The sequence below is a fragment of the Okeania sp. SIO2C9 genome (assembly GCF_010672455.1).
GTDB lineage: Bacteria > Cyanobacteriota > Cyanobacteriia > Cyanobacteriales > Microcoleaceae > Okeania.
Window position 1 is genome coordinate 1 of sequence record NZ_JAAHGO010000050.1, and the last position, 57,671, is coordinate 57,671.

Genomic DNA, 57,671 nt, shown 5'->3' on the forward strand with positions numbered 1-57,671 from the left:
TGGGAATTGGTACAAATTCTGAATTACTTTTTTTTCCTAATTCTATTTGATTTTTCTGACCTTTATTCCAACCAAAAACAATTGTACCGAGCTGATTTTTTAAACAATGATTAATGACTATTCTGGCTGCTTTATTGATACCGTCACGCATTTGGCGGTTACGCTTTTCTGTAATTGCAGCTAGTTTATTTGACCAAAATCCAGTCGGTTTATTTTCTTTGATAGTTGATATCTGTTTGTTGTACCAACGATTCATTGATTTGAGATGTTTACCATCTACTATCAAGCTCGTACTTACATTCGATACACAGGTCAACCAATTATTTACACCATGGTCAATTCCTAATACATTGTCTTGATTTAACTGAGGTTTAACTATTACTTCTTTTTCATAGACAAACTCCCAATAAAAACATTTGTTTCTCGGTAATATTCTCAGTTCTTTAATAGATAAAAATTCGAGATTACTCGGCATAGGAATATAAAAGCAATCTAGACCAAACCAGCGCTTACAAGTATTACAAGCGTGGTACTCTAATTTGATTACCTTTAAGTTTTAGTGCTTGCTTGGGGTAACTAACTGTAGTCATTCCCCCTTTTTTTCTGTAGTTAGGAATCCTTGGTCTATCTGATACTTTTCCTTGACTATAGGCAATAATAAGACCATAATAAGACCTAAATGATTCAGCTACAGTTCTCAATATTTGTTGTGCTGCAATTAACATCATTCGCCAGCTGAAATTAGCATGCAAAGTGATTTTGCTTGTGCTGATTAGTTGACAACTGAAGTATTGCCTAAGTATAGCAATAATGCATGGGAATTGGTATAAGAGTTGAATACTCTCTACTTATGGATTGGACGTTTTACACATTCTGCATGGACTACTTATGTATGTAATGTGTAGTTAACTACTGAAAGTATACCAGCCTTTCAGGGTTTGTCCTTAATACCTATATACTTATCTACAATAATCAAGATAGAAAGTATTGTTATATAGTATCTCTATTTGAGTTGTGCAGAAAATAGCTTTAAATTAGGCAATAGAGGTATGGCTTTCTGACTTTTTATGTATGAGTCTGGATTTTTTACAAATTATTTAAGACTGCTATATACAGCATTTTTCATATCAGTGAGGTACAGCGGACAAAATGCCCGCACTACAAAAACTTTATTGAATCCTCGCCGTTAAGTGGGAGGTCTTCTTTAATATTTGTACCTCATATAGTACCGAATCTGTTGTATTTTTTTTCTGATAAAGAGTTTAAATACTAAAGAGTTTAATCATAATGTTCGACCTTAACAACTTTCAGAAATCGCCATACCAAAAAACTCTAAATTTCCTGCTAGTTGGCTTCATTATTTTTGAACTTTTATTAGTTATAATTTATCTTGGCAGTATCTTAATTAGTGGTAAATCATATCCCCTGTTTGATATGAACAGTCAAATGAATATTTCTTCTCTATTACAAGCATTACATTTATTGATAATTGGATTGATCCCTTTGATATTACTGTTCAAAGAATGGCATTCTCAAATTCCCCCTTCTCATTGGTTTAAATTAACCTTTGCTCTACTCTTAATTTATGGTGCTATTGATGAAGTATTTAAAATTCATCTACAACTAAAAAACTGGATTCCTTGGTTAGGCGAACGTGGTTGGCTGCAAATATATATAATTATTTTTATTATGCCTTTGATTGTCTTTTACTCAGACCTACAATTCTTGTGGCGTTCCTATCGTCGAGAAACTTTTTTAGCACTACTAGGAATGTTGATTTTTGCCATTGGAGGATTTGGAGCTGAAATTTTTAAAGATATTGCTCAACCTTTGCTCAGTTTATTATTTACACAAGATTTTTTAATGAGTTTTATTGAAAACATTCGCATTGCTTTTGAAGAACTTTTTGAACTAATTGGTGAAAATTTAATTGCCTATGGATTTTTACTTTTTCTGGGCAAAAGACTCGTGCCGATACGCGGAAGTTAAAAGTCAAAAGTTAAAAGTCAAAAGAATTGATTTGTAATTGTTTGAGAATTTTGTAACTGGTAAGTTATTTCCGCCATCTTGCACTAGATAAAAATCAGAAAATAATTAGCCAAGAAGTCTCAAATACTCAACCTTAATACAAACATCCATTGCTAAATTTAAACCTGCATCTAATGCTTTATTTGCTGACTGCCAATCTTTAACACCTAGCTGAGTCCAAATAGTTTTTGCATGAATAGCGATCGCTGAGTCTACTATTTCTGGTAAATATTCAGAACGGCGGAATACATTAACAATATCCACAGGTTCAGGAATATCTGTTAAAGCAGCATAACTACGTTGACCATCAATTTCTTTAACTACTGGATTAACAGGATAAATTTTATAACCTACATCTCGTAAAAATCTAGCAATTTGATAGCTAGTACGAATTGGTTGATCAGAATGACCCACCACAGCAATTATTTGAGAATTTGTTAGTATCTCTCGCTTCAGACGATCGTTAGTATTCAAATTGACCATGATTTTGTTTAATAAGCAATATATTCTAAATAGGACAATATTATGATATAGCAATATGATTTGAGTTGTGAGATATTGGAGAGTTTTAGGGAACAGGGAACAGAGAACAGGGAACAGGGAAGAAAAAAACGAATATATATGAAGTTAAGATAACTGCTATATTCTATACTTGAAAGGAACACTTCAATTTTTACATCTGATTCCTGATTGCTATATAATATAAATTAATTTTTTATCCAAAATTTATAATATTTTGATAATTAGTTATGACCGAAAAATTATGGTCAATAATCTCCCATTTTAAGGGGATAAAAAAAGAGAATATTCTAGATTTAAAGCCTCTAGTTGAAGCAAGAGGTACTGAATTTTGTAGTTCCGATTATAGGAGGCTAACTGATAACTGAAATGACGAAATTTAGTAGTGAGTATTCGCGTTAAATTTATGCAAAACAGCCTTTTTTTTAATTAGATGCTAGACAGTTTTTTATCCTCTACAGCATCAGACTTATAAGCACTATTTAAACTGTTGAAAATTACCATTTTTTTTGCGGGTTTAATACCCCACCGTCAACCAGGGAGCTTAAAGTTGCTTAGGGTTATCAGACACGGAGTTGCCGGTCGTTGACTATCCATAAGCAATTTTTCCTTCTGCCTTCTGCCTTCTTCAACATTTAATCATTACCAATTACCAACAATAATGAACAAACCAATTAATATCTTCGAGTATGGATCTTTAGCAATACAAAATTTATCTCAAATGGCACGAGATTATTATGCTAGTGGCGCATGGGATGAAATTACTTTGCAAGATAATCGTATTGCTTATGAACGATATAAACTACGACCTCGAATGTTAGTAAATGTTAGCCAGCGAAATTTAACTACAAAAATTCTGGGACAACATATTAAAATGCCAATTTTAATCGCCCCTATGGCCTTTCAATGTTTAGCACATCCAGAAGGAGAATTAGCAACAGCAAGAGTAGCAGCAGATTTAGGTACAATAATGGTATTAAGTACCATGTCCACTAAAAGTTTAGAAGATGTGGCATTAGCTCCAAATGTGCCAAAAAATTTTTGGTTTCAACTTTATGTACATCGCGACCGCGCTCTAACTCGTGCTTTAGTAGAAAGAGCTGAAGCTGCAGGTTATCAAGCATTATGCTTGACAGTTGATGCGCCAATTTTGGGCAGAAGAGAACGCGACCGCCGAAATAAGTTTACTTTACCATCTGACATGGAATTAGCTAATTTAACGTCGATGGCAAATTTAGAGATTCCTCAGAGTGAAGATGAGTCTGGGTTATTTGCTTATTTTGCCAATCAATTAGATCCAGATCTTACCTGGGGAGATATAGACTGGTTGCAGTCATTGACATCATTACCTGTAGTAGTTAAAGGAATTTTGCGGGGAGATGATGCCATTCGAGCTGTAGAACATGGGGCAAAAGGCATTATTGTTTCTAATCATGGAGGTAGGCAGTTAGATGGAGCGATCGCCACTCTTGATGCTCTCCCAGAAGTAGTTGCAGCAGTGGGACATCAAGTTGATGTACTGATGGATGGAGGTATACGCCGGGGTACAGATATTCTTAAAGCATTAGCATTAGGGGCAAAAAGTGTTTTAATTGGACGTCCGGTTTTGTGGGGACTAGCAGTGAATGGAGAAGAAGGGGTGTATCATTTGTTGGAGTTATTGCGCGATGAATTAGAAGTGGCAATGGCATTGAGTGGCTGTGCTAAGATCGAAAATATAGATTCTAGTTTAGTTCGTTATATTTAAATTGAAGAAGGAAGAAGTGGATGGGGATTCAAACCCCAACCAATTGTAAACACCGCAAGTGACGGCGGGGTATTAAACCCAAAAGAAAAAGATAAAAATTTCAGGTTAATTCATCTAATTGGGTGAAGTTTTCTATAGTGTAAGAATTCTATAATTGAGTCAGATATAAAGTTCATATAAGGTTTTTATTTAGATGGTGAGTAAAAAAATGAACAAATCTAAAATTATTAATAATTCCAAAGTATATGAAACTAAAAATACAGGTATGGCTTACCTTTTATGGTGTTCTGGTTTCTTAGGTATTTGCGGATTACATAGATTTTATTCTGGGAAATATGTAACTGGTAGTTTGTGGTTAGCTACTGCGGGTTTATTAGGAATTGGTCAATTTTTTGATGTCTTCTTTATTCCTGGAATGGTAGAACAGAAAAATCTCAAAAATTTCAAGAAACAATTAGATTCTGGGGATATATATAATTATTTTCCTCAAGAACAAATAGTGAGAATGTTAGAGACTAATCCTCCAAAATCAGATACACAAATTATTCTCCAACTAGCTAAGGAAAATCCAGATGGAATTTCAATAGCAGATTGTATCATCGCTACAAATAAAACAGTACCAGAAATGAAAGAACTATTAAAAAAATTATATAAAGAGGGCTTATTGGAAATGGATAATCACCCCGAAACAGGGGCTGTTATTTATAAAGTATTTTAAATTTTTAGATTGTTTAAGTTGAGCTTATTTCTTAAATCTCTAATATGATGTTCTCTTGAATACTTATAAATCAGGGAGTAGGTCATTTCAGTTATCAGTTATCAGTTATCAGTTAGCTTCATAAGGTAAATACCTAACAAGATATCTTTACTTCATACAAATAATTGCTATTATTGTTTTTGGCGTGCGATAAAAGGTTAATCAATTGAGCTATAATTAAACCTTAATATGAAAGTCGGCTTCCTTGACTTTAAAGTTTATATTCATTTAAACACTGTCTTTAAGTGGATAGTCTTATTGCTGAGAGCTGAGAGCTGACAGCTAATAGCTGTTTGCGCAGCATTCCGCAGGAAATTCTTACATTCCCTATTCCCTAGCGCGTAGCGCTATATACAAATATAATTGTTGTAAAAATCCACAATGACTCAAACAGAAATAAACACAATTACCGTTGCTAAAAAGGCATTTGATAAATTTACTCATGGTTTAGCAACTGGAGAATGGGAAGCATTTTTGGATATGCTTACTGATGACTTTACCTTTTGGTTTCCTGTAGGAAAATTTCATGGTTTAAACGAAGGAAAAGACCGCGCTAGAGAATTTTTTCAGTATGTTTCTGAAGCTTATAGTGAAGGACTGTTAATTACTTCTTTAGACAATATTACTAGCAACAAAACAACAGTAGTATTTGAATTTCGGGATGAAGGTCCGATGTGGGGAAAAGCTTATAAAAATCGAGTAGCAGTTTCTTTTGATGTGAGAGGAGATAAAATTTGTTCCTACCGAGAATATTTAGGTAGTGATGGTAAGTCGAATTAATTTTTTAAAGAAGGAAGAAGGAAAAAGGAAGAAGGAAGAAGGAAGAAGGAAGGAAGGTTTTAGTTATCTAGGAGGGAAGGAAAAATCTGGCGTTCTCGAAGTTTTAAGCTTTTGATATGTCCGCGTCTTTTCCTTCGACTGCTATATCATGTCAGGATAATGAGTGATATTAAAAGGGTAATAATTAATTATTAATTATTAATTATTAATTATTAATTGCTGAATATTCCCTATCTAAATTTCTGAAAAATCTTTTTTCTTTTCTACTAATAATGCTTTAGCTTTTTCCTGAATTTTCGCATGATATATTACTCCTTCATAAGCATAACGATTATAACCACTATTAACAATTAACTCCTCTAAATAAGGAAGAAGGAAGAAGGAAGAAGGAAGAAGGAAGAAGGAAGGAAGGTTTTAGTTATCTAGGAGGGAAGGAAAAATCTGGCGTTCTCGAAGTTTTAAGCTTTTGATATGTCCGCGTCTTTTCCTTCGACTGCTATATCATGTCAGGATAATGAGTGATATTAAAAGGGTAATAATTAATTATTAATTATTAATTATTAATTATTAATTGCTGAATATTCCCTATCTAAATTTCTGAAAAATCTTTTTTCTTTTCTACTAATAATGCTTTAGCTTTTTCCTGAATTTTCGCATGATATATTACTCCTTCATAAGCATAACGATTATAACCACTATTAACAATTAACTCCTCTAAATAAGGAAGAAGGAAGAAGGAAGAAGGAAGAAGGAAGAAGGAAGGAAGGTTTTAGTTATCTAGGAGGGAAGGAAAAATCTGGCGTTCTCGAAGTTTTAAGCTTTTGATATGTCCGCGTCTTTTCCTTCGACTGCTATATCATGTCAGGATAATGAGTGATATTAAAAGGGTAATAATTAATTATTAATTATTAATTATTAATTATTAATTGCTGAATATTCCCTATCTAAATTCCTGAAAAATCTTTTTTCTTTTCTACTAATAATGCTTTAGCTTTTTCCTGAATTTTCGCATGATATATTACTCCTTCATAAGCATAACGATTATAACCACTATTAACAATTAACTCTTCTAAATAACGTACCCTTTCTGCTGTCTCTGGATGAGTAGATAACCAAGCAATAATACCTCTATCTTCTGTGTCTTCATTCAGAGTCTTCATTAAATTTCTTACCCCATCTGCTGCATAATCTGCTGATACTAAAATTCGCGTTCCTAATACATCTGCTTGACGTTCCATTTCTCTACTATAGTTAAGTACAATTAAATTACTAACTACACCACCCGCATAAGGAATATATTGAGTAACACTACCAATTAAATTACCTTCAGACATTAACTGAAATCCATGAGATAATACAGTATGAGCTAATTCGTGAGCAAGTAAACCTGCTAATTCTGCTTCAGAATTTGTTTTAACGATTGCTCCTAAATTAATAAATATTTGCCCACCAGGCAAAGCAAAAGCATTAAGATTTTCATCATTAATTATATAAAACTGATATTCAAACTCGTCTCTACCAGTCATTTTTGCAAGTTTTTGTCCGATAGTATCAATATATTCAAGAATTGTTTCATCTTCAACCATAGGTAAACTTTTAGTGGCAGATTTTGCTAAATTTTTGCCAATTTTTGATTCTCCTCGGAGCATTAATGCTGTTGTTTGAACAGCATTCATAGCAGCAAATGGATTACCAGTAAGAGCTACTCCTAAAGCACCAGTCACAACATTAGCAATTGTATTTCCTCTTAATTTTGATTTGAGTTGAGACTGAAATTTTTTTCTATAGGTTTCTGCTAATTGATTAAATTCATCAACTTGGGAATGTTCGGGATTCATTAAAGCAAATTGTTGGGCAGATAAAGTTGCTTCTAACCATTTTTTTTCATTTGCTAGAGCAGTAATTTGAGCTTTCATTAATTCTGGTTCGTTGGGATATAAACTCGCTGCTTGATGTAATATTTCTAAGGATAATTCTGTTTGTTCATCAGCTTTTAATACTTCTGCAAGTTTAATATGAGCTGGAATAAATTCAGGATATTCTTTGACTAATAATTCTAAAGCTATAAATATTTGAGTCTCTAGATTTTTAGCTAATCCTTCTTGTACTTGTCGCCAATAAACTTGAGCTGTTACTGGTAATTCTGTAGGTTCATAAATTGGTTTAGGGCGATTAATTTTAGCTTCAATATCTTCAGAAAATGGTTCTTTTACTTCTCGGTAAAGTTTTTCTGCTGCTGCTGTTTCTCCTGCTAAATAAAGTCGGTCTGCTTCTGCTAATTTTTGATATGGTGTTTCTGGCTGAAAATTCGTAGGAAATATTTTTACTGACGGAGGTTTTTGAGGTTGATTTTCTAGAGTATTTGTTTCTGCTAAAGCTAAATTTTGCAGGGAAAATAAGCTGATTATAATTGTGAAATAATTTAGTAAAAGTTTCATAGTGTTATTGGAGTAAATAATTTTATTTATATAGGACAAGAAAGAAGAAAGAAGGCTTTAGTTATCTAGGAGAGAAGAAAGAAGGCTTTAGTTATCTAGGAGAGAAGAAAGAAGGCTTTAGTTATCTAGGAGAGAAGGAAAAATATTGTGTTGTCTGAGTTTTAAGCTTTTGATCTGTCAAATACAGTAATGGCGACTGCGATAATAGAGAATAGGGAACGGGAAGATGGTAAATTAGGAAGTAAGTATTTCCTGCGGAATGCTGCGCAAATAGCTATTAGCAGTTAGCTCTTCCTAAGGAATGCTGCGCAAACAGCTTTTTAATGAATTAAGTAAAAATTCGTTTAACTTATACTACATTTTCTACCCACAAATTGAAGCACAAAAAAGACTTGTTTTGAGTTTTTAAACCATACAATTCAAGTTAATGAAGCTGATAGCTGATAGCTGACGACTGTTTGCGCAGCAGTCCGTAGGAAATACTTATCATTAGGAATAATATACTATGTCTGGACGATTAAGTATAATAAAAATGTTCTCCTCTAAATGTTGAATAAATATTCCAAATTTTTGCTCCGTTTCTAGTGTTATCTCTTGAATTTATATGATATTCGGTAGAAAAGTTATAATTAGGGTTTGCTGAAAAAGTCTTTTTTAAGGAGTAGGAGAGCGGGGGAGTAGGGAAGTAGGGGAGAATTTTTTTGCCCAACTCTCGCCCAAAATACACTCCATGCTCATGCATGGAGTGCTGAAAACCAGGTACTTTTTCAAGACCGAAAAAATCTAAAACCTTTACCTGTAAATGCTTTGAGATTTATTCAGCAAGCCCTAATTAGGCTTGTAGTTTTCTCTAGCAATAATATAAGTATTGTAAGGGCTAAAGCCCAACTACAAACAAAAACTTTATTGTCGCTAATTAACGGGACATGATATAAGTATTTTACTTCATTCCTATTATCGTTAAAAGTATTACCGAATAATTAATAAATAAAATGTCGCAATATCCCTAGATAATTCCCACTCTCATCCTTTCTTTATCCTGAGCAAAAAATAAGGTCTCAAGCCTCCTCTTTCAAGGGGATGAAAAAGCGGTCGAGAGATGGCGAGGAAACCTCGCGATATCTAATCGACCAAGAGAAAATCAAGTTCAATATTTCAAGCCTCTGACTTTAACTAGAGGTACTGTTAACGCAGTTCTGACCATAGGAGGCTAACTGATAACTGAAATGACTCCTGACTAGTTCTTCAATAAACTTTTTACAATATCTAATACCTTTTCTTCAACATAAGGTTTTGTCATATAAGCACAATTGTTAACTAATTGTTCAATTTGTACGCCCATTCTGGATGCTCCCCGAGAAGTCATAAAAACTATTGGTACATTTTGTAACTTAGAGTCTTTTCTAATTTTCAAAGCTAACTCTTGACCACTCATCCTCGGCATTTCTATATTTAATGAAATCAAATCAACCTGTAAATTATTTTGCAATTTCTTCCAAGCTTCTAACCCATCTTTTGCTACTTCTACCTGATAGCCAGCTTTGATAAAAGTCATACTCAAAAGTTCGCGAACAGTAATAGAATCATCCACAATTAAAATAGTCTCATGCTTCACACATTTGTTCAAAATATTATTGATAGTTTCTAACACTTTTTCCTCAGTCAAAGGTTTGTTCAAATAACAACAATAATTAAATTCTTCCTGAATTTTTTTCTGTTTATTTCTAGCAATAGCACGATTAGTCAAAATAGCGATTAATATATTTTTCAACTTAGCATCATTTCTGATTTTTTTAGTTAGTTCATAACCATCCATTCTCGGCATTTCTAGATCTAATAAAATCAAGTCAACGTGTAAATTATTTTGTAATTTTTCCCAAGCTTCTACTCCATTTCTAGCAATTTCCACCTCATAACCAGCATTAGTAAAAGTCGTACTCAAAAGTTGACGAACTATAATAGAATCATCAACAATTAGAATAGTATAAGATTTCAACCATTGACGACTGCACATATCACTCCGGTCGATAACTGCCTCTTGCAAAGCTCCTACTGAAAATTTGGCTCCTACTAAATTAGCACCTCTAAGATCGGCCTCAGCAAATACTGCCCCCTCACAATTAGCATTCTGTAGATCGGCACCCCTGAGATTAGCACCTTGAAAATTCAAACCCTGCAAATTTAAACCACTTAGTACGCAATTAGAAAAATCATTATCTCCCACTTCCAACCTTTTCCGAATTCTCTCTTGCCATAGCTTTCTCATAAAACCCTTCCGAGCAAACCCACCCGTCAAATAACGTAACTTCCCATCACATTCTATACCGTGAAGATTACCCTCACTATCATACCAGTTGAGCCAAGGTAACAACCCCTCTGGAGAATTCAGGGTAAAATTTTCATCCTCCTGATAAGCATCTCCACCTTGAGAATAACCACGTCCTACACAACTGATAAAATTTTCCTCTACCTTCGCCTCATCCTGAGTAAATAATGTTAGCCAAATTCTTTCCTGCACGCTGAAACCAAAATGCCCACAAGAATATACCATCCAGAGTAAATCAATTGTTTGTAAATCTAGTAAAGGCAATTTATTAATAAATTTCCAATTGAGGCAACCAGGAAGATAACCATAAAGCGAACAAGAGGGAAACTCCTGTTGATGAATACTGTGAAACATTGTCTGGTAATGTTGCAGCAAGTCAGTGAGTTCGCGAAATCTATCTGGTTGAGTATGTTTGTCAATTGTCTTCAAAATTTCCCGAATTTCCTTAACACCTTTTTGTACTTCTACTCTCAAGGCAATTTCACAAAACAAGCGGAAAGTTTCCCAGTCTGCTTTTTGCCATTGAGATGCTGCCAATAAATCTCGCAACTTCCGGTAGTTAACCCCTAGTGCCGATCGCAATTCTAGATCGGTTACAGATTTTTTTTCAGGGTTAAACATCACATCTTTGGGACGTTGCCAGATTTTTTCAATAATTTGCGCGATCGCTTCTGCCACTGTTTCCGATGAAATATAGCCTTCCCCCAATTTTTGCCACAACTGGGAAGGTATATAGTAAGGGCGAGACATTTTTTGATAAAGTTCCTTAGCAAAACCTCCCGTTAGTCCTACCGGAATCACCACCGCACCTGCTGCCACTGCAATTTCAGCCTCCTGTTTAGCTCCCGGTCCACCTTCAATAAGTACATATATTGATGCCATCTGAGCCAGAATTTCTCGGCGCTCAGATAGAGTTTTACCTCCATAAAGATTTACACCATATTCCCACGGTTCAAATCCAGTAGGCTGAATATGGTAAACTGGGGCAGATTTATTTTGCTGTTGATGCTCTCGCCAGAAACTCAGGGATACTGCTTCGGGTACACCCATAACTCCACCAGTCAACAGAGCTAAATTTTCTAATGTTGCCAGTTGTCTACCAGTAGCTTTGCATATTGCCTCGGTAGTCACACCCCAAAATGAGGTACTCCCAATAATAGCGACTCTACGCTGACATTCAATTTGAGCAATTAACTTTTGAGATATTGGAACTTGAGTTTGTGAGGAAGAAGTGGGAGAAGTTATATCAGTTGGTAGATGTGCTTGATATTGTTCGTAATCATTCGACTCGCGACAGACAAAAATTATTTTCCAGGGGAGAGAGTTGTGTTGCAAAAATTTCACCACTTCTGTCATGGCTATTTTTGCAGCCCAATCTCTGGGAAACCCACGCATTCCCGTGCTGATACAGGGAAAAGCTAGAGTATTAATTTGATTTTTTGCTGCTACCTCCAGACAGTTATGATAACATTGAGCTAACTGTTGACTAGAGGTTTTGCTATTAGTTTTATCCCAAACGGGGGCACAAGTGTGAATGATATACGAAGCCTTGAGTTGATAGCCTTTAGTAATTTTAGCTTCACTGATATCGAGCCATTCTATTTGTCTGGTTGCACTTGTGAGTGCTTCTCCTGCTACTTGATGAATTTTTGTACATAGTCCGTAACTGCGGAGATTATTGTTAGTTGGATTAACAATTGCCTCTACTTGCTGAGAAATAATATCGCCTTGAGTAATAGTGATACGTTCACTCCATTGTAGATTTTCTCTAGGAGTATGGCGATTTTTACCTAAAATATTCATTAATTTATTTAAAACTGGTATATATAATATATTATAATTATTATACATAACTTATCTCCTACTTATGGATATAGTTAGGTCATTTTAGTTATCAGTTATCAGTACCTCAAATCTGAAGTAGGAGGCTTGAAATACTCAAGTTTATTTTTTTTTCATCCCCATGAAAAAAGGAGTCTTGAGACCTTACTTTTTGGTCATAGAAGTAGTTTAATCAGCAATGTATTTTTATTATTATAGACAATAAATATTTCAGGTTATATCATGTCCGGATAATTAGTGATGAAAAAATTTTCTCCTCTTCTATTTCCCCTTCATTTCTTTTTCTTCCTTCTTTTTCCCTCCTGACTCCTGGCTCGTGACTTGTGACTCCTCTCTAGTTATTTATAACTATTCAACCGGACATAATATTAGAGGTGTAGACATATCCAGCAAATAAATAAATCTTTTCTCTAACCCTTGTAAGGAACTTTTCTAAAACGTCTATAGAACCCCTAAGCGTATCTTCATAAATATCAAGTTTTTTTAGCTAGGAGACAGGAGACAGAAGACAGGAGACAGGAGGGAAGATGTGGGTTCGTGATCATACAAAAAATGCAACACTCCTTCATATGATTTTTCCTCACTCATTGATGCGCGAAAAGACTTGACTACCATAATTATACCAATTTGATAAATGTTTGTTACAAATGGTAGAAGTAAGAAAGAAGGAAGAGGGAAGAAGGAAGAAGGGGTAAATTTAAAAAAAAAGGGAAAAAAGATAGATATAACTATCTCAAATGAACTGGAGCAGCGATTTTTAAGTATATCCGATCAATATCTACCTTTTTGTAGCATTCTTTTTTCAAATTGGTATTATATAGCTATCAAATGGGTTCTATACATAATACCAATTCCCAGGCATTAATGCTATACTTAAGTAGCACTTCAATTATTAAGTAATTAACACAAGCCTGATCACATTTTTGATAATTAGCACCCTATACCGTTTCACGGAAGTCAGAAATCAGAAGTCAGAAGTTATATCAAGTTGCACTGATTAACCACAATATAAAAAGATGAAAAAGATGGCATAATCCTCAAGAGTCATCTTATAGATGACTTAAACTATTAGCCAAGGATTGAAATCTTTGACTTGGCGAGCCATATCATATCATGTCCGGTAGCATCGGTATTTTCAACAATTAATAATTCGGTAAAAATAAGAATAATTAACATTAACGCAAGCTAAAATTAGTAAAAAAGTTATTCTACTCGTGTTAATTACTTAATAACTGAAGTGTCACTCAAGTATAGCATTAATGCCTGGGAATTGGTATAATTTATTAGGACTTACGCATATACACTATATTGACTGAAGGCGAATACCATTCCCCCCTACATATGGTGTTTTTAAGGTGATTCTGCGTAAGTCCTGTTTATGATGGCTAATTAATGAGACTTGATATTAGAAGTGAAATTAAACATCTCCAATAATAAAAAGTCAAATCAATTATCCCACTCTTATTCATCAATTCTTTCTCCCTGCTCCCTACTCCCTAGTCTATCTTTTCTGGAGATGTCTATTCGATCAGGAGTAAAATTAAGAGGCTGTTTGTCAACAAAAGTTAAAGATAGGATGTGTGTTAACGAAGTCAGAAGTCAGATAGGGGAGCCGTCGGTAGGGCGACGTACAGAAGTTATTTTTGTAACGGGGATGCGTGAGCAACTCTCCAAAAACCCGATCGCCTTAAAAGGCAGGGTTGCGCGACCCATATTATTTTGATCAAATAGGGAAAAAGGTTGAAATTTACCCCCATATCCCCATATCCCCATATCCCTATCTCCCCATCTCCCCATATCCCCATATCCCCATCTCCCTATCTCCCTATCTCCCCATCCCCCCATCTCCCCATATCCCCATCTCCCTTTCAACCAATAGCATCCTTGAGAGCATTCTGAGTCATAGCAGCGATCGCTTGATCTGTCGCCTTAGGTAAATGATAATACTTACCCCCTGCTTGCTTCGCCAACTCCTTGGCAAACCCAGTCGAAACAAACTTATTCTCAGTATCAATCATCAATAACTGAATCCCCAAACCCCGAACTTTACCAGCAATTTCCAACAACTCTTCCTTAATATTCGGCTTCTCATCATCCAATATCGGTTCACCCAACGAACGCGCCAACGGAATATTACCGCGTCCGTCCGTAATAGCCACAATTACCACCTGCCCAACATCACCAGACTGCTTGGCATTCACACCCACTCTTACCGCCTGAGTCAAACCATGGGCCAAAGGCGAACCACCACCACAAGGCATCTTTTCCAAACGTCGTCGCGCTGTAGTTATCGAACGAGTAGGCGGTAACAACACCTCCGCTTGTTCCCCTCGAAAAGGAATCAACGACACCTGGTCTCGACTCTGATAAGCTTCCGTCAACAACTGCATCACCGCTCCCTTCGCCGACTGCATCCTATTTAACGCCATCGAACCCGAAGCATCAACCACAAAAACCACCAAAGCACCCGCCTTTCTTGCCAACCGCTTTGCCCGCATATCAATAGGTTCCACAATCACTTTACGATTTGGCTGACGTTCGCGACGAGACTTCTGATAAGGAGCAGCAGCTCGCAAAGTCGCATCAACCGCAATACGTCGCACCTGACCCTTCGGCAACATCGGCTTCACATAACGCCCCCGGTCTTCAGAAAAAATCACACTCCGACTACCAGACTTACCTTGACGGTTTGCTGTTTGAGCAAACATCAGCACACTATCATCCAGCACCACTCCCTCCGGGTCAAACAAAAATTCTTCAGGAATACTTGCCTCTTCTTCCTCTGGAGGTTCCGGGTTTTCCTCATCCTCATCCTCATCCTCCTCTTGCTCATCTTGAGACTGGTCTTCTGGTGGGGGTGGTGGTGGAGGTGGCGGTTGTTGCTCCTCTTCTGGAGGAGTTTGCACTATTGTTGCCCGTGGCACAATAACTAACTCCACGGCCCGACGCAAGTCATCAGCATTAATTGTTGTCCGTCCATCCAGTGCTGCTGATGCTTTGGCCACTCGCACGGCAAAAAGTTCTGCCCTATGTCCTTGCACGCCTCCACGAATTGCTTCTTCTACTAAATATTGGATTTGTTCGTTGGTGATGGTGACATCTTTTACCCACTCCCTGGCTAAAAGAATCTGAGTTTTGAGATTATCTATATCTTCTGCATATCGTTCGAGAAAAGCTTGGGGAGATTTAGCATAAGCTAAAGCTTGTTCTACTGCCTCTACTCGTTGGTCTAAACCTAAAACCATATCTGCTGAGAGGGCGATCGCTATTCTATCCAGCAAATGTTCTCGCAATGGGCCTTCTTCTGGATTATAGGTAGCGATAAATAGAGGTTTACAAGGATGTTGAAAACTAATACCTTCCCGCTCTATCTGATTTCTCCCTTCTGTTAATACTGTGAGTAATAAATTGGCAATATTGTCGTCCAGCAAATTAATTTCGTCTACATATAATACTCCTCGATGAGCTGATGCTAATAATCCTGGTTGAAAAACAGTTTCTCCCTGTGTGACTGATTTTTCCACATCTACAGAACCTAATAACCGATCCTCTGTTACTCCTAGAGGGACTTGAATAAAAGGTGCAGGTATAACTTCAGTGAGAACTTCTACTGACGTGGGGTCGGCATACTGCTCTAATAGTTGGTCGTCCCATTCTTCGGGATAGTTAGGGTTACAGTTACTAATGGAATTTTGAACAATTTCAATGGGAGGTAGGAGTGAATGTAGCGCTCTGGCCATTACTGATTTGGCAGTACCACGACGCCCAGCAATGGCAACTCCTCCTAATTCCGGATCGACGGCGGTTAACAATAGGGCTAGTTTGATTGCTTCTTGTCCGACTACGGCAGCTAGAGGAAAGTTGATGATGGCGGGAGGGTTTACTACAGGCATAGTTTAAATAGTTTGACTCTTGGTTTTTAGGATATCAAAATAATGGGACATATTTTTCTCTCGGGGTTGGCGATCGCGGTAGTGATGCGGAGCATTATCGCTTCGAATGCCAATCCTTATATATCTTCTTATTTTAAAGTTACACTTTAATTAAAATATTATTGTTGTACATTTTATTTTTTTACTACTGCAAAATAACTTTCAATTAATATTATTAATTCTTATATGTAGCATAAGTAATAAAAATATATAAGTGAGGGGTTTTACCCCTTAATGAGGTTATACTACGTTTAGTAGATGCACCCTGATAGTTATCTGTCCCTCTGTCAATGTTGACAAAGGGGCTTTTTTTTTATGTATGATAGATCTGGGTGCTTAGTTTAATGAAACTTATGCTTTGTTTAATTTATGATATTTTTTTTAAATTACTCAAATAGTGGGGTTTACCCCTTGCGGGTGTTATACTACGTTTAGTAGATGCACCCTGATAGTTATTTGTCCCTTGGTCAACATTGACAAAGGGGCTTTTATTTTTTAGATTAGCTATTGAAGAAGGAAGAAGGAAGGAAGAAAAAATGGATGGGTACTCAAACCCCAACCAATTGTAAACACCGTGTAGACAGCGGGGTATTAAACTCAAAAAAAAAAGATAATAAAGTTTTTGCTACATATACCCTCATTTTTAAGTAGTCAGTAGTTTTTTTGAGGAGTTAGTTAGTCTAGATAGGATTGACGAACACGGAGGAAGTTCAAGAGTTTGGTAACCCCGTCAATCGAGAAGACCTGCCTTTTAAAGCTTTGACTATTTTGTGGATTGCCACATCACAGCCATGCTCTACCAATACATGAACATGGTCTGGAGCTATTTCTAATCCTTTGATTAACCAAGCTTTTTCTGTGGTCACTTCCCATAAAATTTTGCCTCACCTGGTTTTAACTTAACCCGCTAAAAGCTTTTTGCGTCCTTGAGGTATCCAGACTAAATGGACATGAGCTAAACCGACAGAATGGTTGTGATGAGGATATTCTTTTGAAGGATTTTTCATATTGATCAAACGAGGAAGTCAATAATAAATGACAGAAACAACAGCCAATTCTGATGAACCCTGGAAAGCAGTAATATCTGAATATTTGCTATCTTTCCTCAGCTTTTTCTACCAAGAAATTCACAACTCCATTAATTGGGAAAAACCACCAATTTCTCTAGACAAAGAACTAGAACAAATTACAGCTTCAGCTACAACAGAAAAACGTTATACTGATAAATTATTTCAAGCTTGGTTATTAAACGACCAAGAAATCTGGATATTAATTCATATAGAAATTCTGGGTCGAAATTGAATGACTGCAGTGCGGACATTTAAAATGCTTTGAACCTCCTAAGTTTTGGTGAACATGACCGCACTTTGTACAAGTTTTGGAAGTATATTCCTCAGTTACATCTATTACGGTTGCGCCTCGTTTTAAACCGTGAAACTTCAGAGTTTGTTTGAAACGATAATGTGCCCAATTGAGCATTTGGCGAACTGTTTTTGAGTTCAGTTTGCGTTTCTTCTTTCCTGATTTGGCAACCATTTGGGATGACTCAAAAGTGGGGATAAAGATGACACGGTACTCAGTCGTTAACCATTTTGCTACTTTTTTATGGACTTCATCTATGAGATTTCTTATCCTAATAAACAACCTATTAATTTTTTTGTTTAATCTCTGTCTTTTGTACTTATTTTGACGACTTTTTAACGCTGTTTTGTGAGAAATTAGTCGATCAATATGCTGTGCCAATCGAAATATTCTGGTAATGTCTCCCTTGCCTATATCAATAAACTTTTCTCCATCAAATCCCGTTAAAAAACTGCGAACACCAGGGTCTAAAGCTATGATGGATTGACTTTTAGATATTTCAGGTTTAAAATCTTTTGGAAATACAGCAAACCAGCGTTTTTTATCATAAACTAATTGGGTTTCTGCATCCCAAGACTGTTCTCTCACGCAAGTTTTATATATCCCACCTTTTTGTTTTTGTTGGTATTCTACATTAGTAGTAGGAATTACTTCTGATGCAAGGATATTTAATCCTTTTGTTGCGGATGGCAACCAAGTACCTTTTTTAAAGTCTTCGACTCTAAATTTAATTGATTGTATTCGGTCTCTAATCGAACGAAATTTTCCGCAACTAGGCTGTTTTGTCCCACTTTTACGGCTAGTTTTAAACGCAGCATTAGCATCATAAATTGCGTTGACTTTAAGATGGTATGGTGATTCTTTTATCCAATCTGGTAAACTTTCATTGTTCAATACAACTTTACGCAAATCGTACTTAGAAATCAAGCCGTGTTTACGCATTTTAGCTATGGCTTGATTAAAGCAATATCTACTTGCTGCTAGCCACTTTTTCCAAATTTGATGGAGATGTTTTTCTGGGTAAACTCTGATACGCAGAGATTTGAGATGAATACTTTCAAAGTCCATACAATCTAGCTCAGAAACAGTGGAGGATTGAAAAGATGTCTTCAATCATTTCCGGTTAGGGAGATTCTTCAACTCTGCTGTGAACCAGGATTTGGCCAGAGTGTAGGGTACATAACCATTGGAGCAAATCGAAGCCAAATCAAAGGAACCTATCTTTAGTATGTGACCACAATAGATTGGACATTTCCTGACATGACCCGTTCCAATATGGTAAGCATTTTTTTTCGTTATTTATTGAGTCTGACTCCGGTTTCTTTGATAAGCTCTCTTTCAGGGTATTGGGATTGAAGATATTCACATTGACGCTACAAATCTTTTCCCCTGGCATGACATAGTTTTTTACTATTTCCTTTTTTTGATTTTTTCATCTTCTACCATTACAGTATTTGCAGGAAATTGCCAGGGTTTCTAAAATCTAGTCAATGCACCCATCACGAGAGGGTAAGGTGCATGGGCATTCGGCAACTAGATGAAGAAAAATTGGTAGAATTTGTGCCAGATGAAGTGACAATTCATGTGGATTCAGGCAATGGCGGGATTACAGAAAGAATTTGTTAACATCAAAATACCCACGAAAAAGCCGAGAAAGAAAGAATTAACAGACAAACAGAAACAATCAAACAGAGAAAAAAGTAGAGTTCGTGTCAAGTGTGAACACACGATATCAGGTGTTAAAAGATACAATGCAACAACAGCAATCTACAGAAATCGGATCAAAGGTTTAGACGATCACCTAATGTTAACTGCTGTAGGACTCTGGAATTTCTACTTGATTGTAGCATAGATTGATGGGTGCAACCCACGATTTGACAATTTTATTTTGCCACTTTTCAGGTTTTATTTAGCGACAAGTCTATTGTTTAATGGAGCATATGGGAGTTGAACCCATGTCCAAAATGGCTATTTACTCTTCGCTCATTCACAGGTTTAGCTCTTGTTAACCCTCAGAGCCGGGACCATCCATTATCCCGGATGGCGGGATTCTCTAGTAAAGTCTTAACCAGTAGCTGACCAGAGGCAGTTTACCAGTGCATCCGTTGGGGTTAGGTCTGCAATCCTTAACGGAGTCAAATTACAGACGCTCGAACCTATAAGAGGTATTTTCGCAATTAAGCTACAGCTACTTGCTTACGAGCAAAAGGTACAATGTTGTTTGCACTTATTATTTTTTGAGCCCGGGATTTGCGAGAGAAGACTCACTCTCGACCTGAATCACAAAGTAGATTTCACCACCCTGTCGAAACCGTTAATGCCCCGTGTTATTCTTTTATCTTACACATTTATTTTAATTTTGACAACTGTTGAATTTAGGAGTCAGGAGTCAGGAGTTAGGAGTCAGGAGTCATAAGTCATATAGAATCCATTTGGGATGTATTTAAAAATATGGGGAGAGTGTCGGAAGTGTGGAGAGATGGAAGCAAATTTCAACCTTTTTCCCCTATTCTCTAACTGAATTTCCTGACTCGGTCTTCAGTCCTCCGGCATTCAAAAGTATATACCTGTGCAAAGATAGCACTCAGGGATTCTATAGAATCCGGTTATACCTTATATATCATGTTCGGTAGAACGGCATTGCTGAGGGGCGGGATGAATATAAGTGGGGTGGGTATCCTGCCTGAGCGAAAATATCAGGAATGGACATCTTGCCCATTCCACAAAACTATTAAAATCATCTCTAAATATATGTTTATAATTCTATAATTACTTTAATCTCCCCTACTCCCTATTCTTTCTGTTCTGGAGATTTCTAATGTAAATCATTTTCCCAAACACCAATGTATATACGCTCATTACTACTACGCTCAATTAGACCTTCGAGATTACCTGTTTTAAACTCGTAGCGATTAATTTTACGGTTTCGCACATCCTGTAGTCCTTGCTTAATTTCTGGAGTAATTCTCCAATTCAACATACTAATGAAAGCAGTTCTTACCATTAGGTCATCTATACCATCTGCTACAGACAACTCAGTTTGTCTTAAGCGACGGGAATCTCGATCATATATATAGCCTAAAGTAATCTGATTAGGAAGTAAATCATAAATCACAGCCCTAGTATTAGGCCAATAGCCACGCTCTTTAACTGTTGTAGGTTTTCCCAATAATTCTATTACTTTACTTTCTAATGTGCCTGGGGGTAAGCCACGAATAATCGGCAACCGATCCCTAATAGTAGAATTATCAATAGGATCGGAAGGAATATTATCTGGCAATATTAAATCTATAGGTATGTCAGGAACTGAATCTTGGGGAGGTTGAGCTGGAGTTGGAGTTGGAGTTGGAGTTGGAGTTAAAGTTGGAGTTGGCTCAACCGTAGGTGGTATAGGTGTAGGTTTTTCTACTGGAGGTGAAGGAGTAGGGGTTGGTCTGACTATAGCAGGAACAGGAGATGGTGATGGTGATGGTGATGGGGTAGGAGTAAAATTGGGCAATTGCTCCATATCATTAGGTTGTGGAGATGGTGTAGGAGGTGCAGTTGGTTTTGATATAGGAGTTTGAGCAATATCTGATGGCCTAACCGTGGGAGACGGTGCAGGAGTTTGAACAATAGGCGGAGTATCAGAGGGCTGAGAATTGAACATTATTGCTGCTAATGTTCCTACTGTTAGGGCTGCGATCGCTCCGAGTATACCCCACATCAATATTCCTTTAGGTCTTTGTGTAGGAGGAATATTTGTAGTAGCAATTTTTCCATTTCCCACATTATGAGCTGGATGCTGTTGAGGTACAACCTGGATAGTTGAATGTAAATCAGTTGTGGTAGAATTTGATAACTGTTTTAGCCATTCCTCCACAGTTGCAGGTCGGTGTTGAATATTCATTGCCATACCTTTTAGCACTGCTTGATTAACAGTAGGACTAAGTTGAGACTGTAATTCTCTAGGAGTAGGGATTTCTTGTTGCGCTCTCCTCATTGCTGCTATTGGCAGTCGTGCTGTTAATAAAGTATAGAGAGTTGCAGCTAAACCATATACATCTGTTGCTGCGGTACGTTTTCCTTGAACAAAATACTGTTCTGGAGGGGCATAACCATCAGAAACCAAATTAGTATGAACCTGAGTTTGACCAGCAATAAATTCCCGCGCAATACCAAAGTCAATTAAGATGACATCCTTAGTACCCTGACGTAGCATAATATTTTGGGGTTTAACATCTCGGTGGAGTAAGTTATTTTGATGCACCACCATCAAAGCATTCCCTACCTGACGAATATAATGCACGGCGATCGCCTCTGGTAGAGGTTGTCCATCAGATACAACTTCTGCCAAAGTTGTACCCGGAATATAGTCCATCACCATGTAAGGTTGACCATCTTCCACAAAAAAATCACTGACTCTGACAATATTAGGGTGGACACACAAAGCGAGTCTTCTGGCCTCATCCTGAAACTTCCTTTGAAATTCCTGAAAGTTGGGATGTTGACGTAGAGACTCATTGAGAGTCTTAATAACTACGGGTTGTCCTAAATAATTATGAGTAGCTTTGATAGTAATACCAAAACCCCCCCTTCCTAATTCTTGTTCTAATGTATATTTGCCCCCTTGTAAGTTTCTTAATATATTCATTTTTATTCCCCAATTTTTCTTTATATTAGTGAATTACGGCAGTTTTCATTTTAAGTAGGGACATTCCATGGAACATCCTGAGAAGGGTTGTGGTACGCAAGTATGTCGTTTATCTATCAAGACTTGCGCACCTGCAACGTATTCTCGTCCGAAGCGACCGATAGGGAAGCAATCTCAAATCCTAGTTTTTCGTACCTCATGCGTAAGTCCTGTCTATCTGAAAACGACTATAAGCTAGTTAATATTCAGGAGTTTAGGTTTAGACAGAAGTCAGAATTTTCTCCTGACTTCTGAGAGGATTACTCCTTCTACTGAATGCTAGTAGATATGCTAAATATTATCCTAACTTCTACTACTTCTCAGGGTGCTTCAATTACGAACTATTAGTTTGAATTTTGGGCGTTAGTGATTTGAGGTATGATATCATGTCTGGATAAGAGCGGGATAGAACTCCGTTCCGCGCTCCGCATTTTCGATGCGGAATGCTGCGCTTGACCTGTCGCGTAGCGTTAACTTGCGTTATGTGCCAGCTCAAAAAAACTTTCTTCTTCTATTCCTCATTTCTTCTTCTTTCTTCCCTCCTGACTCCTGACTCGGTCCTCCCCCTCCTGGGAGAGGGGTGGGTTGACTCCTAAGTAATTAAAATTAATATCATACAGTAATTCAGCAACGCCGAATTTTAATTATGACTTTGAAGATACTTTGCCTTAGTAATGGTCACGGGGAAGACGCGATCGCAGTTCAAATTTTACAAGAATTACAAAAATATCCTCTTCCTCCTAGTCTTGCTGCCTTGCCTATAGTTGGAGAAGGATACGCTTATACCAAAATACCTCGTCTCTCAATTATTGGTCCCCGACAAAGAATGCCTTCTGGTGGATTTATCTATATGGATGGGCAACAGTTATGGCAAGATGTCAAAGGTGGTTTATTAAAAATGACCTTTACTCAACTCAAAGCATTAAAATATTGGGTAAGTTCCGAAACTAAATTAGGTCATCAAGTAGTTATCTTTGCAGTTGGTGATATTGTACCTTTATTATTTGCTTGGTTGAGTGGAGCACCTTATGCTTTTTTAGGAACTGCTAAATCAGAATATTTGATACGAGATGAAACTGGGAAACTTCCGTCCAAGTCTTTGGTAGAAAGTTTTCAGCATTGGTCAGGTTCGGTTTACTTTCCTTGGGAATGTTGGTTAATGAGTAGGAGTAAGTGTAGAGCGGTACTTGCTAGAGACAATCTAACAGCACAAATACTCAGAAAAAAGTCAATTCGAGCTTATTATGTGGGAAACCCGATGATGGATGGTGTAGAGTTGGAAAATTCTCTGCTGTCAATGTATCGCTCTGATGCAGAAATACTAGGAATGCAGCATCAAGTTACGATTACTTTATTACCTGGATCTCGTTCTCCAGAAGCTTATGCGAATTGGGAAATTATTATTCAAGCAGTTGCAGGGTTAGTAGAAACTTTTCCACAGCAAAAATTTTTGTTTCTGGGGGCGATCGCTCCTAACTTAAGCTTAGAACCTTTTATTACACTCCTCAATTCTGATCATTGGCAGACTGAACGAGAGATTAGAACTAATACTCAAAACAGTATTTTACAACTGCCAGTTGATCGTCCTGTACCAACCTTTTTTTCTGGAGAGGGAAGTATTCAGTTTCCTGTGAAATTAACTTCTCAGAATAAAAATGCTAGTCTGATTTTAGACCGACAAGCTTTTCCAGAATTTGTGCATCGGGGAAATTTAGCTATTGCTATGGCAGGTACTGCTACGGAACAGTTTGTTGGTCTGGGGAAACCAGCGATCGCTATTCCTGGCAATGGCCCTCAATTTACATCTACTTTTGCGGAAGCTCAAAGTCGTCTTTTAGGAATTTCTGTGACTTTGGTCAAGCACCCCAGAGAAGTTGCAGATGCGGTTAAGTCTCTGTTAAATGATTCACAGAGACTACAATTAATTGCTAAAAATGGGATTCAGAGAATGGGTAAACCGGGTGCAGCTCAGAGAATTGCTGATTTTTTAATGGGGTTGAAATGGATGTAGTTCAACAATTAATAATTAATCATTAATAATTAGGGTTTGCTGATTAAATTTCAAAACATTGACTGATATTGGTTTGCTGCCTTTTTTTGGTTGAAAAAAGTATCAGGTTTTCACTCCATAACCCTGAAAAAATTAGCATCATAGGCAGAATAATTGCAGAAAAATTAAGGGAAAAATATATCCAACTACTTCCTAATTAAATTCTGTTCTCCGTTCCTCCTAACTATTCTCTACTACCCTACTCCCTATTCCCTATTTACCGTCACTTTCTGGATAAATAATTTCTGCTGGTAGTGAAGGATGTCATTTCAGTTATCAGTTAGCTTCCTAACGGAGGAGCTTTCCTACGGAATGCTACGCAAACGCTAACAGTTATCAGTACCTCTGCAATAAGGAGGCAAGAAAATACGGAATTCTCTTTTTTTTATCCCCTTAAAAGGGCAGGCTTTAAACCACGATTTTTTGGTAATTGTTAATTATTAATTATTAATTATTAATTATTAATTGTTGAATGATACCTTTTATAGTGGCAAAGTTTGGTAAAATATTAGAAAAATGTAGATATATCTGCAAAAATATAAGTTATCAAAAACCTGCTGAATTAATCTTACCAAAGGATAAAAATATGCCAATTCCACAAATTTACAATCGCGATGTTTTTATTTTAATAGACCGTAGTGGTTCCATGACAATATCTGATGCTACTACAGGAAACAAAAATCGTTGGCAATATCTTCAAGAAACTGTACAAGGTCATGTATTTGAAATTCTGTCAGAGCAAGATGATGATTATGGAATAATTTGTGATGAGGTAACTTTATATTTTTTCAATCGAAATCAACAACCGACTAAAACTATTTACCTTAGAGATGCTGCCCAAGTACAAGCTGCTTTTAAAGAAAATAGACCTGGTGGCTCTACTTATATTGCTCCTACTTTAAATGAGGCAGTATCTCAGTGGTTTTCTAATAGAACTGATGATAAAGGTGCTTTTATAATTATCTATACTGATGGTCAAATTGATGATAGTAAAGAATTTATTAATGTTATTGGAAAAACTTGTTCTAATATCAATAGCCAAGATGAGATTAAAATTTTAATGATTGGTGTAGGTAGTGATATTGAGACAGAGGGAGCAATAGATTTTTATTTAGGAATTGATTTGAATGCTAATAAATTTCAATCTAGACGAGGAGAAGATTGTAATATCTTTATTTTTGATTTAATAGATGAGGTAATGGATGAGGGTATTATTGCTGCTCTTGAACGTCAACTTGAGGGAGACCCAAGAAAAGGATTAGGTGGTTGGATAAAAGAAAGATATCCAAGTTTATATGGTAAATATTTTGCTTCTTAATATTAAGAAGGAATCAGGAAGAAGGAATCAGGAAGAAGGAAGATATTTCTGAATTTAATTCCTCACTATTGATAGTGGGAAGATGTTTTATAACCACAATCTAAGTTAGAGTACTTTTCTTCTTTACTGAAAATTTTGGTTTAAACCCTGCCCTTTTAAGGGGATAAAAAGCGGTCGTTTTGCGCTTCGCAAAGCTCCGCTAACGGCTGTCGCTGACATGTTTGCGTAGCATGATCTAGGAAAAAGCGGAGCTTCCCGTAGGGTGGGATGGCGAGGTCTCGGAGCCATATCCAATCAACCAAGAGAAAGAAAATTATGCATCTTCTCGCTTCCCTATTGGAGGAAGTACTGATAATGTAGTTCCTCTTTCATTAATGGATAATGGATAATGGATAATAGATAATTACCAAAAAATGAGGGTATGTGCCTCCCCTTTTAAGGGGATGAAAAAAATATTTAGTTCAGTATTTCAAGCCTCCGACTTCAGTCGGAGGTTCACTGATAACTGATAACTGATAACTGATAACTGATAACTGATAACTGATAACTGATAACCTCTCCCTTTTAGGGACAGGATTGACGCTCAAGGAAAAAATAAATTTTTTTCCCCTTGAAAGGGGAGGCTTTAAGGCATGAATTATTTAATTATTTAATTATTAATTAGGGCTTGCTGATTAAATATAAAAGCATTGATAGATAAGGGTTTTAGCTGTTTTAGCTTGAAAAAAGTGCGTCTGTTTTCGGTAAAGATTGCTCAAAAAACTAGCATTTTGTGCAAGAGTTGGGCAGAACAATTTTGGGACAAAACGCCCGCTCCTACCTCCTCTACATTCCCATTTCTCCTGTCTCCTGTCTCCTGTCTCCTGTCTCCTACAAAGAGCAAAAAGACTTTTTCAGCACACCCTAATTATTCGGTAAAGAGGCTAATTGTTAACGTTTACGCAGGATTCCCATAGGAAAGTTCCTCCGGCAGTAGGTTAACTGAATTGACTTTCTCCTAAATACTGACTACTCATTACTTATTTATTCTGATATTTATAAATTTGTGCAATATTTGTAAAAAATTTTAAATTTTTAGATAAAATTATGAAATTTTTACCCCTATTATCTCATACTATAGCAATCATATTTCAGTTGTAAAATTTTAGTTTTAATTAGGAGTCAGGAGTTAGGAGTCAGGAGTCAGAATATAAAAGGATTTTGAACGATATTAATTGTTATTAAATATCTCATAAATCATTCCTGATTGCTATATAATGCTGTGAATATTTTCTACAAAACTATGAAGAGGATTGCTATAAATTCCTCAGTTAATTTGATATTAATTTATACATTTCTTACCTTTTAGATAAAATTTATATTGTGTTTTAAATCACATAGCATATATACTATAAGTCACATTAAATCAAGAATATAAATCACAGTTATTTCAGTAAAAATACGGAAAAATAGAATTGTCAATTTTATTCTAATCCGAAATTTCATGTATTAAGACTGAAGCAGAATGTAGTAGTTAATTAATTATGTCAAAGTGTGCTGAAATACTTATTTGTAATTCTATGGTACTAAAGCCGATCGCTCCATAATCAATTTTCTAAATTAAGTAATTACCCTGACCGGATTTATCAGCATATCTATTGAAAGATTTGTTAATGTTTATAAAGAATAAATATTGGCTCAAAATTCATGCAAGCTAATTATATCAATCAACCAATGAACAAAGAAAAGTTAGAGCAGTTGAATGCATTAACTAAAATAATGATTGTCAGTTTTCTGTGGCATGGTTCTGGTTTAATGAAATCTAGTCAACCTACTAAAACGGAGCAGAACACTACAAAGCCATCTCAGACAGATGAAATCAACCATCCTGAGCCAAAATAATGATGATGTGGGTGTTGCTGAACTAACACCACATTATTTCCTAAAGAAGATATTCTCTCAAAATACGATTACGTTTTGGGTCTTCCAACTTTTTCAATGCCTTAGCTTCTATTTGTCTAATTCTTTCTCTCGTTAAATTAAAAGTATCACCGATTTCTTTCAGGGTTTTTTCTTGACCATCATCCAATCCAAATCGCATTTGTAAGACATTTCTTTCCCGTTCAGTTAAAGTGTTGAGAACAGTTTCTACATCTTCTTGTAGGCAATTTTCAAAGACATATTTTGCTGGTGTTTCTCCATCAAATTCGATCGCTTCCTTATAGATGGTATTTTCTCCTTTACCTATAGGAATCTCTAAAGATAACGTTTCTTGAGCGCATTCTACAATAAATCGTAATTTCTCTGTTGTCATTTCCATGCGTGTAGCGACTTCTTCAGCAGTAAGGAGAGAACATTCTATTGATATCTGTTTAATTGTTTTTTTAATTTGGGAAATGGTTTCATAGAGATAAACTGGTAAGCGAATGATGCGAGAATAGTCACAAATAGCTCTAGTAATAGCTTGTCTAATCCACCAAATACCATAAGTAGAAAATTTATAGCCTTTTGTATGGTCAAATTTTTCTGTGGCACGAATTAATCCTAAACTACCTTCTTGGATTAAATCTTGGAAGTCTAACCCACGGTTTTCATATCGTTTGGCAATTGATGTCACCAGTCGCAGGTTAGCTGTTACCATTTGATTTTTTGCCTGTCTACCTTGCTGGAGGCGATCGCGCAATTCTGGTATACTCATTTTTACAGCTTTCGCCCATTCTGCTTCATTAGGCGATCGCTCCAGTTTTTTCTCTAATTTTTCACGAATTTGTTCTAAAGCTGATAGTTCATCTATTTGATGGGCTAAATTAATTTCTTCCTCAGGACGCAAGCGAGGTATTTTATTAATTTCTTTGTGATAAAGTTGAATGGAATCTTCAGTAAATGTTGCGGTTGGCGGTTCTAAATCTTGGTCGTAGCTACGTTCAACAGGTTCTTTATTGGTAAATTCTTCTGTAGATTCCCAATCATTTCGGGTTATTTTTTCTAGCCAGTAAGTATCATAATAAGTAGGATGTTTACAGTCAATTAACCACCATTTAATTGTGATACTTATATTTTCTATTGTCTGAAGAGCAACTATTACTAACTGATGATAGTTTTTTGTACAAATGAGTAATTTTTTTTTTTGCTTTTAGGGAGATTTTGGGAAATAGTTATTATTTTTTCTTGAAGTTTACGGTTTGTTTGAAATTCTGCTTGTAACAACTCCAACAAAAATATTTCTAAATTATCTTCTTCATCGCTATGAATTTTGTAAACATTATCAATATATCCACTGCAAGAAGTTGGTAATTCTAGCTGTTCAATCTCTAAATTTTCCAGTTGTAAATTATAGCTAAGTTTGTTAAACAAGGCTACTATTTTTTTCGGGCTATTAATTTTTTTTAGATCGTCTATTTCTAATGAATGCCCTATCATTATCATCTGTCTCCACAATTAATTTATGTTAATATGTTGAGTTTTTAATATATTGCGATTAAAAGCGTTATTCTTTCTGTTTTTTTAAAGCTTGGTAAATTTATAAGAAACATTTTTTTGTGTTTTATGAATATATAGTTGTAGTTTTTGAGAATGATTGTTTATCTTTCTCTAGTTATTCCAAGATTCAATTCAAGTAAAACTTTACCCTGGTCTAAGATAATTAGCGATCGCGCTTAATTATAGCTATCACTATCATCAAAGAGCTTGGCTAATTTATACTTCTTTATATCATATATCTTCTTTTATGTCAATCTTTATTTTCAAATTCTTGATATTATGATGTTTGTAGGCGATCAATCAAGATTATATGTCTATATCATATTTAAAATACTATGTCAAATTTTTATCATCTTGACTGATATTTCAACAATGAATAATGAATAATGAATAATGAATAATTACCTCTCCTTGAGAATAAATTGAAGAGGATTGACAAATTCATGAAAATTTTTCTTCACAGGAGTCGATGGCCGGACAGCTCCGAGACCTCGCCATCCCACCCTTCGGGAAGCTGCGAAGATCGACCGCTTATTATCCCCTATCCAAGGGGAGGCGCATACCCACAATTTTTCGGTAAAGGAAACAGTTAGGATGATTATTTATACAGCATGAGATGAAAATTATGGGATAATACCAGTCTGATAAATATTTGCTACAAATAGCTAGGCTATTTCTTAGGAGTCAACCCACCCCTAACCCCTCCCAGGAGGTCAGGGCTAATTCTTTGCCTGGGGAGAATATTTACAACTCTATATTTTTGGTTAACTAATCCTAGCAAGATGTAGGAAATTTCAAAGGATACAATTTTTCTCAGGGTGACAATAAATTGACCCTACTCCCCCACTCCCCCACTCCCCCACTCCCCTACTCCCCTACTCCTCCACTGCCTTTTTCTCAGGGTGACAATAAATTGACCCTGCTCCCAGGAGGGGGAGTCAGGAGTCAGGTAGGGGAGTTTTCGGGTTGGCAACGTACAGAATGAATGGCTTTGATATCATTTTTTAGGTCGGAACTTATCTTTTTAGTCAAAAGGGCATCTCCAAAAAAGTCTTTTAATTACTCAAATTATTGGTAACATTCTTGTTGGAAAATGGTATAATAGGCAACATGGAAGAGAAAATAAAGATTAAAGATTAATGTATAGCAGTCGCCATTACTATATTTGAGATATCAAAAGCTTAAAACTCAGACAAAGCAAGATTTTTCTTTCTCTCCTAGATAACTAAAGTCTTCTTCCTTCTGCTATAAAACTGTATCTTACCATCTTGAACAGTGTGGTATTTATATTGAGTTTAAAACTATTTTTAAACATTAACATTAAAAGATAATTTGTCAATCTTGATAATATATATTTATACATCTGCAATCAGCAGAAAAAATGTTGAAGTAATGAATAATTATTAAATAATCACCAGCAAAATTAACAGTTTTTATGAGGAAAAATTAGGAAGAAAATTATGGAAACTTTATTAGGTATTTGTCTAGGTGTAGGGTTAAGTGCAGCTTGTGGTTTTCGCATATTTGTACCTCCTTTAGTTATGAGTATTGCAGCACAGTCAGGAAATTTACAACTGTCTTCTGATTTTGCCTGGATGGGCACCCCACAAGCAACAATAGCTTTCGGAGTTGGTGCATTTTTAGAAGTTGCAGCTTACTATATTCCTTGGGTAGATGAACTACTAGATATTGTTGCTACTCCCACAGCAGTTATCGCAGGTACAATCATCACAAGTTCATTCGTAACTGAGATGAGTCCAATGCTACAGTGGACGATCGCTGCCGTCGTGGGAGGGGGTGCTGCTGGAACAGTGCAAGGTTTAACAGATGTGACCAGATTAGCATCTACAACTCTCACCGGAGGATTTGCAAATCCTGGAGTTTCCACAATGGAGTTATTAAGTTCTTCGGTGTTGTCAATTTTGGCGATTTCTGCACCAGTGTTCGCAGTTTTCCTTGTTTTTGTAGTGATTGGGTTATTATTATCGGGGGTCAAAACTTTGCATCGAAGGTTGAGGCAAAAAAATAGTACAGAACTACCACCGACAGAAATGGAGTAAGATGAATATTGTCTGGCCTATGGGTAAGTGAACATTTTGAACAGGTAAGTGATCGGAAAAGTGAATAGAAAAGTGAGCTAAGTGAACATTTTGAACAGGTAAGTGATCGGAAAAGTGAACAGAAAAGTGAGCGATCGGATTGGGATTACTGTGCAATTATAAATAGGTAGAACATGATATTAATTTAGTATCAATATTAAAGATTCAATAATCAGTAAAAATTCTGATTTTTTATTGCTTTATTAGGGTGGTTAGAAATATTCTGATTTCAGAAATGATTGTTCAATCTTTTAGTCCATCCTCGAGGTAAGCAAAACGCCTGAACAAATTCATTTAGACAAGGAACAAGGTAAAAAATGAAAAGTTTGCTAAATACTATAGGTTAGAGTCTGATTATTGGGGTGTAAGCAAACTCAAACCCTCTAAAAAACTCAGAAAGAGACAGAAAAAGCATCCTAAAATCCATCAAAAAAACCTTACAATTATCTCTTCATTAACCAGAGGTAAGAGCAAGCCTGAAAAGTCAAAATAACAACAAAACTCACTCAAGATTTAAAGATATTATGAGAAATTTTCGCAGTTTTAAATTTTTAAATGCAATTCTGGCAATCACAATGATAAGTTTGGGAAATATACCTTCTGCAATAGCATCTTTAATTGGTGATACAGTAACAGTATGTGCTAATTTTACAGATGATGGTTGTCCTAATACAAATATCTTCAGTTCTGCTTTAGAAGAGACTGGGACAGTAGGTGATGGCACAGAATTCGATAATCTCACCTTTGCTATCGATATCCAAGACTCTATGTTTGTTTTATCATTAACTAATGGTTCAATTGACCAATTTTTATTTAATCCAACGACATGGATTATTTCCGATCTTGATTGGGTTGATAAACCAGGAAAGATTATAGGAGTAGAAAAAACGACAGGGATACCTGATGGAACAATTACAGCATTTACTGATAATTCAGTCACTATCAATCTCCCAGAAGTTATTATTGAAGGAAATATCAAACAAAACTATAAATTTAACTTGCAAACAAAACATATACCCGAACCAACCTCAGCCCTAAGCCTTCTTGGTCTCGGAACTCTAGGTGCAGCCTCAACCCTTAAACCCAAACTAAAGTCCTCTAAAAGGAAGTAGAAAAAGTCTCATAAAAACCACAAAATAAACAAACAATACCCCTTCATTAATTGGAGGGGTTTATTATTGATAAACTCTTCAATAATTAACTGTAATAACTATCAATTGCCTCGCTCCGTATCGATTTTCTACTTCTAATTGCTCTAATTTAGCAGCATAAAATATCAACTTTTCCCCTTCTATCCAATATCGGCCATAAATAATTATTTGAAACGAGAAAATTTAGATTATTAATATCATCAACTTTGTCTAAACTCCAAAAAAAATATATTTTATCTCCTGCCTGTAGAGAATTTAGTTTTTCTAAAATTTCCTCTGTATACTATTTATACTCATTATCAACATCAATCCATGAAACCAGAAAACTCCAGTCCAAAAATTGACTATGATGTAGCGATCGTCGGTGCGGGACCAGTGGGATTAGCAACTGCCCTTGGTCTACGTCAACGTGGAGTCGAAAATATTATTGTCCTCGACCAAACTCGAGCTTTCCGTAAAGTTGGTCAGAGAGTCGATCTTTTACCAAATGGCTTAAAAGCAGTTAAATATATTGATAGGCAAGCTTACGAAAATATTAAAGAAACTGGTCAAACATTCAACAACCCACCAGAACCTAACCCGGAAAGTGAATCCAAAAAGAATCAGCCTTCGCCAGAATGGACAACCCGAAATGTCAACGGGGAAAAAATCCGTTCATTTGTCCTGAAATATGATGAATGGTTTGATAAGTACGGGGAAGGTCGAGTATCAATTTCTTGGTACAATTTACAGACTCAATTGAGAATGCGATTACCAAGCGATCGCCTCAAAATTAATCACCGTTGTGTTAATGTAGTTGCCGAGCCAGAATTGAAATGTGTTCGAGCTGATTTTATTTCTAATCAGGGGGTAGAAGCTAACCCTTATTCTCACTGGGAAAATAAACAGCAAGACGATCAAACTAGCACTCTAAGTTCCTCCCCATTACCACAATCGGAAATTATCTCAATCCGCGCTAAACTATTGATTGCAGCAGATGGGATTAACTCTACAGTGCGTCAGGTAATCTACAAAGACAGTCCATATAGTGCATATACAAAACCAGAATATTCAGGTATTGCTGCTATTGGTAGTGGGGGAGTGATTGAGATTCCAGAAGCACTGTCACAGGAAATCAAGGAGCAGTTTCTTCAGAATTCGCGAATAGTAACGATCATGAATGACCAAATATCCAAAGATTCTATAATAAACGAAACCACCGAAATGATCTTATTTTCCCGTCAACCAGGTCAATTTGGATATATAATCCACACAGCTTTACCTTTAGAGTTATTAGCAGGAAAGTCAGGAAAAGAATTAATTAATATTGCCCTAGAAGAGTTGAAAAAAGCCAATTTTCCAGAAATAATTCAGCAGTTGGTAGCTTTATCCTCCCCAGAGCAGATTCTGTCACGTCCATATTATCTTCACCGTGCCACTGTTTCTGGGTCAGAGCAGCCAAAGTGGAATATAGGGAGGGTTGTACTGGCGGGGGATGCTGCCCATGGAATGCCACCATTTATGGGTCAAGGTGCTAACCAAGGACTGGAAGATGCTGCAGTGATGGCAACATTGGTGGCTGAAATTGGTAAGCAAAATAAGTGGGATGATATAGCTGCTATAGAAGCTGCGTTTAGTAAGTATGAACGTTTGCGTCGTCCACTGATGGAATTGGTTCAACAAGCAACACTAACCAGACTACCCCTTACTTCAGAAGAGTATGGGCAGGAGTACGCTCAACAAATTTACGTTCGTAATATTGACGAAATTATGCAAACATTGTTGTAAAGGTGGTGGTAAGTTAGGTAATCCTGTATAGTAATGTTCAAGTTATATCATGTCCTGGTTAAATACTTATAGAACCCCTGATCGTATCTTCATAAATATTAAATTTTTCTAGCTAGGAGACAGCTATACTGGAGACAGCTATACTGGAGGGAAGAGGGAAGATGTGGGGAGAAATAATACAAAAAATTCAACACTCCTTTTCAGATTTTTCCTCACTCATTGATGCGCCAAAAGACTTGGCTACCATAATTATTAGGAGACAGCTATACTGGAGACAGCTATACTGGAGGGAAGAGGGAAGATGTGGGGAGAAATAATACAAAAAATTCAACACTCCTTTTCAGATTTTTCCTCACTCATTGATGCGCCAAAAGACTTGGCTACCATAATTATTAGGAGACAGCTATACTGGAGACAGGAGGGAAGAGGGAAGAGGGAAGAGGGAAGAGGGAAGAGGGAAGAGGGAAGAGGGAAGAGGGAAGAGGGAAGATGTGGGGAGAAATAATACAAAAAATTCAACACTCCTTTTCAGATTTTTCCTCACTCATTGATGAGCGAAAAGACTTGGCTACCATAATTATATAGATATCAAATGGGTTCTATAAATAGATATCTCCGAATGGGATATTCCTTAAAGATAGCTTCAGTCGAACATTTTTATTATACTTAATCATCCGGACATGATATTACATTTCATTAACGCATTCTACAAAAGCTATCTAAGTTTTGATGATATTAATTTAACTGTCGATTAAAAATTCAGATAGTTGTTATAATAGCAAATTGATTTATTACCGGGACTTTAACAAATATCATCAGAGGCGATTATGTCTGTAGAATTACAAAAACGAAAGTTTACTGTTAAAGAATATTATCAAATGGCTGAAGTAGGTATTCTTAAAGCAGATGACCGAGTAGAATTAATAGCAGGAGAAATTGTTGAAATGGCACCCATTGGTATTCTTCATGCTGGCGATGTGAGACGTTTAATATCAAATCCGGTTGAATACTTATTATATAGTTGGCACAGATGGGGAGATGGGGAGATAGGGAGATAGGGAGGTAGTCCGATTTAATATTGAAGTGTGGTATAGAATTATAAACATATACTGTATAACCGGATTCTATATAAATGGAATTTTTAACAAACTATTAGCGGGAAAAGCAATAATTAATACTCAGAATCCCATAGACTTAAATGATGAAAGTGAACCAGAACCAGATTTAATTTTGCTATGATGGCGTAATGATTATTATGCTGAAAAGCATCCACAACCAGAAGATATTTTATTATTAGTTGAAGTAACAGACTCAAGTATTAGATATGACCGAGAAGTCAAAGTATATTTGTATGCTGAAAATGGAATTTGTGAAGTGTAGTTGATAAATATTAATCAACAATTAGTAGAAAATTATCGGCAACCTGTGGAAAATAGTTATCAGTATAAACAGCAATTTGATCGAGGACAGAATTTAACTATTCAAGCTTTTGAAGATATTAATTTAAGTGTTGATGAAATTTTAGGAGGTTGAAATATTGGGATTTATAGAGGGTTTACAACAGTTAGAAAAATTGATGATAACGGTTAAACGAAGAGGCGATCGCCTACATTGCCTATGAAAGTAACGGATATGTTAAACTAGAATTGTATTTTTTTGATAGACAGATAAAATCTATATGGCAGAAATTACTACCGATGAATTACCCGAAAGTTTACAGACTCTATTTATAGAAGTCGAACGTACAAAAACACCACTAACTGTTATCCATGAAGGAAAACCATTAGCGATCGTTTATCCTGCTACCACTGAAACTAAATATACTGCTACCACCGAAACTAAACGCCCTCCCGGTGGCGTAATGAAAGGAACGGGTGAAATATTAGGGGATATAGTCGCTCCTGTTGACGAACCTTGGAAAGTGTTGGAATAAAATTGCAATGAAAATTCTACTTGATACCCATGTTTGGATTTGGTTTTTACTGGACGATACACGTTGATCGCTCCAATCTTCACAGAGCGATCGCCGATCCTAATAATGAACTTTGGTTGAGTCCAATAAGTGTTTGGGAAGCACTCGTTCTTGCAGAAAAAGGACAGATATCTGTGCAACCAGATCCTGTTACATGGGTTAACTTAGCTTTACAGACTATAGAAACTCGTGAAGCTCAAATGAATCATGCTATTGCTATTTTAAGTCGTCAGGTTGTACTACCTCATAAAGATCCAGCAGATAGATTTATTGTTGCTACAGCTATTTACTATGGGTTAACATTAGCCACAGTTGATACCAATATTATAGGTAGTTCGGCACTACAAACACTGAGTTAAAAATGGTATAATAACTAACTTCTTTCTTGTAGAGGAGCGATCGCTCTTGTAGGTTGGGTTGAGGAACGTTAGCGGAGCTTATCCGTAGGATAAACCCAACATAATTTTTATAGATTATAGATAGTATAGGTATAAGTTGGGTTGCGCTGCCGCTTAACCCAACCTACAATTTTATAGGTCTTGACTACAAATTTTTTTCAATGTCGATTTTATTTCTATTATTAACCATTAATTTTATCAAAAGGCTAACAATAAAAACAATTAATTCATATCCACCAACAATGATTAGTAAGGCTATAAAACTGCTAGTAAGTGAGTAACGTAAGCTGAAATTTTCTGTTGAACTTAATAGTTCATTTTTATATTCATCGAAGTTTGAAATATATTCTTTTTTATCTAGCAGTATTCCTTGATTGTATCTATCCAAGCTGTATTCTCTAAAGTAAAACGTCACAACAATGACTAACGCTAAAAATACTATTATCCTAGAAACAAATTCGATATTTTTCATCTTGATATTTGAGATCCTACAAAAACACAACCAAGGAATCCACCATAGGCAGAAAAAATATTTCTTACCTTGGTAGAATTATCATTTTCTGATCGAAGTTCAATAATCGTATATATAATTCCAATTATTATACCTATACCTATCAAGAAATCAATGCTTTGTTGTGCAGCAGCACCCATACGAGAAATATAGCCACAAATAAAACCAATTAAATCTAGTAACCCTATAAACAAATACTCAATAATTTTTTTCGTCATTAAATTACTACCTCAAATAAAAAAAGGACTTACATTAAGTAGGCAATATATGGTGCTAAACTTTGACAGTCTATCTAAATTTATACTTACAGCACTTTCCGATGTAATGAGGTACACCTTATTTTAAGGCAGAAGTCAGAAGTAAAAAACTAAGAAGATTGGACTGTACCTCATAGCAAAGGAAACCGCTGTATTTATATACACTTGATCAGCTTAACAATAGACAATGTTAGAAACTATTTCCATAATCGCCTGTATAATATAGTAATGGTATGCCAACTGAAATACTTTCAATTTTGTTCGTATTTTGTTTTCATTCAATCTACTTTTGTACAAAAATGTTAAAAATGTACTACACTGTTCAAAAATGTAAACAATAATACAAATTAAACCTTATCCCTTAACCCCATGAGTCTAGAAGAAACCTTAAAACTGGCCGATAAAATAGTCTTTGAGAAAACAGGCCAGCACTTAGACGATTTACAAAAAGCGGTATTGCAAGGAACTCTAAAACGTAAAAAATACAGGCAAATAGCTGAAGATTTTAACTATTCTGAAAGTTGCATTAGAGGCGTGGGTGCAGAATTATGGCAGATATTTTCAGAGGAGTTAGGAGAAATAGTGACTAAATCAAATTTTCGTTCGGCAATGGAGAGGTTTCATAACTCTAATATTTTAAACCTTGCACAAGATGTTGTAGTGAGTGACAGTTTCAACATCTGTGGAGAAACAAGACACCCCTCAGATACACCAAACTCACACCAACCTAACCAAAAAACATCTCACCCTAGACAACCTGCAACCCCACATCAAGATTTAAGTGAAATGCCAGAGTTAGGCAATTTCTACAACCGCACCACCGAACTCAAAACCCTGGCAACCTTGATTTTACAACAACATTGTCGCCTCATCGCACTCACGGGTATCATTGGTATCGGCAAAACCACATTAGCAGTAAAACTCATTCAACAAATAAAAGATCATTTTGACTATGTAATTTGGCGCAGTCTCGAAACATCCCCCACTTTTGCAGAATTTCAAGCTGACTTACTTCAATTTTTCTCCGAGTCTCAACCACAAAACTCACTGGAAAACACACAAAAACCTTTACCCCTAATTAAATATTTGCAAAAGTATCGTTGTTTAGTAGTCTTGGATGAAATTCATCACCTTTTTAGCAGTGGGGAGTTAGCTGGAAAGTACAAACCAGGATACGAAGAATATGAATGCTTTTTCAAACAGATAGAAAAATTATCCCATGAAAGTTGCTTCCTATTAATAGGTTGGGAACAACCCATTAAACTTCCTCAACTCAAAAGCAAAAAAACACCAATTCCTATTTTGCAACTGACTGGTTTAGATATTGCCAGCGCCAGAGAAATACTCAGAGATTATGGTTTGGCAGAAATTGATAACTGGGAAAAACTAATTCACCACTATCAAGGCAACCCTCTATGGTTAAAAAGTGTGGCAACTCAGATTCAAGAATTGGGAGAAAATTTGATTGAGTTATTGCCCGATGATGCCATCTTATTACCAGAAGATTTAAAAGATACTTTACAACAGCAGAGCGATCGCCTATCGGAAACCGAAAAACAAATATTGGAGCTTTTAGCAATGAAAAGTCAACCTATTAGTCTGGTGCAACTGTTAGAAACTACAGAAATATCACCATCAGATTTACTCAATACATTACAATCTTTGTGTAGGCGTTCCATAATTGAAAAACAAGACAATCTTTACAGTGTGCCACCTGTAGTCAGGGAATATAGCAGTAGTTTTTTTGGTTAGGACAGAGTTTGAGGTGGAATTTTCAGTGTTTGTGCTTCTGTTGCGGATGTCGCAATAGGAGTTTTTGCTCAGTTCTATTGGGAATTTTCAGTGCCTGTGGTTTTATTGCGGATGTCGCAATAAGAATTTTTGCTTAGTTCCATGGGGAATTTTTAGTGTCTGTGGTTTTGTTGCGGATGTCGTAATAGGAATTTTCAGTGCCTATGGTTTTATTGCGGATGTCGCAATAGGAGTTTTTGCTCAGTTCCAGTGGAAATTTTCAGTGCCTATGGTTTTATTGCGGATGTCGCAATAGGAATTTTTGCTCAGTTTCATGGGTAATTTTCAGTGCCTATGGTTTTATTGCGGATGTCGCAATAGGAATTTTTGCTCAGTTCTATTGGGAATTTTCAGTGCCTATGGTTTTATTGCGGATGTCGCAATAGGAGTTTTTGCTCAGTTCCATGGGGAATTTTCAGTGCCTATGGTTTTATTGCGGATGTCGCAATAGGAGTTTTTGCTCAGTTCCATGGGGAATTTTCAGTGCCTATGGTTTTATTGCGGATGTCGCAATAGGAGTTTTTGCTCAGTTCCATGGGGAATTTTCAGTGCCTATGGTTTTATTGCGGATGTCGCAATAGGAGTTTTTGCTCAGTTTCATCGACTCAACTATGTAGGGCTTGCTGATTAAATATAAAAGCATTGACATATAAAGACTTTAGCCTTTTTTTTGCCTTTAAAAATTACCTGGTATCACGTCTAAAACGCTCAAAAAGTTAGTATTTTAGGCGCATAGTTGGGCAGAAAAATCTAGGAACAATTCTTACTCCTACTTCCTCGCTCATTCCCCTAACTACTGTCTCCTGTCTCCTGTCTCCTGTCTCCTGTCTCCTACCCCAGCAAAAAGACTTTCCATACGCAAACCCTATGTAGCAATACTATTAAGATAAGAAACGGTATAACTTTATTTTTCTTCTTTCTTGCTACTTTCTTCCCCAACTTATGACCAATACAAACAAAGGAACTTCAAACAACCTCAAATATGTCAATCCCCTAATTGGCACAGGAGGTCATGGCCACACTCACCCAGGGGCAAGCGTTCCCAATGGCTTTGTAGTACTTGGCCCCGATACCAGAGTTGAAGGATGGGATGCCAGTTCCGGATATTATGATAGCGATCGCAGTATTCTCGGTTTTTCTCACACTCACCTAAGCGGTACGGGTATTGCAGACTATGGGGATATTCTAATTTTGCCAAAAATTGGTACTATGACACTCGAACCGGGAACTCTGGAAAACCCAGACTCAGGTTATCGGGAACGCTTCGACAAAAACTCGGAAACAGCTTCTCCTGCTTACTACAAAGTCACATTAAACTCAGGAATACAAGTCGAACTCACAGCTAAACAACGGAGTGGTTTTCACTACTACACTTTTCCCGAAAATGCTAAAGTTAACCTGCTCATAGACTTAGTTCATCGCCGAGATGAAAACACTCTTTCTGCTAGTCTCAAAGTATTAGACCCATACACCATTGTTGGCAGTCGCATCAGTCAAAGTTGGTCGCCAGAACAAAGAATTTATTTTTATATCAAAATAGATAAACCACTGCAAAAAATATATATCTCCACCGATGGTAAAAATCTCAATCAACTCAACAGTGCCAATAACAAATATATTCAATCATATTTGGAATTAGGACAAATTTCTAATCTCAAAGTACGAATTGGTATTTCCGCAGTAGATATTAATGGAGCGCAAAGAAACCTCGCCAAAGAAATTCCCACCTGGCAATTTTACGAAACAGTTGACTCCAGCAAAGAACTCTGGCGCGAGAAACTGGCAAAAATTGATATTGAAACTGAAAACGAAACAGATAAAATCATTTTCTACACTGCACTCTACCATACCTATAAAGCTCCACATATATATATGGATATAGACAAACGGTTTCGGGGAGCAGATGGAGGCATTCATACCGCCGGAGGTTTGACCAACTACACTCTATTTTCATTATGGGATACATTTCGCGCTCTCCATCCATTGATGACTTTGCTGGAACCCTCAGAAACTAATGAATATATCAAATCTATGTTGATACATTACGACCAAGTGGGTTCCCTACCAAAGTGGAAACTAGGAGAAAAAGATGTCAAAACAATGGTTGGTCGTCATGCTATTAGTGTTATTGTCGATGCTTTTACCAAAGGTTTGCGGAATTATGACAATTGGTGGGCATTGGGAGCAATGATCGACACCATGAATAGACAAGAACCAGAATTAAATGTTTATCGGAATTATGGCTTTGTACCTTCAGATGTTGATGTTAACTGGTCAGTGTCACGGACTTTAGAATTTGCCTATAATGACTGGGCGATCGCTCAGGTTGCCAGAATTTTCGGAAATATTAGTCTGGCAGAAAGTTATGAAAAACGTTCTCAAGCATACCGTCAAGTATTCGACCCCAGTCAAAAATTAATGCGTCCCAAACGTAGGGATGGTAGTTGGGATAATTTCGATCCGTTTGCAGCAGCATGGGAGTCTCCTTTTATTGAGGGTAACTCCTGGCAATATACCTGGTTTGTACCTCACAATATTCCCGACTTAATTCAACTTATGGGTGGGAAGTCAGAATTTTTAGCACAACTGGAAAAATTATTTTCCCTAGATAGTAGTAAAGGAAATGAGCTGCCTGATATTACAGGATTAATTGGGCAATATGCTCATGGCAATGAACCCAGTCATCATATCCCCTACCTTTTCAATTTTGTTGACCGCAACGATCTGACTCGTGCTTATGTCAAACAAATACTCACTACAATGTACAAAGCTACACCAGATGGCATCATAGGCAATGAAGACTGCGGACAAATGTCAGCTTGGTATATTCTCAGTGCTTTGGGTTTGTATCAGGTAACTCCAGGTACGCCAATGTTTGATTTGGGATATCTACATTTTTCTCAAGCGACTATACATTTGGATAATGGCAAAGATTTTGTTATTCAAAAAGGCGATCGTTCCGAACCATATTTACTCAATAGTCAACCAGTGTCAGGGTGGCAAATTTCATATCCAGATATTATCAATGGTGGTGTACTTAGTATTTCTTCACCAACACCAATAAATTCACCAACACCAACAAATGTAATGCAATGGTATAACACTCCTCCTGTCTGGAGCGAGCAAGATGGAGTAATTAAAGTTACCACTGGTGCAAAGACAGATTTTTGGCGAGTGACTCACTATGGTTTTATTCGCGATAACGGTCATTTTTATTATCAGAATATTGCAGGTGACTTTACCGCCGAAGTAAAAATTACTGGTCAATATCAAGCACTATACGACCAAGCAGGTTTGATGGTACGTTTGGATGAAAAGACTTGGATAAAATGTGGCATTGAATTTGTCAATGACGTGCAACAGGCAAGTGCTGTAGTGACTAGAGAATATTCTGACTGGTCAGTGGTGCCGTTGCCAGAAAACCCGGAAAGTATTTGGTTGCGGTTAAAGCGGAGTGGGGAAACAGTGGAAGTAGAATATTCTCTGGATGGAGATAGTTATAGTTTGTTGAGACTAGCTTATTTGACTACGGCAAATGAGTTGCAAGTGGGTTTAATGTGTGCTTCTCCTGATGGGGATGGTTTTTCTGTTGTGTTTGAAGAATTTAGACTGTTTGATTAGAGGCAGGACTTATGCAGAGAATCTACATATAGTGAGGACGAATACCATTTGCCCCTACCTATGGCGTTTTCCAGGTGAATTTGCGTAAGTCCTGAGATAAATCAAACATCAATAATCAGAAACTGAGCGATCGCTTTCTCAGTAGAACAATAACTATTGGACAATAGTATCGACAATAATCAGAAACTGAGCGTTTGCTTTCTCAGTAGAACAATAACTATTGGACAATAGTATCGACAATAATCAGAAACTGAGCGTTTGCTTTCTCAGTAGAACAATAACTATTGGACAATAGTATCGACAATAATTAGAAACAGAGCGATCGCTTTCTCAGCAGAACAATAACTATTGGACAATAGTATCGACAATAATCAGAAACTGAGTGTTTGCTTTCTCAGTAGAACAATAACTATTGGACAATAGTATCGACAATAATCAGAAACAGAGCGATCGCTTTCTCAGCAGAACAATAACTATTGGACAATAGTATCGACAATAATCAGAAACTGAGCGTTTGCTTTCTCAGCAGAACAATAACTATTGGACAATAGTATCGACAATAATCAGAAACTGAGCGTTTGCTTTCTCAGCAGAACAATAACTATTGGACAAAAAATCAAATACTAAAAATGAAGATAGAGCTATTCTCATATTCCCTGTTCCCTGTTCCCTAGAGCAATAAAACTTTGTACCTCATAAACTAGAAAACTGCTGTAATTGTATTGTTGGGGGAGATGGGGAGATGGGGAGATTGAATAATGAACATATACTATATAACCGGATTCTATATAATACCTAAATTTATACCTACTGAATTTTCATTTTCAGGTAAAGTTTCTGGTTGTATTTCTACTAATATTGGTACTGTAGTAATTGGAAAAAATGATAACTGGAAACAAGGTGCAAACATAGGTAAAAAAAACAATCAAAACTTTACCCAAATACCTCACTGTAAGCTAATTCAACAGATAACTTATAAATGTGAACTTGCTGGTATCAAAGTTATGGAAACAGAAAGATTGTTGCACCAGTAAAACTTCTGCACTTGACCTAGAATTGCCCAGGCGCCATGAGAATTATGTGGGAAAACGAGTCAAACGCGGTTTGTTTAGAACTGCAACAGGTAAAGTAATTAATGCCGACGTTAATGGTAGTATATGCGATAATTAGAAAGAAATTCCCAGGGGCATTTACTGCCGTTTGCGTAGCATTCCGTAGGATGGGAATAGTGAGCTGTGCCGAGAGCGCCAATATTGGTTAATCCAATATCAAGAATTTAACAACTGCAATTTTCTACAGTTTTTTTCGTACGGTTGGATCTAATACGAAGGCTTTGGCCATACAATAGTCGGCGGCATCTTGATTTTGTAAGTGCTGGTAGCAGATACCGATTTGATAAATTGTATTGGCATCAAGACCGTGAATTTGAATAGATTGTTGTAAATAATTGGCAGCTTCGGCATAATATTTCATTTTCATTAGTAACATTCCCAGGTGATAAGGAAGGTTTTGTTTTTCGCCAATGGGGTAGTAGGTGTCCCAGACATTTTTAATGACTGAATATAGTTCCTGTTTTAATACTTCAGAGGCTGATGCAACGCGAGACATTAAGACGGAGTAACAGCCTAAAAATATATTGGCATCCCAACCGCTAAGGCGCATATATGCAATAAGTTGTTGTAAAGTCAAGTTTTCGTAATTTTTCTCAATGGCTTTTTTGAGACTGAAGAAGTCATCGGGACTTAATTTCTCTATGTATTCTTGATAAGCTTGGCGGGTTTCAATATAGTTGGTGGGGGGATGACCAAAAAGAAAGGCGCTGATGTTAAGACTGGAGTGATGATGGGTGGTGTGTAATGCGTAACCTCCTTGATTGAGGAAATATTGCCCGATGGCATGATAATTAACCATCATGGAGAAGCAGTTACCATGAAAGGTCATGTTTGGTTTACTACGGTTGTAGAGGTCTGATTCTTGACTATAACCTTTGTCACCAGACAGGAATAGCATTTTTCCTCTACTGAGGTTACGGAGGTTGCGGATGCAGTGGAGGGCAATTTTGGGAAAAAGGACAGTGGTGTTAGTGAGGTGCTGTTGGTAATATTGTAGGATTTGGTTAAAATTGGCGTCTTGGTAATAATTCGGGGTGATGGGTTTGTCGTGGTAAGTTACATGGAGATTTTTGATAAGGTTGGGGTTGTTATAATTAGGTTTTGAGTAGGAAGTAAGGTTAATTAAGGTTGCATAGAGTTGGTTATTGCTTAGGGTAAAAATGTCTTGGGGAAGACAGTCAAAGAAATAGTTAGCGAGGATAATCAGGGGGTTTTTCAGAGTTGTGGGGGAAAGGGTTTCTCTAGAATAATAGAGTTGCAAGCTTTGGTCTTGTTGGGCATCAAAACGGGCAATATCAAGGATACCTTGTTGAATGAAGGGTTGGAGGAAAGGGTGGGAATGCCAGTAGTTGAGGTTTTGTTCGGTGAAGTCGCTGAGAATGTAGGTAACCGGAATGTGGTTAAGGGTGGAATGGGTAAAGAAACTGAGGAATTTTTTGAGGAAATGGTAGGCCAAACGACCTGAACCTGCACCTAGTTCTAGGATATAGACGGGTTGGTTGAGGTTTAGGGTATTGTGCCAATCTCGGAGGAAACCAAAGGCAACTTTAGCATAAGCGTTGGCAATGAAGGGGTTGCTGGTGATGTAGTGGGGGACTGTACCTGTGTTCCAAGCTTGGATACCCTGTTGATGGAAGAAGTTGCGCTGGAGTTTCCAGAGGAGGGATTGGGAAAGAGGTTGGTTTTGTTCCAGGAGAGTGTTGGTATGGGTTGGGTTGTGTATCATGGAGTTAGGAGGAATGAGTAAGAAGTAATGAGGAATGAGTAATGGGTAATGGGATTTAACAAGATAGAATATTTTAAAGATTATTGAATGGAAAAAAATGATGACTCGTCAGCCATTACTTGATTCTAATCGTTCTTATACTTTTAGTAATTATTTTGAGTTAGGATTTACGGTAGATGATTTGGTTGCTGAATTTGGTTACTCTTTTGAGCGAAAATTCCTTACTTTACCACAATATCCTGATGAATTAGACCGAATCACTGATTTAAAGGAGCGCATTGAAGAAATATTACCTTATGTAGATTTGGAAAATGAGGCTACCCGTAGGGAAATGCTCATTGCACCAATTATCTCAGATTTAATTCATTATTCCCACGCTAAGTTAAGAATAGAATATTCCATTCAAGTTGACAACCGATTGCAAGGTAAATTAGATTACTTGTTACGTTCTACAACGAATTTAATTGTGATTGAAGCTAAACAAGCGGATATTAATAGAGGATTTACTCAATTAGCTACGGAAATGATTGCCCTCGATCAATGGATTGATTCTCCACAGACTGAAATTTTAGGGGCGGTGACTACGGGTAATATTTGGCAATTTGGTGTTTTAGATCGTCAAGCCAAATCTATCTGTGAAGGAATTAATCTTTACCGTGTTACAGAGGAATTGGAAGTAATAATCAGAATTTTATTAGCTAGACTTATTTGAAAGTGCTACATTTGTGGGTACAATAAGAAAAGTTCAACTGATATAGAATCTAGATAATTACTATAGCTTGCGTCATTGCGACTGGAACGGAGTGGAAGGAAGCAATCTCAGAGGTTTAAGAGATTGCTTCCTATCGTCGCAATGACGACTTTTCAACAGAATTCTATATGAGTAAACTGGACAACATATAGTTATGAATGCTCCAAAGGAAGATACTTTGAAAATTAGAATAGACAGTGAAACACTGAATCTGATTGAGCGGGCACGATCTTATCTGGATGTGAATAAAAGCCGATTTATATAAAATTAATAAAACTTTACAATACTAATATTTTTATCTAAATGTTGGCAGAAGACCCGCGCTCTCCCGTAGGGCAGCGTCGGGAGTATGTCAAATGTGAGCGGGATGTTTCGCTGCGCGACATGAAAAGCTAACCACAAGTTAGCTAAATCCATTAGCAGATAGTGATTCTATGAATTTAGACGACAGCTTGAATATAAAACTCAGTGGTATGGCTGTGAGCTAGGGCGTGTCATCAATTGAGAATTAAAAATTGAGAATTAAAAATTGAGAATAACAAGTAATTACTTTCGGGCAGACATTGAGTGAATCTTTCTGGTCAGTCTCTAAATTGATAATTGAGAATTGAGAATTAAAAATTGAGAATTAAAAATTGAGAATAACAAGTAATTACTTTCGGGCAGACATTGAGTGGATCTTTCTGGTCAGTCTCTAATCAGAACTCCCGCGCGCTCCCAGCGAGAAAAAACAGCTTCTGTCTGAGCGAGACGGTTGTATGTATGCTGCAGGTGTCAGCCGTACAGCAGGAAGTAAAAATTAAAATGTCACTTATTATGACGTTTTATATCGGTTTATTCATTTTGTGGATCTATTCGCTTTGTAGATAACTTTCTGAGCATTGGAGGTGGCATATCTTTATGAACACGAGGTGTGTATTCGCGAATAGTCAAAGCACTTTGTAACATCGCCAATTCCTGCTTCAGTCGTTGACTATGCAGGAACTCAGCACTGTGTGCTTGAGCCTGAACGTCTTTAATATGTTGCTTCAGATTGAGGACTGGGATACCAAAACTATATTCAATTTGATACTCTGGATCCCTTATATTGTCAACCTCAACAAACATTTTCTCATCATATTGAGAAGGCAAATAGTCTTTCAACTTTGATATATCTGCTCCTTTCGGTACAACAATCTTCCAATCAATTGAATCTACGATCAATGTATTGGTAATATTGTCTTTGAAGACTTCTTTCAAATCCATTAGATGATAATAAGAGGCTGCTCTACCAGTTAAATGAGGATAGAATTTAAATCCAACCCCATCATCATCGAAGGCTGGCAAGAAAAGATTATAGAAATCTTTGATTTCTTTTCGATCTTTTCCTCCTTGATCAAGTTCCATGGGATTTGCCTTGATTTTTGTTTCTAAATCTTCTGCCAACACTGAATAATGGGCAATGATATTCCAGAAATCTATCATACCCTCGCTTACCTTATCATCGGTTCCTGGCCAGGGTTTAGGATAATTATTCTTTGTTGGATTATCCTTTTGAGCGAAAATATCTTTAAGCATAGCTTCGGTTAACTTGGTTTTCTTGAGTTCATCCCACTTAAGTCTTGTTAATTTCTTGGCAAATTCCTTATCACGAATAGTATTATTCTGCACCCTCTGTGAAATCTTCTTATAGCAGTCGTTAATCTTTGTTTCAACAGCAGCATTTTTCTGTTTATTTATATAGCTTTCTGTAAAATTTTCGTTTAGCTTTTTCAGTAGAGTCATAAGCACATTTTTCTTATTATCTGAGTTATTCTGACCGTTATTCTGATCATCCTTCTGGGAACCAATTAATGCGAGATAGTAACCACGCTTAAGGCGTTTTGCAATTTTATGCGGTGTATTTGCCTTACCTGCAAGGATTTCACGAATCATTAAAATCTGTTCCTCAAGGTGGTATCCAAATTTCAAGATGGGGAGTTTTTGCCCAGATAATGTGTCGGTTACTTCCTCGATCTCCCAAGCACTATCCTTCTCCAGAGCGTGAAACTTTTCCCAATGATGCAGACATTCATAAGAGTCTCGACGAGGTATAGAAATATCGATAAGTTCTCCACGGAGAGTCCCAGAACCTTCTGGGGGGTCTTTTTGTTGGTTTACTGGTGGTTGTGCCGGTAGTGCTTGTTGTGCCGGTACTGGTTTTACATATTTATAACGAACTACCAAGCGATATAAATAGAACTCAGCAATGGTTAAGGTTTTCTGCATACTAGCAAGCTGTTTTGGAGGTTTTGGAGGTTGTGGAGGTTGGTTGTTAATATTCTGCGGCGGGTTATTCTGCTTCTTCGATTTCTTCGGCTTCGTCAAGTCCTTGAAATTCTGTGATATCTCATCTGGTGTCGATAGAGATAGATGCATTGGTGGGTTTTTTGCCGGTAGTGATTGTTGTATATTCTTGATTGGCGTGATTAGCGTGATTAGTTCCTTACTGGCTTCTTCCCATGAGGGTTTCTTTTTGTATTCATCTGTGTTTACATTTTTGTATTCATCTGTGTTTACATTTTTGTATTCATCTGTGTTTACATTTTTGTATTCATCTGTGTTTACATTTTTGTATTCATCTGTGTTTACATTTTTGTATTCATCTGTGTTTACATTTTTGTATTCATCTACATTGACATCTACAGTACCAACAGGATAGATGGATTCAAAGGTATCAGGCTTAGCCCGAAATTCTTGTGCCTGTTCATAATCTTTTGGTTGAGGGCGCATCCACTTCTCATACTCTTTAGCAGCAAAGAGGCGACGACTAATATCCAAGGGCTGCATAGGATGGAAAATTTCGCACATATGAGCCGATTTGCGATCTGCCTTAGAACTATGGCTAATTTTATGCCCTTTCTGTTGGATATCGTCTGGTAATGTTTTTTTTATCAGATCACCCATTCCTGGGTATAGACTAAACAACATATTACCTAGAATCAGAATTTCGTTGATTATTTCTTCAATTTTTTCTAGTGCCTGATACCAAACCTCGAAGTCTAGAATGGGGTTGATGATCAATTGAGTATCCCAATCACTACGGTTGGGATATGCATCTTTGTTTGTAATTTCCTTATTATCAAAGAGTAGGCCAAGTGACGTACCACCTTTGACAAAGAACTTAACATCTTCACCAGTCAATTCATCACCAGAGTCTAATTCAATCTTCATGTTCTTGAGACGATCATTCAATTCTTTTATGCAAAAACAGTTAAGAATATAAACTATATCCTCGTAATTCAATTTATTAGTTAAAAGATCATTAATCTTAGTTTGCAGATCTGTTCTGGCACTCATTGCCGTTGAAATACCAGGAAATTCTTGGGCTTTTGCTAACGAATGAGTTAAGTTCTCTTCTTCATATTCAAAAGTATTTGTGTATGGTTTATGCTGATCTGATCTTTGTGAATTGGATAATTCTGCTATTTTGGATGAAGATTTGCTCTCCTCATCCAAAATACGATCTAACTCATCAAACCTCTGCTCCAATGATAAATCCACAGTTCCCTGGTCAAAATCAGTAGCATGAGCCATATTCTTACCCATTTGGTCAAAAACAGCATGGGAACGGGACATAGGTACAGGTTCCGGCTCTACTTGCTTCTGAGGCGGAATAGCAGTTTCTCCCTTATCAAAAATATCGTGAGGATGAGGTGTAGGTGCTACTTTTGCTTCTGTTTTTGCTGGTGGTGAAGTAGAAACTACCTGTTTTTGTTCAGCATCATAGGTTTTCTCCCCATTGAGAATCGCCTGTAAATCCGCAGCAAACTCTTGTGCATCCGATAACCCTTCTTGAGGAGGACTTGGCTCAACCTTAGTCGCCTGAACTGGCTGTACCTTCTGTTTTGAGGTAACTTTCCCCGTTGCTTGAACGGGTTGTACCTCTACAGATTTTACAGGAGTTTTTCGTTGTGGTGTAACTGGTTTACTAACAGGTGTAACATCCCGATCTACCTCAAAACCTTCCACTTCAAAAGGCAAACTCTCATCCTCTAACTCTGAAGCGAAGGAATTAGACTTAGAAAATGACCTCGCTGCTGGAGTAGCAGTGGGATAAGCATCACCATTGTACTGTAATTGAATCCCCTCATCAAAATCAAACGCTCGTGCTTCCTGTCGTGGGCGTTTCCGTTTCTTAGGCGAAGGTTGATGAGATTGTTGTTCGGAGGTATTCTTACCAAGAAGTCCTTGTTCTAGGGCAAACAGGCTATTGTCTTGTTTATTGTCTTGTTTGTTGTTGTTTTCCATTGTTAATTACCTATTTTTAAATGATTGAGTGAGTAAATTGGCTTTCCTGAATTAAGATAGAGCAGATACCAAGTATAGGACTTACGCAGAATGATGTAATTCTGTCATTGCGAGGGACAGCGTTTGCGGAGCAGTCCGTAAGGAAAGCAATCTCAAACGTCGAAATTGTGTTCCTAATGCGTAATATCATGTTCCCCCGGAGGGGGAGCTACGCTAACGGATAATTACTTATAATAAAGTTTTTGTTTGTAGTTGGGCTTTAGCCCTTACAATGCTTAGTATTAGGACTAAAGTCCAACTACGAGCCTAATTATAACTGTTCTACCGAACATGATATAAGTCCTGATATATTAACAATCTTTGGCGGGCGATCCAAAAACTATGTCCAGGGGTTCATAGTTTGATTCAGTAACACTTGAGATTGCTTCTTTGCGCTGCGCTCCACTCGCAATGACATTGTAATTAGGTTTGGGCGCTTGAGGTCAAACTCTGAGATTGCTTCTTTGCGCTGCGCTCCACTCGCAATGACATTGTAGTTAGGTTTGGGTGCTTAAGCTCAAACTCTGAGATTGCTTCTTTCCACTCCGCTCCACTCGCAATGACATTGTAGTTAGGTTTGGGTGCTTAAGCTCAAACTCTGAGATTGCTTCTTTCCACTCCGCTCCACTCGCAATGACATTGTAGTTAGGTTTGGGTGCTTAAGCTCAAACTCTGAGATTGCTTCTTTCCACTCCGCTCCACTCGCAATGACATTGTAGTTAGGTTTGAGTGCTTGAGGTCAAATCCTGAGATTGCTTCTTTGCCCTGCGCTCCACTCGCAATGACATTGTAGTTAGGTTTGAGTGCTTGAGGTCAAACCCTGAGATTGCTTCTTTCCACTCCGCTCCACTCGCAATGACATTGTAGTTAGGTTTGAGTGCTTAAGGTCAAAACTCTGAGATTGCTTCTTTCCACTCCGCTCCACTCGCAATGACATTAGCAATTTTTAGCTAGTATCATTCTGTGGGGGATGAGAAGGGTTTTCATTCAGGTTTTCCTCATTGTGGTTCTGTGGTAAAAGTCGAGCAATTACAGAATTAGCACTGGTTGAAATTAAATGATCATTCTGAAAATCCTGAACTGCTACAGATAAAGAATAGCTATTTTCTCTAATGAGTTTATGATTAGCCATTTCCGTAAATTTTTCTTGACTGGGTTTCAAAGTATCTACTGAAGTTGGTTCTACAATAGAATTAGATTGCTGATTCGATAATATCACAGATGAAATCTCATCGGTGACATGATTTCCATTGACATCAATCACTTCGACTTTTCTCCTTTGTTGTTGTTCATTAGAATCAGACATATCAGATAAGCTCAATTTGAAACTATTTTCTGGTCTAAAATGAATATCGGTACGACGCAGAAAGTTAACTAACCAACTAATTAAGGAAATAAAATTTATGCCTGTTCGGAAGAATACAGCATTCATTTTAAAGTAAAATTCTACTAAGGTATTGAGGTCGAATTTGGTCTCTAATAATTTAGATGTTGGAGAAATGGTAGGATTTTCCACTTTTATATCAGTTGCTGGAATTGCAGTATTGGCAATAGTTGAAATTAAATTAGATTCCCCTAACTCCTGAACTTCTGAAACATCTGAACTCCTGAACTCCTGCTCCAACTCCTGAACTTCTGAAATATCTGAACTCCTGAACTGCTCTTCCAAAGTCTGGTCAAATTCATCAAATAGTTTTTCTAACTCTAAATCTTCTTGTGTTTGGGAAACAGAATTACCCTGATTAATTTGTTCCTCTTCGTCTAAAGTACGGTCAAATTCATCAAAAAGTTTTTCTAGTTCAATTGTACCAAAGTCGAAAGCAGTAGCATAAGCCATATTTTTGCCCATCCGATCGAAAATAGCATGGGGGTTGGGGCGATCGCTTTTCTTTTCTACTGGAGGAGATACTGATGTAGGATTTGTTTCTGGTTGATTATTATTAAGTTCATCCAGAATAGCCAGAATATCTTCTTTTTCCAGAGGCTCGAATTTTGTCTCACTTTCAGGTGTTAATTCAGTAGCTTCAGATAAAGACTTTTCACTTTCTTGAGTTATATCTGCTGAAATTTCCAACTCAGAAACCACCTTTTCTGCTACAGGAGGTAACTCTGGTTCAGAAATTTCCACCTCTAATTTATCAACTTCCCATATTTCTTCTGGGACAGAAACTGCTGTTTTTGAGGGTGTAGAAATTGGGAAAACTTCATTCTTTTCTGCTACAGGAGGTAACTCTGGTTCAGAAATTTCAACCTCTAATTTATCAACTTCCCATATTTCTTCTGGGACAGAAACTGCTGTTTTTAGAGGTGTAGAAATTGGGAAAACTTCATTATTATATTGCAGTTCAATAGGTTCACCTGTGTCAAAAATTTGAGATTTAATCCAACTACGTTTTGATTTCAGTTTTTGTTTTTTGGGTTGAGGTTTTTGTCCTAAAAGTTCTTGTTCCAGTGCTAATAGTCGATTATTACTAGGAGAAGTTACAGCCTTTACACCACTTAAATCATTTTCCTTGAACTCCTGAACTCCTGGAATTCCCCGAACTCTTTTTAAAAGTTCTTTTTCTAATTCTAGTAGTCGATTATTTGTGTGTCGTTTTTTACAGGAATTAGGCAATTCACTTGATTTTGTCCCTCTATTCCCATTACTAGCCATGATAGTTTTGTCTTTCCTAACATCGGCCATATCCAGCCTACCTTGACCCATCTTAGCCAATCGCTTCTTTTCTAGCAACTCTTGTTCAAGTGCCAGTAAACGATTGTTACTAGGTGGTTGGTAATTAGGCATTTTTTTTGTTAGGAGTTATAGGGAGTTAGGGGAAGTTCTAGGGAGTTCAGGAGTTCGAGGGAGTTCAGGAGTTCGAGGGAGTTCTAGGGAGTTCTGGGAAGTTCTAGGGAGTTCAGGAATTCGAGGGAGTTCGAGGGAGTTCTGGGAAGTTCTAGGGAGTTCAGGAGTTAGAATTGAGAATAGATTTTGCATTTTTTGTTAGGAGTTCTGGGAAATTATAGGGAGTTAGGGGAAGTTCTAGGGAGTTCAGGAGTTAGAATTGAGAATAGATAACGTTCATATGCCCTTGACAAGCTAGGTACCTTTTGTTATTATCAATGTCAACACAGGGGGAGGACATCACCTCTGTCTAAACAGCGGTCAGGGTTTCCCAGACTGAATAATCCCTATTGTTCCCGTAAGGGCAACGTCGGGAGTATGTCAAATCCTTCTGCTATATTAGCAAGAATAGAAAATGCTGCACGTCTCAATTGGGAAGTTAATCCATACATTTCTGATTTAGGAAAATTACTACTAAAATTATAAATATTCAAAACAAACTGGTGAGCTTTTGGCCAAACAATCAAATCTTGAAAACTTTTCGCCGGTTCTCTATTCATGTTTCCATTCCTTAAAATTCTAAACTCCTGAACTCCCCTGAACTCCTGAACTCCCCTGAACTCCTGAACTCCCCTGAACTCCTGAACTCCCCTAAACTCCTGAACTCCCCTGAACTCCTGAACTCCCCTGAACTCCTCTAATTCTTCAAATTCATTGTGACAATGGCATAAGGATCGAGAGCCACTTTTAACTGTCTTGATGTCCCTTGAATTTGGTCTTCATTGACTTGGATTTGCAATTCATTTTTATTTGCCGATACTACCTCCACGTTTTCGTCATTGATAACTGCTACAGGGAAATCTTCCAGGGAAGAAGCGATCGCTAAATTATCCCCCTTCAGAGTTAAAATGGCTTTACCAGGGACAGATTTTGCTACACTAATTTTGGACACTTTGGGAGCTCGCTTTCTGCGGCGAGACTGATTAATCATATCAGCCAAGTTCTTATAGTCTATTTGTTGATCGGTGACTTTTTCTAGATCGACTTTACGATCTTCTACTGTTCGTCGCAAGTCTTCAGCTGATTTGATACCCAGTTTTTTTAGTTCTTTCCGTGCGGGTTCTGGCAAATCAGTTTCTTCGATAGAAATATCATCATGAGTAAGGGGTTCTTTGGTGACTTCTCGAATTTGATGGTCTCGAATAGAACCTAGTTGTAATGATACTTTCGATGCTCCTGTGTCCCCTGGTTTAGCGGTGGTAAAGCGGACGGTATCCCCGTCATATTCTGGAAAGATTTGTAAGTCCAGGGCTACATCTTTAACAGTGTAGGTTAATTTTCGATTCAACCCCTTGACAGAAAGAGTATCTTGTGCTTTATCCAACTCAAAGATCAGGGAGTTGAGGAAGGATTCTAAATTCCAGGGACGGTTGCTTTTGGTGACCATTGTTTTTTGAGTAATGAGTAATGAGTAATGAGTAATAAGTAATGAGGAATGAGGAATGAGTAATGAGTAATGAGTAATGAGTAATGAGTAATGGGTTTTGAGTAATGAGTAATGAGTAATAAGTAATGAGGAATGAGGAATGAGTAATGGGTTTTGAGTAATGGGTTTTGAGTAATGAGTAATGAGGAATGAGGAATGAGTAATGGGTTTTGAGTAATGGGTTTTGAGTAATGAGTAATGAGTAATAAGTAATGAGGAATGAGGAATGAGTAATGGGTTTTGAGTAATGGGTTTTGAGTAATGAGTTTTGAGTAATAAGTAATGAGTAATGGGTTTTGAGTAATGGGTTTTGAGTAATGGGTTTTGAGTAATGGGTTTTGAGTAATGAGTAATGAGTAATAAGTAATGAGGAATGAGGAATGAGTAATGGGTTTTGAGTAATGGGTTTTGAGTAATGAGTTTTGAGTAATGGGTTTTGAGTTTAAGTGGATTCTTTTTCTTTTAATTTATTTATTGAGGCTGTTAGTATTTTAATAATTCTTTCATTTTCTTCTATCATATTTTGAAATCTAGATTTTGATACTATCTCGGATTTAATCATAATTTTTATCCAGTAAAGAGTTTCATTGGCTTCTTTTAAAGCTATAGAATATTTATTGATCAAATCTTTGGTTGATTGTGCATATTTAGCTTCCGAACAGTTTGCACCGATTGAGGTTCCGCTCCTCAAAAATTGTTTAGACAAAACCTTACCAGCATCATCAAAATGTCTTTTGTTTAGCTCAGAATATGCCTTGACAACTCTGGTGGCAAAGTTTTCTGTTCTTTCTTGAATACTAATATTTACATTACTCATCCCCCCTAACTCCTAACTCCTAACTCATTACTTATTACTCCTAACTCCTAACTCCTAACTCCTAACTCATTACTCATTACTCATTCCTCATTCCTCATTCCTCCTAACTCCTAACTCATTACTCATTACTCATTACTCATTCCTCATTCCTCATTCCTCATTACTTATTACTTATTACTCATTACTTATTACTTATTACTCATTCCTCATTACTTATTACTCATTACTCATTACTCATTACTCAATTCCACCGTAATTTTCATCTGATGAAATACTGGCATAATTGTAGTCTCGGTGCTTTGGGTAGGTGCATTACTTTTAAGAGTTGTTTTTCCATCATCCTCCACTAAGACTTTAATTTCTACTGGCATCTCAACTTTGACTTTCTCAATGATCATGGCTTGATTAGAAAAGGGATCTTCAAGGGGTTCGCCGTAGTCAACCAGTTGTTGTACCATGTCGGCGAAGGGGATGAGAATTTCATTTTCTTCTAATTCAGATTCATTAAAATCAGTCATCTTAACCACTCCTCCTAACTCATTACTCCTAACTCATTACTCCTAACTCATTACTCCTAACTCATTACTCATTACTCAACAAAAAAAGAGGTTCGCCGTAGTCAACCAGTTGTTGTACCATGTCGGCGAAGGGGATGAGAATTTCGTTGTCTTCTAATTCAGATTCTTTCAAATCGGGCATTTTGGATAACTCCTCATTATTCATTACTCCTTACTCCATTATTTTGCTACTTGTCTTTGGGTTGAAGAGTGACAGGATAAACTGGAGCTGAATGGTCGAAGATGACTTTCATCCCATTTAACATAATAGGTTCATTGGATAAGGCATAGTTGAACACCTGGGCAGAGCTTAACACTGGGGATCGAAACCAGTCTTTAACTGCCTGTGGGATCTCCTGTTCCCACATGTCCAAGGAAGGCCTTTCCTCAAAATTGACTGTCGGATCATTGATTTTAGCAACATGTTTGGCTCCACCTTTTTCCGTTGTCATAGTTCCGTCTATGGTGACAGATGCTTTATGCCAAGCCTTCCCATATTGAAGTCCCTTATCGCTTGTGTCCGTTTTCAGCTTGTACATCTGAGCAATATCCCATTCAAGTTTTCCTACAGGCAGCAGCACCCTATTAAGGTCGTTTCTCCAACCCCCCTTCGGTGTTTCAGAAGGACTCCAAACGTTGTCGATAGCATCAAATACTGTTCCACGATCCGTCATTACCATAGAATCCATCCAGTCCCCACTATGGTCCACATGGCTATTACCGCCACTTATCTTGTGAATTGTGCCCTTTTCTGAGCTCATAGTGCCAGAGGAGTTAATTGTCCCCAAGCTTTCCTTAATGACGACGTTCATAAAGGAAACATCTTTTGGTCCCAGCACCCAGATACCCCAAAAACCACTATTAGCATAGCCCTGTTCATGCCTCGGTCCCAATTTCAGCAACCCAGCCCACTTAGGAGCAATAACAGTGAACTCTACCTGTGCAAGTTGTTTGGAATTATCCATGAGTTCTAGGACAACTTCGTAAGATCGCTTGCTGCTTTTTAATTCATCCTCTTCAAGATCACGCGCAATGTAGGTTGCTACACCTAAACCCTTAGTGAGGTCATGAACCAAACTCCCACCACCGGATTTAATCTTCCAGATGATTCCTTGCTTATCTGACAGCGATTCAAGCGGAAACACCCGAATGTGTTCACCTACACCGAACCGGGCTTCGTTGCCAACTTTGCGAGCTGGTGCTCGAACCTCAGCTTCTACGGCAACATTTATCTCACCAGTAATTTTCATGTTTTATCCCCATACTATATACTGTGGTTAATATCCATTG

At 37.0% G+C, this 57,671-nt stretch carries 46 protein-coding genes, 1 other RNA gene and 1 pseudogene; 24 read left to right on the forward strand and 24 right to left on the reverse strand.

Annotation, left to right across the window (positions count from 1 at the left end):
* On the reverse strand, positions 1-475 hold a 475-nt coding region (locus tag F6K23_RS28125), incomplete at its 3' end, for a transposase (protein WP_293161913.1).
* A 43-nt stretch (positions 476-518) separates the two neighbouring features.
* Positions 519-752: a hypothetical protein gene (locus F6K23_RS28130; protein ID WP_293161915.1), complete on the reverse strand. Its 234-nt coding sequence runs from the start codon at positions 750-752 to the stop codon at positions 519-521.
* A gap of 694 nt (positions 753-1,446) precedes the next feature.
* On the opposite strand from F6K23_RS28130, the gene F6K23_RS28135 reads away from it, so the two are divergent.
* Entirely contained in the window at positions 1,447-1,989 is a 543-nt protein-coding gene (locus tag F6K23_RS28135; protein WP_293161917.1) for a hypothetical protein, read from the forward strand.
* A 105-nt stretch (positions 1,990-2,094) separates the two neighbouring features.
* On the opposite strand, the gene F6K23_RS28140 is transcribed toward F6K23_RS28135, so the two are convergent.
* Entirely contained in the window at positions 2,095-2,511 is a 417-nt protein-coding gene (locus tag F6K23_RS28140) for a CoA-binding protein (RefSeq protein ID WP_293161919.1), read from the reverse strand.
* A 697-nt stretch (positions 2,512-3,208) separates the two neighbouring features.
* Here F6K23_RS28140 and F6K23_RS28145 point away from each other — a divergent pair.
* The 4 genes from F6K23_RS28145 to F6K23_RS28160 all read left to right on the forward strand — a co-directional run bounded on the left by F6K23_RS28145 (position 3,209) and on the right by F6K23_RS28160 (position 5,946).
* The gene (locus tag F6K23_RS28145) at positions 3,209-4,294 is read left to right on the forward strand and encodes an alpha-hydroxy acid oxidase (RefSeq protein WP_293161921.1); all 1,086 of its coding nucleotides are present in this window, start codon (positions 3,209-3,211) and stop codon (positions 4,292-4,294) included.
* A 208-nt stretch (positions 4,295-4,502) separates the two neighbouring features.
* On the forward strand, positions 4,503-5,012 hold the full coding sequence (locus F6K23_RS28150; protein WP_293161923.1) for an NINE protein: 510 nt from the start codon (positions 4,503-4,505) through the stop codon (positions 5,010-5,012).
* 420 nt (positions 5,013-5,432) lie between these two features.
* A complete protein-coding gene (locus F6K23_RS28155; protein WP_287525047.1) occupies positions 5,433-5,831 on the forward strand; it encodes a nuclear transport factor 2 family protein in 399 nt (132 codons plus the stop codon).
* The gene (locus tag F6K23_RS28160) at positions 5,815-5,946 is read left to right on the forward strand and encodes a hypothetical protein (RefSeq protein WP_293161925.1); all 132 of its coding nucleotides are present in this window, start codon (positions 5,815-5,817) and stop codon (positions 5,944-5,946) included. Before F6K23_RS28155 ends, F6K23_RS28160 begins: the two co-directional genes overlap by 17 nt.
* A gap of 829 nt (positions 5,947-6,775) precedes the next feature.
* Here F6K23_RS28160 and F6K23_RS28165 read toward each other — a convergent pair.
* The 5 genes from F6K23_RS28165 to F6K23_RS28185 all read right to left on the reverse strand — a co-directional run bounded on the left by F6K23_RS28165 (position 6,776) and on the right by F6K23_RS28185 (position 17,247).
* Positions 6,776-8,269, reverse strand: coding sequence for a M48 family metallopeptidase (locus F6K23_RS28165; protein ID WP_293161927.1), 1,494 nt, complete (start codon positions 8,267-8,269; stop codon positions 6,776-6,778).
* Positions 8,270-9,506: 1,237 nt separating this feature from the next.
* Positions 9,507-12,446, reverse strand: a complete 2,940-nt coding sequence (locus F6K23_RS28170; protein WP_293161929.1) for a response regulator — start codon at positions 12,444-12,446, stop codon at positions 9,507-9,509.
* 1,590 nt (positions 12,447-14,036) lie between these two features.
* On the reverse strand, positions 14,037-14,282 hold the full coding sequence (locus F6K23_RS28175) for a hypothetical protein (protein WP_293161931.1): 246 nt from the start codon (positions 14,280-14,282) through the stop codon (positions 14,037-14,039).
* A gap of 23 nt (positions 14,283-14,305) precedes the next feature.
* Positions 14,306-16,330: a magnesium chelatase ATPase subunit D gene (gene bchD, locus F6K23_RS28180; RefSeq protein WP_293161933.1), complete on the reverse strand. Its 2,025-nt coding sequence runs from the start codon at positions 16,328-16,330 to the stop codon at positions 14,306-14,308.
* A gap of 749 nt (positions 16,331-17,079) precedes the next feature.
* A complete protein-coding gene (locus tag F6K23_RS28185; protein ID WP_293162007.1) occupies positions 17,080-17,247 on the reverse strand; it encodes a transposase in 168 nt (55 codons plus the stop codon).
* 157 nt (positions 17,248-17,404) lie between these two features.
* Between F6K23_RS28185 and F6K23_RS28190 the strand changes: the two genes are divergently transcribed.
* Positions 17,405-17,671, forward strand: coding sequence for a hypothetical protein (locus F6K23_RS28190; RefSeq protein ID WP_293161935.1), 267 nt, complete (start codon positions 17,405-17,407; stop codon positions 17,669-17,671).
* Here F6K23_RS28190 and F6K23_RS28195 read toward each other — a convergent pair.
* Entirely contained in the window at positions 17,639-18,799 is a 1,161-nt protein-coding gene (locus F6K23_RS28195) for a transposase (protein ID WP_293161936.1), read from the reverse strand. The two genes, F6K23_RS28190 and F6K23_RS28195, sit on opposite strands and share 33 nt — an antisense overlap.
* Before the next feature lie 396 nt (positions 18,800-19,195).
* Here F6K23_RS28195 and F6K23_RS28200 point away from each other — a divergent pair, with 396 nt between their 5' ends.
* Together F6K23_RS28200 and F6K23_RS28205 are read left to right on the forward strand one after the other, a co-directional pair.
* Entirely contained in the window at positions 19,196-19,357 is a 162-nt protein-coding gene (locus F6K23_RS28200) for a hypothetical protein (protein WP_293161937.1), read from the forward strand.
* Entirely contained in the window at positions 19,329-19,583 is a 255-nt protein-coding gene (locus tag F6K23_RS28205) for a transposase family protein (protein WP_293161939.1), read from the forward strand. Before F6K23_RS28200 ends, F6K23_RS28205 begins: the two co-directional genes overlap by 29 nt.
* Before the next feature lie 77 nt (positions 19,584-19,660).
* Here the strand turns inward: F6K23_RS28205 and ssrA are convergent.
* Both ssrA and F6K23_RS28215 read right to left on the reverse strand, forming a co-directional pair.
* Positions 19,661-20,055, reverse strand: a transfer-messenger RNA (tmRNA) gene (gene ssrA, locus F6K23_RS28210).
* Positions 20,056-20,546: 491 nt separating this feature from the next.
* Positions 20,547-22,364, reverse strand: a complete 1,818-nt coding sequence (locus tag F6K23_RS28215) for a serine/threonine-protein kinase (protein WP_293161941.1) — start codon at positions 22,362-22,364, stop codon at positions 20,547-20,549.
* A 685-nt stretch (positions 22,365-23,049) separates the two neighbouring features.
* Between F6K23_RS28215 and F6K23_RS28220 the strand changes: the two genes are divergently transcribed.
* From F6K23_RS28220 to F6K23_RS28230, 3 genes are all read left to right on the forward strand, one after another.
* Positions 23,050-24,414: a lipid-A-disaccharide synthase-related protein gene (locus tag F6K23_RS28220; protein ID WP_293161943.1), complete on the forward strand. Its 1,365-nt coding sequence runs from the start codon at positions 23,050-23,052 to the stop codon at positions 24,412-24,414.
* Between the two features lie 511 nt (positions 24,415-24,925).
* Positions 24,926-25,771, forward strand: a complete 846-nt coding sequence (locus F6K23_RS28225; protein ID WP_293161945.1) for a VWA domain-containing protein — start codon at positions 24,926-24,928, stop codon at positions 25,769-25,771.
* Between the two features lie 1,686 nt (positions 25,772-27,457).
* Positions 27,458-27,652 carry a hypothetical protein gene (locus tag F6K23_RS28230; RefSeq protein WP_293161947.1) on the forward strand — a complete coding sequence of 65 codons (195 nt, stop codon included), beginning with the start codon at positions 27,458-27,460 and terminating at the stop codon, positions 27,650-27,652.
* A gap of 40 nt (positions 27,653-27,692) precedes the next feature.
* Here F6K23_RS28230 and F6K23_RS28235 read toward each other — a convergent pair.
* A pseudogene (locus tag F6K23_RS28235) lies at positions 27,693-28,634 on the reverse strand (sigma-70 family RNA polymerase sigma factor); the annotation flags it as partial.
* A gap of 200 nt (positions 28,635-28,834) precedes the next feature.
* Positions 28,835-29,170, reverse strand: coding sequence for a hypothetical protein (locus F6K23_RS28240; RefSeq protein ID WP_293161949.1), 336 nt, complete (start codon positions 29,168-29,170; stop codon positions 28,835-28,837).
* 1,520 nt (positions 29,171-30,690) lie between these two features.
* Between F6K23_RS28240 and F6K23_RS28245 the strand changes: the two genes are divergently transcribed.
* The 9 genes from F6K23_RS28245 to F6K23_RS28280 all read left to right on the forward strand — a co-directional run bounded on the left by F6K23_RS28245 (position 30,691) and on the right by F6K23_RS28280 (position 36,578).
* Positions 30,691-31,290, forward strand: coding sequence for a DUF4126 domain-containing protein (locus F6K23_RS28245; RefSeq protein WP_293161951.1), 600 nt, complete (start codon positions 30,691-30,693; stop codon positions 31,288-31,290).
* A gap of 614 nt (positions 31,291-31,904) precedes the next feature.
* The gene (locus F6K23_RS28250; protein ID WP_293161953.1) at positions 31,905-32,441 is read left to right on the forward strand and encodes a hypothetical protein; all 537 of its coding nucleotides are present in this window, start codon (positions 31,905-31,907) and stop codon (positions 32,439-32,441) included.
* Between the two features lie 351 nt (positions 32,442-32,792).
* Positions 32,793-34,247: an NAD(P)/FAD-dependent oxidoreductase gene (locus F6K23_RS28255; protein ID WP_293161955.1), complete on the forward strand. Its 1,455-nt coding sequence runs from the start codon at positions 32,793-32,795 to the stop codon at positions 34,245-34,247.
* A 301-nt stretch (positions 34,248-34,548) separates the two neighbouring features.
* Positions 34,549-34,752, forward strand: a complete 204-nt coding sequence (locus F6K23_RS28260; protein WP_293161957.1) for a hypothetical protein — start codon at positions 34,549-34,551, stop codon at positions 34,750-34,752.
* A 322-nt stretch (positions 34,753-35,074) separates the two neighbouring features.
* Entirely contained in the window at positions 35,075-35,305 is a 231-nt protein-coding gene (locus F6K23_RS28265) for a hypothetical protein (protein ID WP_367267847.1), read from the forward strand.
* A 226-nt stretch (positions 35,306-35,531) separates the two neighbouring features.
* Positions 35,532-35,627 (forward strand): hypothetical protein, encoded by a 96-nt coding sequence (locus tag F6K23_RS42225; protein WP_375340793.1) that lies wholly within the window; start codon positions 35,532-35,534, stop codon positions 35,625-35,627.
* Positions 35,628-35,780 carry a hypothetical protein gene (locus F6K23_RS28270; protein WP_293161959.1) on the forward strand — a complete coding sequence of 51 codons (153 nt, stop codon included), beginning with the start codon at positions 35,628-35,630 and terminating at the stop codon, positions 35,778-35,780.
* A 145-nt stretch (positions 35,781-35,925) separates the two neighbouring features.
* Complete coding sequence (locus F6K23_RS28275) at positions 35,926-36,180, forward strand: type II toxin-antitoxin system Phd/YefM family antitoxin (RefSeq protein WP_293161961.1); 255 nt, start codon at positions 35,926-35,928, stop codon at positions 36,178-36,180.
* A 29-nt stretch (positions 36,181-36,209) separates the two neighbouring features.
* A complete protein-coding gene (locus F6K23_RS28280) occupies positions 36,210-36,578 on the forward strand; it encodes a type II toxin-antitoxin system VapC family toxin (protein WP_293161963.1) in 369 nt (122 codons plus the stop codon).
* A gap of 184 nt (positions 36,579-36,762) precedes the next feature.
* Here the strand turns inward: F6K23_RS28280 and F6K23_RS28285 are convergent, their stop codons facing one another.
* The gene (locus tag F6K23_RS28285) at positions 36,763-37,089 is read right to left on the reverse strand and encodes a hypothetical protein (RefSeq protein ID WP_293161965.1); all 327 of its coding nucleotides are present in this window, start codon (positions 37,087-37,089) and stop codon (positions 36,763-36,765) included.
* Positions 37,086-37,346: a hypothetical protein gene (locus F6K23_RS28290; protein ID WP_293161967.1), complete on the reverse strand. Its 261-nt coding sequence runs from the start codon at positions 37,344-37,346 to the stop codon at positions 37,086-37,088. Before F6K23_RS28290 ends, F6K23_RS28285 begins: the two co-directional genes overlap by 4 nt.
* Before the next feature lie 408 nt (positions 37,347-37,754).
* Between F6K23_RS28290 and F6K23_RS28295 the strand changes: the two genes are divergently transcribed.
* The 3 genes from F6K23_RS28295 (at position 37,755) to F6K23_RS28305 (ending at position 43,831) form a co-directional block, all read left to right on the forward strand.
* Positions 37,755-39,137, forward strand: coding sequence for an NB-ARC domain-containing protein (locus tag F6K23_RS28295; protein WP_293161969.1), 1,383 nt, complete (start codon positions 37,755-37,757; stop codon positions 39,135-39,137).
* A gap of 981 nt (positions 39,138-40,118) precedes the next feature.
* Positions 40,119-42,797 (forward strand): GH92 family glycosyl hydrolase, encoded by a 2,679-nt coding sequence (locus F6K23_RS28300; protein WP_293161971.1) that lies wholly within the window; start codon positions 40,119-40,121, stop codon positions 42,795-42,797.
* Positions 42,798-43,555: 758 nt separating this feature from the next.
* Positions 43,556-43,831: an IS200/IS605 family accessory protein TnpB-related protein gene (locus tag F6K23_RS28305; protein WP_293161973.1), complete on the forward strand. Its 276-nt coding sequence runs from the start codon at positions 43,556-43,558 to the stop codon at positions 43,829-43,831.
* Between the two features lie 259 nt (positions 43,832-44,090).
* Here the strand turns inward: F6K23_RS28305 and F6K23_RS28310 are convergent, their stop codons facing one another.
* Positions 44,091-45,635 carry a M48 family metallopeptidase gene (locus F6K23_RS28310; protein ID WP_293161975.1) on the reverse strand — a complete coding sequence of 515 codons (1,545 nt, stop codon included), beginning with the start codon at positions 45,633-45,635 and terminating at the stop codon, positions 44,091-44,093.
* A 97-nt stretch (positions 45,636-45,732) separates the two neighbouring features.
* Here F6K23_RS28310 and F6K23_RS28315 point away from each other — a divergent pair, with 97 nt between their 5' ends.
* Positions 45,733-46,347: a hypothetical protein gene (locus tag F6K23_RS28315; RefSeq protein WP_293161977.1), complete on the forward strand. Its 615-nt coding sequence runs from the start codon at positions 45,733-45,735 to the stop codon at positions 46,345-46,347.
* 873 nt (positions 46,348-47,220) lie between these two features.
* Here F6K23_RS28315 and F6K23_RS28320 read toward each other — a convergent pair.
* The 8 genes from F6K23_RS28320 to F6K23_RS28355 form a co-directional block, all read right to left on the reverse strand.
* Positions 47,221-50,655, reverse strand: coding sequence for a hypothetical protein (locus F6K23_RS28320; protein ID WP_293161979.1), 3,435 nt, complete (start codon positions 50,653-50,655; stop codon positions 47,221-47,223).
* A 985-nt stretch (positions 50,656-51,640) separates the two neighbouring features.
* Complete coding sequence (locus F6K23_RS28325; protein ID WP_293161981.1) at positions 51,641-53,482, reverse strand: hypothetical protein; 1,842 nt, start codon at positions 53,480-53,482, stop codon at positions 51,641-51,643.
* 386 nt (positions 53,483-53,868) lie between these two features.
* Positions 53,869-54,081, reverse strand: a complete 213-nt coding sequence (locus tag F6K23_RS28330) for a four helix bundle protein (RefSeq protein ID WP_293161983.1) — start codon at positions 54,079-54,081, stop codon at positions 53,869-53,871.
* Positions 54,082-54,218: 137 nt separating this feature from the next.
* Positions 54,219-54,968 (reverse strand): hypothetical protein, encoded by a 750-nt coding sequence (locus tag F6K23_RS28335; protein WP_293161985.1) that lies wholly within the window; start codon positions 54,966-54,968, stop codon positions 54,219-54,221.
* Between the two features lie 481 nt (positions 54,969-55,449).
* Positions 55,450-55,824 carry a four helix bundle protein gene (locus tag F6K23_RS28340; RefSeq protein ID WP_293161987.1) on the reverse strand — a complete coding sequence of 125 codons (375 nt, stop codon included), beginning with the start codon at positions 55,822-55,824 and terminating at the stop codon, positions 55,450-55,452.
* Between the two features lie 230 nt (positions 55,825-56,054).
* Complete coding sequence (locus F6K23_RS28345; RefSeq protein WP_293161989.1) at positions 56,055-56,342, reverse strand: hypothetical protein; 288 nt, start codon at positions 56,340-56,342, stop codon at positions 56,055-56,057.
* A 64-nt stretch (positions 56,343-56,406) separates the two neighbouring features.
* Positions 56,407-56,547 (reverse strand): hypothetical protein, encoded by a 141-nt coding sequence (locus F6K23_RS28350; protein WP_293161991.1) that lies wholly within the window; start codon positions 56,545-56,547, stop codon positions 56,407-56,409.
* A gap of 22 nt (positions 56,548-56,569) precedes the next feature.
* On the reverse strand, positions 56,570-57,631 hold the full coding sequence (locus F6K23_RS28355) for a hypothetical protein (RefSeq protein ID WP_293161993.1): 1,062 nt from the start codon (positions 57,629-57,631) through the stop codon (positions 56,570-56,572).
* Positions 57,632-57,671: the final 40 nt, after the last annotated feature.

Excerpts from the sequence above, each read along its gene's own strand:
- F6K23_RS28275 (WP_293161961.1), top strand. The coding sequence starts at position 35,926 with ATGGCAGAAATTACTACCGATGAATTACCCGAAAGTTTACAGACTCTA.
- F6K23_RS28170 (WP_293161929.1), bottom strand. The coding sequence starts at position 12,446 with ATGTATAATAATTATAATATATTATATATACCAGTTTTAAATAAATTA.
- F6K23_RS28135 (WP_293161917.1), top strand. The coding sequence starts at position 1,447 with ATGAATATTTCTTCTCTATTACAAGCATTACATTTATTGATAATTGGA.
- F6K23_RS28255 (WP_293161955.1), top strand. The coding sequence starts at position 32,793 with ATGAAACCAGAAAACTCCAGTCCAAAAATTGACTATGATGTAGCGATC.
- F6K23_RS28220 (WP_293161943.1), top strand. The coding sequence starts at position 23,050 with ATGACTTTGAAGATACTTTGCCTTAGTAATGGTCACGGGGAAGACGCG.
- F6K23_RS28240 (WP_293161949.1), bottom strand. The coding sequence starts at position 29,170 with ATGATAGGGCATTCATTAGAAATAGACGATCTAAAAAAAATTAATAGC.
- F6K23_RS28320 (WP_293161979.1), bottom strand. The coding sequence starts at position 50,655 with ATGGAAAACAACAACAAACAAGACAATAAACAAGACAATAGCCTGTTT.
- F6K23_RS28355 (WP_293161993.1), bottom strand. The coding sequence starts at position 57,631 with ATGAAAATTACTGGTGAGATAAATGTTGCCGTAGAAGCTGAGGTTCGA.
- F6K23_RS28260 (WP_293161957.1), top strand. The coding sequence starts at position 34,549 with ATGTGGGGAGAAATAATACAAAAAATTCAACACTCCTTTTCAGATTTT.
- F6K23_RS28285 (WP_293161965.1), bottom strand. The coding sequence starts at position 37,089 with ATGAAAAATATCGAATTTGTTTCTAGGATAATAGTATTTTTAGCGTTA.
- F6K23_RS28305 (WP_293161973.1), top strand. The coding sequence starts at position 43,556 with ATGAACATATACTATATAACCGGATTCTATATAATACCTAAATTTATA.
- F6K23_RS28150 (WP_293161923.1), top strand. The coding sequence starts at position 4,503 with ATGAACAAATCTAAAATTATTAATAATTCCAAAGTATATGAAACTAAA.
- F6K23_RS28215 (WP_293161941.1), bottom strand. The coding sequence starts at position 22,364 with ATGAATATATTAAGAAACTTACAAGGGGGCAAATATACATTAGAACAA.
- F6K23_RS28225 (WP_293161945.1), top strand. The coding sequence starts at position 24,926 with ATGATACCTTTTATAGTGGCAAAGTTTGGTAAAATATTAGAAAAATGT.
- F6K23_RS28205 (WP_293161939.1), top strand. The coding sequence starts at position 19,329 with ATGGCGGGATTACAGAAAGAATTTGTTAACATCAAAATACCCACGAAA.
- F6K23_RS28160 (WP_293161925.1), top strand. The coding sequence starts at position 5,815 with ATGGTAAGTCGAATTAATTTTTTAAAGAAGGAAGAAGGAAAAAGGAAG.
- F6K23_RS28195 (WP_293161936.1), bottom strand. The coding sequence starts at position 18,799 with ATGGACTTTGAAAGTATTCATCTCAAATCTCTGCGTATCAGAGTTTAC.
- F6K23_RS28190 (WP_293161935.1), top strand. The coding sequence starts at position 17,405 with ATGACAGAAACAACAGCCAATTCTGATGAACCCTGGAAAGCAGTAATA.
- F6K23_RS28330 (WP_293161983.1), bottom strand. The coding sequence starts at position 54,081 with ATGAATAGAGAACCGGCGAAAAGTTTTCAAGATTTGATTGTTTGGCCA.
- F6K23_RS28230 (WP_293161947.1), top strand. The coding sequence starts at position 27,458 with ATGCAAGCTAATTATATCAATCAACCAATGAACAAAGAAAAGTTAGAG.
- F6K23_RS28250 (WP_293161953.1), top strand. The coding sequence starts at position 31,905 with ATGATAAGTTTGGGAAATATACCTTCTGCAATAGCATCTTTAATTGGT.
- F6K23_RS28175 (WP_293161931.1), bottom strand. The coding sequence starts at position 14,282 with ATGGGGGGATGGGGAGATAGGGAGATAGGGAGATGGGGATATGGGGAT.
- F6K23_RS28140 (WP_293161919.1), bottom strand. The coding sequence starts at position 2,511 with ATGGTCAATTTGAATACTAACGATCGTCTGAAGCGAGAGATACTAACA.
- F6K23_RS28265 (WP_367267847.1), top strand. The coding sequence starts at position 35,075 with ATGTCTGTAGAATTACAAAAACGAAAGTTTACTGTTAAAGAATATTAT.
- F6K23_RS28290 (WP_293161967.1), bottom strand. The coding sequence starts at position 37,346 with ATGACGAAAAAAATTATTGAGTATTTGTTTATAGGGTTACTAGATTTA.
- F6K23_RS28145 (WP_293161921.1), top strand. The coding sequence starts at position 3,209 with ATGAACAAACCAATTAATATCTTCGAGTATGGATCTTTAGCAATACAA.
- F6K23_RS28345 (WP_293161989.1), bottom strand. The coding sequence starts at position 56,342 with ATGACTGATTTTAATGAATCTGAATTAGAAGAAAATGAAATTCTCATC.
- F6K23_RS28310 (WP_293161975.1), bottom strand. The coding sequence starts at position 45,635 with ATGATACACAACCCAACCCATACCAACACTCTCCTGGAACAAAACCAA.
- F6K23_RS28155 (WP_287525047.1), top strand. The coding sequence starts at position 5,433 with ATGACTCAAACAGAAATAAACACAATTACCGTTGCTAAAAAGGCATTT.
- F6K23_RS28340 (WP_293161987.1), bottom strand. The coding sequence starts at position 55,824 with ATGAGTAATGTAAATATTAGTATTCAAGAAAGAACAGAAAACTTTGCC.
- F6K23_RS28350 (WP_293161991.1), bottom strand. The coding sequence starts at position 56,547 with ATGAATAATGAGGAGTTATCCAAAATGCCCGATTTGAAAGAATCTGAA.
- F6K23_RS28325 (WP_293161981.1), bottom strand. The coding sequence starts at position 53,482 with ATGCCTAATTACCAACCACCTAGTAACAATCGTTTACTGGCACTTGAA.
- F6K23_RS28315 (WP_293161977.1), top strand. The coding sequence starts at position 45,733 with ATGATGACTCGTCAGCCATTACTTGATTCTAATCGTTCTTATACTTTT.
- F6K23_RS28335 (WP_293161985.1), bottom strand. The coding sequence starts at position 54,968 with ATGGTCACCAAAAGCAACCGTCCCTGGAATTTAGAATCCTTCCTCAAC.
- F6K23_RS28295 (WP_293161969.1), top strand. The coding sequence starts at position 37,755 with ATGAGTCTAGAAGAAACCTTAAAACTGGCCGATAAAATAGTCTTTGAG.
- F6K23_RS28280 (WP_293161963.1), top strand. The coding sequence starts at position 36,210 with ATGTTTGGATTTGGTTTTTACTGGACGATACACGTTGATCGCTCCAAT.
- F6K23_RS28245 (WP_293161951.1), top strand. The coding sequence starts at position 30,691 with ATGGAAACTTTATTAGGTATTTGTCTAGGTGTAGGGTTAAGTGCAGCT.
- F6K23_RS28300 (WP_293161971.1), top strand. The coding sequence starts at position 40,119 with ATGACCAATACAAACAAAGGAACTTCAAACAACCTCAAATATGTCAAT.
- F6K23_RS28165 (WP_293161927.1), bottom strand. The coding sequence starts at position 8,269 with ATGAAACTTTTACTAAATTATTTCACAATTATAATCAGCTTATTTTCC.
- bchD (WP_293161933.1), bottom strand. The coding sequence starts at position 16,330 with ATGCCTGTAGTAAACCCTCCCGCCATCATCAACTTTCCTCTAGCTGCC.